Origin of the sequence: Hoeflea marina (assembly GCF_003182275.1) — a bacterium.
Classification (GTDB): Bacteria; Pseudomonadota; Alphaproteobacteria; order Rhizobiales; family Rhizobiaceae; genus Hoeflea; species Hoeflea marina.
In genome coordinates this window covers 57,672-115,046 of record NZ_QGTR01000004.1, presented here as the reverse complement: position 1 = coordinate 115,046, position 57,375 = coordinate 57,672, and the positions used below count along the sequence as shown (strand labels likewise).

At 64.9% G+C, this 57,375-nt stretch carries 49 protein-coding genes and 1 tRNA gene (1 of these 50 cut by a window edge); 32 read left to right on the top strand and 18 right to left on the bottom strand.

Going from position 1 to position 57,375, the window contains the following annotated elements:
- Positions 1–1,152, top strand: partial view of a dihydroxyacetone kinase family protein gene (locus DFR52_RS15890; protein WP_110032990.1) — the 3' portion only. It extends 546 nt beyond the left edge of the window; the window shows 1,152 of its 1,698 coding nt (coding positions 547–1,698); its start codon lies off the left edge, out of view; it ends in the stop codon at positions 1,150–1,152.
- 615 nt (positions 1,153–1,767) lie between these two features.
- Here the strand turns inward: DFR52_RS15890 and DFR52_RS15885 are convergent.
- From DFR52_RS15885 to DFR52_RS15860, 6 genes are all read right to left on the bottom strand, one after another.
- A tRNA-Ser gene (locus DFR52_RS15885) sits at positions 1,768–1,857 on the bottom strand.
- 162 nt (positions 1,858–2,019) lie between these two features.
- Positions 2,020–3,738, bottom strand: a complete 1,719-nt coding sequence (locus tag DFR52_RS15880) for a tetratricopeptide repeat-containing sulfotransferase family protein (protein WP_110032989.1) — start codon at positions 3,736–3,738, stop codon at positions 2,020–2,022.
- A gap of 210 nt (positions 3,739–3,948) precedes the next feature.
- The gene (locus DFR52_RS15875) at positions 3,949–4,977 is read right to left on the bottom strand and encodes a tyrosine-type recombinase/integrase (protein WP_110032988.1); all 1,029 of its coding nucleotides are present in this window, start codon (positions 4,975–4,977) and stop codon (positions 3,949–3,951) included.
- Between the two features lie 120 nt (positions 4,978–5,097).
- Complete coding sequence (locus DFR52_RS15870) at positions 5,098–6,225, bottom strand: porin (protein ID WP_110032987.1); 1,128 nt, start codon at positions 6,223–6,225, stop codon at positions 5,098–5,100.
- Positions 6,226–6,803: 578 nt separating this feature from the next.
- Positions 6,804–7,931, bottom strand: a complete 1,128-nt coding sequence (locus DFR52_RS15865) for a tyrosine-type recombinase/integrase (protein ID WP_146215622.1) — start codon at positions 7,929–7,931, stop codon at positions 6,804–6,806.
- A gap of 62 nt (positions 7,932–7,993) precedes the next feature.
- Positions 7,994–9,184, bottom strand: coding sequence for a porin (locus tag DFR52_RS15860; protein WP_110032985.1), 1,191 nt, complete (start codon positions 9,182–9,184; stop codon positions 7,994–7,996).
- A gap of 614 nt (positions 9,185–9,798) precedes the next feature.
- Here DFR52_RS15860 and DFR52_RS15855 point away from each other — a divergent pair.
- From DFR52_RS15855 to DFR52_RS15845, 4 genes are all read left to right on the top strand, one after another.
- Positions 9,799–10,956 (top strand): porin, encoded by a 1,158-nt coding sequence (locus DFR52_RS15855; protein WP_110032984.1) that lies wholly within the window; start codon positions 9,799–9,801, stop codon positions 10,954–10,956.
- A gap of 304 nt (positions 10,957–11,260) precedes the next feature.
- Positions 11,261–12,628: an OmpA family protein gene (locus DFR52_RS15850; protein WP_110032983.1), complete on the top strand. Its 1,368-nt coding sequence runs from the start codon at positions 11,261–11,263 to the stop codon at positions 12,626–12,628.
- Positions 12,629–12,639: 11 nt separating this feature from the next.
- Positions 12,640–12,762, top strand: a complete 123-nt coding sequence (locus tag DFR52_RS25010) for a hypothetical protein (RefSeq protein ID WP_280954198.1) — start codon at positions 12,640–12,642, stop codon at positions 12,760–12,762.
- 94 nt (positions 12,763–12,856) lie between these two features.
- Positions 12,857–13,699: a hypothetical protein gene (locus tag DFR52_RS15845; protein ID WP_146215621.1), complete on the top strand. Its 843-nt coding sequence runs from the start codon at positions 12,857–12,859 to the stop codon at positions 13,697–13,699.
- Between the two features lie 126 nt (positions 13,700–13,825).
- Here the strand turns inward: DFR52_RS15845 and DFR52_RS15840 are convergent, their stop codons facing one another.
- Together DFR52_RS15840 and DFR52_RS15835 are read right to left on the bottom strand one after the other, a co-directional pair.
- Positions 13,826–14,764, bottom strand: coding sequence for an alpha/beta fold hydrolase (locus DFR52_RS15840; RefSeq protein WP_110032981.1), 939 nt, complete (start codon positions 14,762–14,764; stop codon positions 13,826–13,828).
- A 173-nt stretch (positions 14,765–14,937) separates the two neighbouring features.
- Positions 14,938–17,010: a lytic transglycosylase domain-containing protein gene (locus DFR52_RS15835; protein WP_110032980.1), complete on the bottom strand. Its 2,073-nt coding sequence runs from the start codon at positions 17,008–17,010 to the stop codon at positions 14,938–14,940.
- 341 nt (positions 17,011–17,351) lie between these two features.
- On the opposite strand from DFR52_RS15835, the gene dapA reads away from it, so the two are divergent.
- Together dapA and smpB are read left to right on the top strand one after the other, a co-directional pair.
- Positions 17,352–18,233 carry a 4-hydroxy-tetrahydrodipicolinate synthase gene (gene dapA / locus DFR52_RS15830; RefSeq protein WP_110033413.1) on the top strand — a complete coding sequence of 294 codons (882 nt, stop codon included), beginning with the start codon at positions 17,352–17,354 and terminating at the stop codon, positions 18,231–18,233.
- Position 18,234: 1 nt separating this feature from the next.
- Positions 18,235–18,717, top strand: a complete 483-nt coding sequence (smpB, locus tag DFR52_RS15825) for an SsrA-binding protein SmpB (protein ID WP_110032979.1) — start codon at positions 18,235–18,237, stop codon at positions 18,715–18,717.
- Positions 18,718–18,808: 91 nt separating this feature from the next.
- Here smpB and DFR52_RS15820 read toward each other — a convergent pair whose 3' ends face one another.
- The gene (locus DFR52_RS15820; protein WP_110032978.1) at positions 18,809–19,399 is read right to left on the bottom strand and encodes a TetR/AcrR family transcriptional regulator; all 591 of its coding nucleotides are present in this window, start codon (positions 19,397–19,399) and stop codon (positions 18,809–18,811) included.
- Between the two features lie 181 nt (positions 19,400–19,580).
- On the opposite strand from DFR52_RS15820, the gene DFR52_RS15815 reads away from it, so the two are divergent.
- From DFR52_RS15815 to DFR52_RS15800, 4 genes are all read left to right on the top strand, one after another.
- Positions 19,581–20,075, top strand: a complete 495-nt coding sequence (locus DFR52_RS15815) for a (2Fe-2S)-binding protein (RefSeq protein WP_110032977.1) — start codon at positions 19,581–19,583, stop codon at positions 20,073–20,075.
- Entirely contained in the window at positions 20,072–21,130 is a 1,059-nt protein-coding gene (locus DFR52_RS15810; RefSeq protein ID WP_110032976.1) for an FAD binding domain-containing protein, read from the top strand. Before DFR52_RS15815 ends, DFR52_RS15810 begins: the two co-directional genes overlap by 4 nt.
- The gene (locus tag DFR52_RS15805; RefSeq protein ID WP_110033412.1) at positions 21,123–23,375 is read left to right on the top strand and encodes a xanthine dehydrogenase family protein molybdopterin-binding subunit; all 2,253 of its coding nucleotides are present in this window, start codon (positions 21,123–21,125) and stop codon (positions 23,373–23,375) included. Before DFR52_RS15810 ends, DFR52_RS15805 begins: the two co-directional genes overlap by 8 nt.
- A gap of 176 nt (positions 23,376–23,551) precedes the next feature.
- Positions 23,552–23,938 (top strand): DUF4342 domain-containing protein, encoded by a 387-nt coding sequence (locus DFR52_RS15800; RefSeq protein ID WP_110032975.1) that lies wholly within the window; start codon positions 23,552–23,554, stop codon positions 23,936–23,938.
- 79 nt (positions 23,939–24,017) lie between these two features.
- Here the strand turns inward: DFR52_RS15800 and DFR52_RS15795 are convergent, their stop codons facing one another.
- The 3 genes from DFR52_RS15795 to DFR52_RS15785 all read right to left on the bottom strand — a co-directional run bounded on the left by DFR52_RS15795 (position 24,018) and on the right by DFR52_RS15785 (position 28,662).
- Positions 24,018–25,853, bottom strand: coding sequence for a caspase family protein (locus DFR52_RS15795; RefSeq protein ID WP_110032974.1), 1,836 nt, complete (start codon positions 25,851–25,853; stop codon positions 24,018–24,020).
- A gap of 224 nt (positions 25,854–26,077) precedes the next feature.
- Positions 26,078–27,847: a bifunctional helix-turn-helix transcriptional regulator/alpha/beta hydrolase gene (locus DFR52_RS15790; RefSeq protein WP_110032973.1), complete on the bottom strand. Its 1,770-nt coding sequence runs from the start codon at positions 27,845–27,847 to the stop codon at positions 26,078–26,080.
- Between the two features lie 215 nt (positions 27,848–28,062).
- The gene (locus DFR52_RS15785; RefSeq protein ID WP_110032972.1) at positions 28,063–28,662 is read right to left on the bottom strand and encodes a LabA-like NYN domain-containing protein; all 600 of its coding nucleotides are present in this window, start codon (positions 28,660–28,662) and stop codon (positions 28,063–28,065) included.
- A gap of 366 nt (positions 28,663–29,028) precedes the next feature.
- On the opposite strand from DFR52_RS15785, the gene rpoZ reads away from it, so the two are divergent.
- The 14 genes from rpoZ (at position 29,029) to DFR52_RS15715 (ending at position 41,490) form a co-directional block, all read left to right on the top strand.
- On the top strand, positions 29,029–29,427 hold the full coding sequence (gene rpoZ, locus DFR52_RS15780; protein WP_110032971.1) for a DNA-directed RNA polymerase subunit omega: 399 nt from the start codon (positions 29,029–29,031) through the stop codon (positions 29,425–29,427).
- 88 nt (positions 29,428–29,515) lie between these two features.
- Positions 29,516–31,759, top strand: coding sequence for a RelA/SpoT family protein (locus DFR52_RS15775; RefSeq protein WP_110032970.1), 2,244 nt, complete (start codon positions 29,516–29,518; stop codon positions 31,757–31,759).
- A gap of 122 nt (positions 31,760–31,881) precedes the next feature.
- The gene (locus DFR52_RS15770; RefSeq protein ID WP_110032969.1) at positions 31,882–32,466 is read left to right on the top strand and encodes a DUF2062 domain-containing protein; all 585 of its coding nucleotides are present in this window, start codon (positions 31,882–31,884) and stop codon (positions 32,464–32,466) included.
- A gap of 25 nt (positions 32,467–32,491) precedes the next feature.
- Entirely contained in the window at positions 32,492–32,896 is a 405-nt protein-coding gene (gene acpS, locus DFR52_RS15765; protein ID WP_110032968.1) for a holo-ACP synthase, read from the top strand.
- A gap of 234 nt (positions 32,897–33,130) precedes the next feature.
- Positions 33,131–33,883 (top strand): signal peptidase I, encoded by a 753-nt coding sequence (gene lepB, locus DFR52_RS15760; RefSeq protein WP_110032967.1) that lies wholly within the window; start codon positions 33,131–33,133, stop codon positions 33,881–33,883.
- A complete protein-coding gene (gene rnc, locus DFR52_RS15755) occupies positions 33,880–34,581 on the top strand; it encodes a ribonuclease III (protein WP_110032966.1) in 702 nt (233 codons plus the stop codon). Before lepB ends, rnc begins: the two co-directional genes overlap by 4 nt.
- 24 nt (positions 34,582–34,605) lie before the next feature.
- Complete coding sequence (gene era / locus DFR52_RS15750) at positions 34,606–35,535, top strand: GTPase Era (protein ID WP_110032965.1); 930 nt, start codon at positions 34,606–34,608, stop codon at positions 35,533–35,535.
- A gap of 18 nt (positions 35,536–35,553) precedes the next feature.
- Positions 35,554–36,330, top strand: coding sequence for a DNA repair protein RecO (gene recO / locus DFR52_RS15745; protein WP_110032964.1), 777 nt, complete (start codon positions 35,554–35,556; stop codon positions 36,328–36,330).
- Positions 36,327–36,836, top strand: a complete 510-nt coding sequence (locus DFR52_RS15740) for a PaaI family thioesterase (RefSeq protein ID WP_110032963.1) — start codon at positions 36,327–36,329, stop codon at positions 36,834–36,836. The genes recO and DFR52_RS15740 overlap by 4 nt, the downstream gene beginning before the upstream one ends.
- Positions 36,837–36,979: 143 nt before the next feature.
- Positions 36,980–38,467 carry an alkaline phosphatase gene (locus DFR52_RS15735; RefSeq protein ID WP_110032962.1) on the top strand — a complete coding sequence of 496 codons (1,488 nt, stop codon included), beginning with the start codon at positions 36,980–36,982 and terminating at the stop codon, positions 38,465–38,467.
- Positions 38,468–38,548: 81 nt separating this feature from the next.
- Positions 38,549–38,983, top strand: a complete 435-nt coding sequence (locus DFR52_RS15730) for a hypothetical protein (RefSeq protein ID WP_110032961.1) — start codon at positions 38,549–38,551, stop codon at positions 38,981–38,983.
- Between the two features lie 2 nt (positions 38,984–38,985).
- Positions 38,986–39,669 (top strand): ATP-binding cassette domain-containing protein, encoded by a 684-nt coding sequence (locus DFR52_RS15725; protein WP_245415370.1) that lies wholly within the window; start codon positions 38,986–38,988, stop codon positions 39,667–39,669.
- A complete protein-coding gene (locus DFR52_RS15720) occupies positions 39,662–40,984 on the top strand; it encodes an FtsX-like permease family protein (protein WP_110032959.1) in 1,323 nt (440 codons plus the stop codon). Before DFR52_RS15725 ends, DFR52_RS15720 begins: the two co-directional genes overlap by 8 nt.
- 5 nt (positions 40,985–40,989) lie before the next feature.
- On the top strand, positions 40,990–41,490 hold the full coding sequence (locus DFR52_RS15715) for a copper chaperone PCu(A)C (RefSeq protein ID WP_158284978.1): 501 nt from the start codon (positions 40,990–40,992) through the stop codon (positions 41,488–41,490).
- 78 nt (positions 41,491–41,568) lie between these two features.
- Here the strand turns inward: DFR52_RS15715 and DFR52_RS15710 are convergent, their stop codons facing one another.
- Entirely contained in the window at positions 41,569–42,117 is a 549-nt protein-coding gene (locus DFR52_RS15710) for a TlpA family protein disulfide reductase (RefSeq protein WP_110032957.1), read from the bottom strand.
- On the bottom strand, positions 42,114–43,346 hold the full coding sequence (locus DFR52_RS15705) for an MFS transporter (RefSeq protein ID WP_110032956.1): 1,233 nt from the start codon (positions 43,344–43,346) through the stop codon (positions 42,114–42,116). The genes DFR52_RS15710 and DFR52_RS15705 overlap by 4 nt, the downstream gene beginning before the upstream one ends.
- Before the next feature lie 280 nt (positions 43,347–43,626).
- On the opposite strand from DFR52_RS15705, the gene DFR52_RS15700 reads away from it, so the two are divergent.
- The 7 genes from DFR52_RS15700 (at position 43,627) to DFR52_RS15670 (ending at position 53,139) form a co-directional block, all read left to right on the top strand.
- Positions 43,627–43,983: a VOC family protein gene (locus tag DFR52_RS15700; RefSeq protein WP_110032955.1), complete on the top strand. Its 357-nt coding sequence runs from the start codon at positions 43,627–43,629 to the stop codon at positions 43,981–43,983.
- Between the two features lie 208 nt (positions 43,984–44,191).
- Positions 44,192–46,906 (top strand): DUF2339 domain-containing protein, encoded by a 2,715-nt coding sequence (locus DFR52_RS15695; RefSeq protein WP_158284977.1) that lies wholly within the window; start codon positions 44,192–44,194, stop codon positions 46,904–46,906.
- A gap of 118 nt (positions 46,907–47,024) precedes the next feature.
- Positions 47,025–48,104: a quinolinate synthase NadA gene (nadA, locus tag DFR52_RS15690; protein ID WP_110032953.1), complete on the top strand. Its 1,080-nt coding sequence runs from the start codon at positions 47,025–47,027 to the stop codon at positions 48,102–48,104.
- Between the two features lie 46 nt (positions 48,105–48,150).
- Positions 48,151–49,749, top strand: coding sequence for an L-aspartate oxidase (locus DFR52_RS15685; RefSeq protein ID WP_110032952.1), 1,599 nt, complete (start codon positions 48,151–48,153; stop codon positions 49,747–49,749).
- Entirely contained in the window at positions 49,746–50,609 is an 864-nt protein-coding gene (gene nadC, locus DFR52_RS15680; RefSeq protein WP_110032951.1) for a carboxylating nicotinate-nucleotide diphosphorylase, read from the top strand. The genes DFR52_RS15685 and nadC overlap by 4 nt, the downstream gene beginning before the upstream one ends.
- Before the next feature lie 120 nt (positions 50,610–50,729).
- A complete protein-coding gene (locus DFR52_RS15675) occupies positions 50,730–51,872 on the top strand; it encodes a low temperature requirement protein A (RefSeq protein ID WP_110033411.1) in 1,143 nt (380 codons plus the stop codon).
- Between the two features lie 181 nt (positions 51,873–52,053).
- Positions 52,054–53,139: a helix-turn-helix domain-containing protein gene (locus DFR52_RS15670; protein ID WP_110032950.1), complete on the top strand. Its 1,086-nt coding sequence runs from the start codon at positions 52,054–52,056 to the stop codon at positions 53,137–53,139.
- Here DFR52_RS15670 and DFR52_RS15665 read toward each other — a convergent pair.
- From DFR52_RS15665 to DFR52_RS15650, 4 genes are all read right to left on the bottom strand, one after another.
- Complete coding sequence (locus DFR52_RS15665; protein WP_110032949.1) at positions 53,129–54,160, bottom strand: alpha/beta hydrolase family protein; 1,032 nt, start codon at positions 54,158–54,160, stop codon at positions 53,129–53,131. The genes DFR52_RS15670 and DFR52_RS15665 overlap by 11 nt on opposite strands.
- Before the next feature lie 255 nt (positions 54,161–54,415).
- Positions 54,416–56,038: a BCCT family transporter gene (locus DFR52_RS15660; RefSeq protein ID WP_110032948.1), complete on the bottom strand. Its 1,623-nt coding sequence runs from the start codon at positions 56,036–56,038 to the stop codon at positions 54,416–54,418.
- 47 nt (positions 56,039–56,085) lie between these two features.
- Complete coding sequence (locus DFR52_RS15655; RefSeq protein WP_110032947.1) at positions 56,086–56,502, bottom strand: universal stress protein; 417 nt, start codon at positions 56,500–56,502, stop codon at positions 56,086–56,088.
- A gap of 360 nt (positions 56,503–56,862) precedes the next feature.
- Positions 56,863–57,354: a VOC family protein gene (locus DFR52_RS15650; RefSeq protein WP_110032946.1), complete on the bottom strand. Its 492-nt coding sequence runs from the start codon at positions 57,352–57,354 to the stop codon at positions 56,863–56,865.
- Positions 57,355–57,375: the final 21 nt, after the last annotated feature.

Here is a 57,375-nt window from a genome sequence, read left to right as displayed (position 1 = left end):
TCGTCCGACCTGCGGACCATGGGCGTCGGGCTCGGCACCTGCATCGTGCCCGCCGTCGGACTGCCGTCGTTCTCCCTTGGGGCGGAGGAGATCGAGTTCGGTCTTGGCATTCACGGCGAGAAGGGCGTTCGCCGCAGCGCCATCAAGCCGGCCAACGAGATTGTGGAGGAAATCCTCGCGGTGCTGACGGGCGAGATCACGCCGTCGGCGGACAAACGGCTCGCGGTGCTGGTCAATGGCCTCGGCGCAACGCCGCCGATGGAACTGGCGATTGTCCTCGGCCATGCGCTGAAAAGTCTGGGTGGCATGGGCTTCAGCGTCAGCCGCGCCTGGTGCGGCAACTTCATGACCGCACTGGAAATGCCCGGTGTGTCGATCACGCTGTTACCGCTCGATGACCGGCGTCTGCAATTGCTCGACGACGCCACACCCGTATCGGCATGGCAGGGCGATGGCCAGGTCAGACTGCCGATAACGATCGTCCCCGGCGCCGCAGCGCATGTCGATCAAGGTGTTCCTGTGCCCAGAGGTCCGCAGTCCGACCTGCTGCGGGCAGGCGCGCTGGCCGTTGCCGATGCGCTCGACGGCGCCGAAGCCGAACTCGGCGATCTTGACGGCAAGGCCGGCGACGGAGACCTGGGCGCCAGCATGGCCCGCGGCGCGGCGGCGATCCGCAATCTTGCCGACCGCAGCTTCGCCACGCCGGAGACGTTGCTGGCGGATCTGAGCGCCGGCGTTCGCCGGGCCATCGCCGGCAGCTCCGGCCCCTTCTATGCTGCGGCGCTTCTCAGGGCGGCCGGTCAGCTGCGCGGCCTCGACTGTGCCACGGAAGCGCAATGGCGCACGGCCTTCCTGGCCGCTGCCCAGGCCATCTCCGATCTCGGCGGAGCCGGGCGAGGGGACAGGACCATGCTTGATGCGCTGCTGCCGGGCCACGAGGCGTGGCAGCAGGCCACCGATCAGGGGCAAAACCCGGTAGCGGCCTTTTTCGCAGCTGCGGCCGCCGCGCACGCGGGCGCCATGGCGAGCGCCACCCTGATGCCGCGCGCCGGCCGGGCGAGCTATATCGGCGACCGCGCCATCGGCATCCCGGACGGGGGCGCCGTCGCCGTGGCAATCTGGATGAAGGCGATCGCCGGCGTGCTCGAATAGCAGACAACACGCCAGGTCCTGTCCGGCATGCCGAGACATCTGCCGAGCGCGGGCGCGGCATCTCCGGCCAGCCCGAGACTGATCCGATCCGCGGCGGAGTTGGGGCTTGATCGCGGTGTCGGTGTATGTCCCATGCGCAACCGCCGGTTTTAGGTCGATCCCGCGCTGGGAACGGCTGGAGAATGCTGCTGGCTCGGACAGAACGGCTTGACCGGCCTGTTCACGGTCGGTGACATGCCAGTCGCTGCCTACTTTCCTGCGCCTGACAGCCCGGTCCTTGCAGGCATCGTCACGGGGGGACGAAGCTCAATGATTTCGGTTGCAACACTCTCCACATCAAGATCGGTCTCTACACCCGCGTGGCGAGTTACCGCACCAGATTGCGCTGTGCATCGCCTCGATCGAGGATCCGGAGTCCCGGTTCAGGCCTTTGCCGACGCCTGACTGAGCCGGTCAGAAAGCGCCCGGGCAGAGAAGGTTTGATAGGCTCGCGACCAGAGGGGGATCTGAGTTCAGGTGCGGAATTGGCAAATGTGCAAATCATGGGGTGCACAGAATTGCGGAAATTCCGATTGCTAGCCATTTTTCGAAAGACCAACGTCCTGCGACATTGAATGGAGGAGAGGAAGGGATTCGAACCCTCGATACCATCTCTGGTATACTCCCTTAGCAGGGGAGCGCCTTCGACCACTCGGCCACCTCTCCGGTGCAGGCTGAATAGTCGGAAAAACCTTGAGCCGCAAGGTCTTTGTGGCCGCTCGGGCGAAAATCGCGCCGGCTTGCGCGTCGCGGTCGGCGCGCGGGATCGGGCGGCGGTGCTGCCGGGAGATGGCATCACCGGGGCCATCAATCCCGGCAGGGCGGCGATCAGCCGGCTTCGGCCAGGCCGGGCAGATAGGGGGCGTAATTCTTCCACGCGCCGATTGACGAGGTGTAGATCGGCCTGCGCACCTGCGCGGCACTCGCCGTGCGGACAACGCGCCGGGTGGCGTGAAAATCGAGGCAGCGCGGATCGAAGTCGAGTCCGCATTGCCCCAGCAGGGCACGGATCGCGGGCTCGGGATCGCTGACGATGGTCTCGTAATTGGCCTCGATGATGTCATCGCCGAACAGCGACTTCCAATGCTGCATCAACGCGGTGTAATTGCGGTGATACTCCGTCAGTTCCCGCAGGTCATAGCTGAAATGATGGCCGCCGGAGGGAAAGAAGATCTTGAACATCGACAGGCAGGTGTCGCGGGCGTCGCGGGTGCAGTGAATGATCCGCGCATGGGGGAAGACCAGCCTGATCATCCCCACCATCAGGAAATTGCCCGGCAGCTTGTCGGTGAAATAGGGGGTGGCGGTGATCGTCGCGTCGAGCGCGGCGAGATAGTCCCGGGCGATCTGCTGCACATCGGCCGCCCCGAGCTTGGAGGCGGCATCCGGAAAGCCCGTCGGATCGAGCCGCTTGAGGGCGGCAAAGACCGTGGCCGGGAAATGCGTGAGTTCGCCGCCGCCGCTGACCTGCGGATGGCTGGCGAGGATCTGTTCGACCAGCGTGGTGCCGGAGCGCGGCATGCCGACGATGAAGATCGGCGCTGCGGTGGAAACGCCGAAACCGCTGTGCGCCGCTAGGAAATCGCGGTCGAAGATGGTGGCGATCCGGCGTAGCTGCGCGGCGGTGTCTTCGGCGGAGAAGGTCAGGCTTGCCCGATGGATGGCGTTGCCCTCGGTGAAGAGCTCGGCGGCACGCTCGAAATCACCCATCCGCTCCTCGTGCTTGCCAAGCGCGAAGCTGAGCAGCTTGCGCTCCTCGCTGCCGGCTGCGGCCAGCTTGTGGGTGTTGCGGATCCGGCTGTGCATGCTCTCCTCAAGCTCATCGGTCACGAAGGCCAGCGACGCCATGGCATTGGCATGGTTCCTGTTCTGGTCGAGCGCGATGGTGTAATGCGCCACCGCCTCGGCCATGTCGCCATTGTCGCGCAGGGCCTGGCCGAGGCCGTATTCGGCTTCGGGGAAGCGGGGGCGGATGGCGAGCGCGCTGCGGTAATGGCTGATCGCGTCGTCCACCTGGCCGGTTGCCAGCAGCGCGTTGGCGAGATTGGCGTGGACCTCGGCGACGCGGTCGTTGATGGCCAGCGCCTTCTGGTAATGGCTGATCGCGCCGCGGGGATCGTTCCGCCTCATGCACAGCGCCGCCATATTGTTGCAGGCGTCAATGAAGTCGGGATCGACCTGCAAGGCGGCCTTCAGGCTTTCCATCGCCGCGTCGAGCCTGCCGGCATAGGACAGCGCAGTGCCAAGATGGGTGAGCATGGCGGCATCTTCGGGCATCGCGGCGGTTGCGCGCGTCAGATGCCCGATTGCCTGATCGAAATTCTTCTGCTGCATGGCGATGATGCCGAGCAGGTGATTGGCGTGGGCGTGGTCGGGATCCTTGGCCAGGATCGACCGGCAGGCAGCCACTGCGGCGGACCCGTTGCCGGTGCGGTAGTGCTCGGCCGCCTGGGCCATCACCGGGGCATGCGGATCGACGGCATGGCCGCTTCTGGAAGATCGGGAGTTCGCCAGCTTCTGCTGGCGACGCTTGAGCGCACGGTTCAAAGTTCACCTGTCTGCTTGATGCTGCACGGCCCTTCGGCGCCGTTACATGGGCCTGTTGGCAAGCTTACACAACCGCCCCTGTTATCAGAAGGCTCTTTTTGTGGTTTGCGCGCCGTTCACTCTCACCCGGCATTCGGCTCGAATCCGACCAAGGCAGTTCAAAACATGGTGTAGGTCGCGACAGTCATGACTGGCGGACGTCGGTCCTGTTCAGGCAGTCGTCCTGCTCTTGCGCGGACTGGTATCCATGGCGCGCGGTTCCAGGCGCCGCTTGCCGGCCGGCGCGCGGTGCCGCGGGGCGGGAGGATCAGCGGCGGGAGCGGCTGCGACGTTTATGGCATTGAGGGCGCGTGCGCACTGGTCCAGGTCGTCCGTGGCCAGATGAGCGTAGCGCAACGTCATCTGGATCGTCTGGTGACCAAGGAAGGTCTGCACGCGGCGCAGGTCGATCCCGGCCTGGACAAGCCGCGAGGCGCAGGTGTGGCGCAGGATGTGCGGAACCATGTGCGGATCGCCGAGGAAGTGCAGGTCCTTCCGGACACGGTTCCAGTCATACATGAAATTCGGATAGGTAATGCGAGTGAACGGTCCGGCGCTCCCGTAGGCACGCGCCGCGCTGAGCGCCGCCACGGCGCGGTCGGTGAGCGGCACGGTACGGCTCTTGCCCGACTTGGTGATCCAGAAGGTCGCGGAGTTGTTATGAAGGTCGTTCCACTTCAGCGCCAGCGCTTCGCCGATTCGGGCGCCGGTGTCGACCAGGAATTCGCAAAGGAGGGCATGGTGGGGGTTTCGCTTGGCGATGGCGCCAAAGACCGCTCCCTCTTCCTCAGCCGTGAGGAAACGCACTCTTGAGTTGCGTTCACGTAAACGGAGATAGGATGGAAGCCTCGGAATCTGACCGGCCCTCTCGGCTTTCTTGAGCAGCTTGTAAAGCGCTGAAAGTTTGCGATTAATTGTTGAATTTCGGTTCCCGATGCCACGGAAATGGTCAACGAGACGATCTATCAATGTATCATCATAGGTTGTAATTTTATGCAACTGCATAAAGGAAAGTATTTCGAATATGAAGGCGTATGAACTGTCCTTGTGGCGCCCGTTTTCCCAAAGGGATCCGGCATGTTGCAGCCACAGTTGGTCGAGCGCAGGCGGCAGGGCACCGGCTCGCACAGGGTCGTTGGGCAATAAATTATCTGACACAATATCATCCGGAGAAAGAGAAATCCGGCGGTTGTGCTCCATGCTTTCACCATTGGCAATTGAAAAACGCACATAACGCCTTGAAATTGCGGCGGTATGTGAGTGCCCTACAAATTGACCCGGCAGCCGAAGCTGCCGGGGTAAACAAGTCAGGCTGTTTGATCAGAACGAGCGCTGGACCCGGAGCTTCGCACCGAAGGCGTCTTCGCCATCGATATCCGAGAAGTAGGCGAGTTCCGGAGTGATGGTCAGGCCGGGTACCAGGTCGTAGGCTACGTTGCCGACCAGGCTCCACGGATCATCGTTGCCGGCGCCGCCGTCAACCCACTGGCCCTGCACGTTGAAGGTGGCCTTGTCGGACAGCTTGAAGGAGCCGCCGGCGATGACGGAGAGTGTCTCTTCATCATAGTTGCCGTTCGACCATGTGGTGTAACCGCTGGAGTTCTGACCGTAGAGCAACATGGCGAAGACCGTGGCGCGATCATTGAAGGTCACGTCGGCGCGGATCTTGCCGGCCCAACCGCCCCGCAGTTCGCCGAAGTAGTCGTCGCGGGTATCGTAGGCGCCAACGGCGGAGATGTCGAACATGCCGGCGTTGTAGCCGAGGCCGACGACCACATGCGGCATGTAGTCATCAATGGCCCAGCCGACATAGGTGCCGGTGTTGTCGTCATAGTAGTTGTTTTCACCCTGCTCCAGGGCGACCGCCGCGCGGAAGGCGCCACCGGTATAGGTGTAGCTGATCAGGTTTGTGTCGAAGGGACCGTAGCCGCCCGCACGGTCGTCGTCGATGACGTTGCCGGCGTAACCGGTGAAGGTCGAGAACAGCGATTCGTCCTTGCCGATGCGGAGACCGCCGAGCTGGATCCAGGCGAAGTTCAGCGAGAATTCGTTGTGAGTTTCGTAGCCGAAAAGATTGTCATCGGTCGATGCGTTGTCAGTGTCGTACTGCCAGCGGGTTTCCATATAGGTGCGCAGCGTGCCGAGTTCGGTTTCCGAACCGGTCGACACCCGGAACGAGAAGCGGGTGCGGACGCTGTAGGTGTTGTCACCTTCAAGGCCCTGGCGATCATACAGGTCGCCGCCGCCGATTTCGACGCGGGTGTAGCCGTGGATTCGCAGGCAGGTTTCGGTGCCGGGGATGTAGAAGTAACCGGTGCCGAAGGCGTCGCAGACGCGAACATATTCGACTGCTTCCGGCTCTGCAGCCACGATTGCGTCGGCGGCGTGAGCGCCGGAGAATGCCACGATTGCCGCAGCGGAGCCAAGGAGAATGGCCTTGATATTCATGTTCTGACCTCCAGTCACCTCAGGATCTTGAATGGGCAGAACTCGTCAATCCGTTGACTATGTTATTTATTTCCTTTCGCCTTATATTACAGCAGGCGTGCCTTACGCCGCTGCACACCGGTCGCGGATCGCATTTCTGGCGCCGGATTTCCGATCGCCGGGGCCGTTCACCATTGCGTCCGACGGAAGAAAAGAGATCAACCCGGAAGGCTGCAGATCACCAAGACAACCCGGCCCCGGCTGCCGCTAAAGCAAATCGCGGGAATTCAGATTCACGCGATGTGCTTTAGCTCTTGTAATTTTGCATGTCGTGATCCCGAAACCGCTGCACACTTTCGGGCGACATGCATTAACGACGCCCCCGAACTGGTTGCTCTCTCGACAGGCTTGAGCGGAGCAGGTGGTGTGAAGGCAGATCACGCATCCCATCGCGAACGACAACAGAGACAAGGGCCGGCAAGGCTGCGCGGCCGACATCCGGCTTCTTGGCACAGCAAGCCTCACATTCCTGCCGCACCCTCGGAAGTGCCGCAACCGCTCATCACCCAAAATCATGCGCGCGCATGCCGCCTGTGTCATCACGGTTGAGGTATCTGCGCCTTGCTTTTCGACTTGTCGTGTGTCGATGGCGCACGGGGCGAGGCGGTCCGCAACGCCGGCGCACGTGATGCGGGCCTGGTGGCAACAGGCGGCTTCGCGGGCGCGGAGGCCATGTTGATGGCGTCGAGCGCCGAGGCGCACTGGTCCAGATCATTGGTGGCCAGATGGGCATAACGGAGGGTCATCTGGATGGTCTGGTGGCCGAGGAAGGTCTGCACCCGGCGCAGGTCGATGCCGGCCTGGACCAGCCGAGAGGCGCAGGTGTGGCGCAGGATGTGCGGCACCATGTGCGGGTCGTCGCCGAAGCGCAGGTCCTTGCGGGCCTGATTCCAGTTGTACTTGAAGTTCGCATAGGTAATACTTGTGAAAGGCCCCGTGCCACCGTAGGGACGGGCCGATTTCAATGCCGCCACCGCCCGGCGCGTCAGCGGGACCGTCCGGCTCCTGCCGGATTTCGTGATCCAGAACGTCGCCGCATTGTTGTGGATGTCGTTCCATTTCAGGGCCAGCGCCTCGCCGACACGCGCTCCGGTATCCACCAGAAATTGACAGAGCAGGGCGTGATGAGTGTTGCGGGCAGCCACGGCGCCGAACATCGAAGACTCTTCCTCGGCGGTCAGAAACCGCACGCGTGAGTTGCGCTCTCTCAAGCGAATATAGGAAGGAAGGCGCGTGATCTGCCCGGTCCTCTCTGCCTTCTTCAGCAGCTTGTACAGTGCTGAAAGCTTTCGGTTAATCGTCGAATTTCGATTGCCGATCTCACGGAAATGCGTCACCAGTCGATCAATCAATATATCATCATAGGTTGCAATTTTTTGCAACCGCATGAAGGCGCAAATCTCGAAAATAAAGGCGTAGCAATTGTCCTTGTGGCGGCCGTTTTCCCAGACGGAACCAGCGTGTTGATGCCACAGGTCCGACAGGCCCGGTGCGGAGACGCACCCACCTTCGGTTGCGATCGGCTGCTCCGCCGAACTCACAGGAATGAAAACTTCTGGATCCGTGTGCATCCCGAAGTTGTGGTAAATTGACAAAAGAAAATCAATGGAGAATTCCGAAAATGAAACACAGATACCAGGAACCGATTGAAAACCCGTAGATACCAAGTGAGATCCCGGCAACCAAGGTTGCCGGGATCCAATTTTATGACCACAAAATCGAAGGCTTCTTAGAAGTCGCGCTGAATGCGGAAAGTTCCACCGAAGTCGTCGCTTCCATCGGCGCGTGACAGATAAGCCAGTTCAGGGGTGATGGTAAGGCCAGGCACCAGGCTATAGGCAACGTTACCCACCAAGCTCCACGGATCGTCTCCGCCGTTGCCTTCGGCCCACTGGCCCTGAAGGTTAAAAGTGGCCTTTTCGGAGAACCTGAATGAGCCGCCAGCAACGACCGAGAAGGTCTCATCGGTAGCGAGGCCTGTGCGCCATTTCGTGTAGGCGCTTTCATTCTCGCCGTACATCAGCATTGCGAATACGGATGCACTATCGTTGAAGTTGACGTCTGCACGGATCTTGCCGGCCCAGCCGCCAAGCGGAACAACGGCCAATGTCTGTGGGTTGATTGTGTCGTCGCGTGTGTCGTACGCGCCGACAGCCCTGACGCTGAACATTCCAGCATTGTAGCCCAGTCCGACAACCACATGCGGCATGTAATCGTCGATGCCCCAGCCATGGTAGGTGTCGTACACGCCGCCCAGGTTCTCGTCGGTCCAGTAGTTGTCGACGCCCTGTTCGAGCGAAATCCCGGCAGAAAACGCGCCGCTGTTATAGGTATAGCTGATCAGGTTGGTACCGAACGGCCCATAGCCGCCCGAAAGCGTATCGTTGATCACGGAGCCGCCATACCCAGTGAACGTTGTGAAATAGGATTCGTCCTTACCGACCCGGAGACCGCCAAGCTGGATCCAGGCAAAGTTCAGGGAGAAGGCGTTCTCGTTGTCGTAACCATTGGGACCGTTCACGATCGTGGGATCGGCGCCAGCATCAAAAAACTGGTTTGCCTCATCATTGGTGCCGTGGTTGAAGCGGACTTCCGTATAGGTCCGCAGGGTACCGAGTTCGGTCTCCGAGGCTGTCGACGTGCGGAACGTGAAGCGCGACAGAATGCCGTATGTGTCTTCCCCATCCGCCGATGTCACACCCAGCAGATCACCACCGTTTACATCAAAGCGGACATAGCCGTGGATGCGCAGGCAGGTCTCTGTGCCGGGAATGTAGAAGTAGCCGGTGCCGAAGGCGTCGCAGACGCGGACATATTCGACGGGCTCGGGTTCTGCTGCGATGATGGCGTCGGCGGCGCGGGCGCCGGAGAATGCCACGAGAGCCGCTGCGGAGCCGAGAAGTAGGCTCTTGATTTTCATGTTTCTGACCTCCAGTCAAAAGACAGGGGCGCCATTGCGTTGGCGGTCAGCCCATTGAATTCAAATCCTGATTTGCAATCCTCACATTTCTCGCTGAATCCTCTCTATAGTGAATGCCGATCCGGGATTCCGCTTTGAGCCGGCTTGGCGGTCGCTTGTGCGGGGCGATACCCGGGCGCGAAGGGCGTCCGCGCAAACCGATCTTAGCGCGCACACCCAGGAAGGCGCCTGGGCAGGAATCCCCAATCCGCTTCCAGAGGCCATGATTCTCGGTTCGCCCTCGGGACTCGCGGCGAATGCGGGTGATTCCCTGGCGGAATCGGCTTTTGACGGCGAGCGAGGGCCCTTTGCGGCCCCCATTCCTTAATCAAACGTAAAGTTTCGCGGCCGCCGCCGCCGTATTCGTGTCATTTGTGCAACAGCATGGGGGGAAGGCTCTGCGGATCAGGCTTGCCACGGCGGTAATGCGTTGCGCCGCCCGGCCCGGCGAGTATGTTCACTCCAGAAGTCGTGGCGGGCACCCGTTGCAGCTTCTTCCATCTGGGGATGGGGCAGGTAAAGCTGTCCTTCAGCATCAGCCCAAACCCGTTTAACTTTTGACTGGAGGTCAGAACATGAATATCAAGGCCATTCTCCTTGGCTCCGCTGCGGCCCTCGTAGCATTCTCCGGCGCTCGCGCCGCCGACGCAATCGTGGCTGCAGAGCCGGAAGCCGTTGAATATGTTCGCGTTTGCGACGCCTTCGGCACCGGTTACTTCTACATCCCCGGCACCGAAACCTGCCTGCGCATCCACGGCTACACCCGCGTCGACATCGGCGGCGGCGACCTGTTTGCTGCGACTGCAGCCGATGGCGACCAGACCTACAACATCCGTTCGCGCTTCTCGTTCCGCGTCTCGACCGCTTCGGAAACCGAACTCGGCACCCTGCGCACCTACATGGAAACCCGTTGGCAGTATGACACCAACGACCACTTCACCGGCTTGGGCAATGCTAACGTTGATGGTTACACCAACGCTTCGGAGTTCTCGCTGAACTTCGCCTGGATCCAGCTCGGCGGCCTGCGCATCGGTAAGGACGAATCGCTGTTCTCGACCTTCACCGGCTACGGCGGTTCGGTCATTCAGGATACGCTGTCGGGCGGCTACGGTCCCTTCGACACCAACCTGATCAGCTACACCTATACCGGTGGCGCCTTCACTGCAGCGATCGCTCTTGAGCAGGGCGTTGGCAGCGGCGATGGTTACTTTGTGTCCGGAAGCGCTTCCCGTTACTACGGCTGGGGCATCGATGACTACATGCCGCATGTTGTTGTCGGTCTCGGCTACAATGCCGGCATGTTCAATGTCACGGCGGTTGGCGCATACGACACACGCGATGACATCATCGGACTTGGTGGCTTTCATGCGCAGGGCGGTTGGGCCGGCAAGATCCGTGCAGACGTCACTCTGAGCGATGCGGCTTCGGTCTTCGCAATGCTGATGTACGGCGAGAACGAAAGCGGCTACACGACATGGTCGAACGGCGTTGCTGGCGACGAGACCCTCTCGGTCATCGCCGGCGGTTCGGTCAAGTTCTCCGAAAAGGCCACTTTCAACGTGCAGGGCCAGTGGGTTGACGGCGGCGCCGGCAACGACGACGCCTGGAGCCTGGTTGGCAACGTTGCCTACAACCTGGTCCCCGGCCTGACCATCACCCCGGAAGTCGCATATGCCGACGATGGCGTCGATGGCAACTTCGGTGCAATGCTCCGCGTCCAGCGCTCGTTCTAATCAACGAACGTCCTGAACTGAAGAACCCGGCAGCCTCACGGCTGCCGGGTTTTTCGTTTGACCACCAACCAGTGGGAATGTTTGGGTATACGTCAACTGCATTGTCGGCCGGATGTCCTGATGTGCCCGTCGTCGGCCGGCCACCGCCGCGCTACCGGGATTGGCTGCTTGCCAAGCCGAGGAGGCTTCGCCATTGTCGCCGGGGTTGGCGACCGGCCGCGGCGTGTCGGTCAAGTCAGTACCGGCAGGGCAACGGGCGTGGGAGTTTGGCGCGACCAACGGCGGGGCGACAGGATGGTGAGGCATGAAAGTCTGGACGCGATGGTTCTGGCCCGGCCTGGTGGCAACCAGCCTGTGTGCCGCGCTCGCCTTGTGGTTCCGCGCCGATGCGATCGAGAGTGATCTCAAGTCCCGCGTACTGGCTGCGCTGACAGCGGACCATCCCTGGGCCCTGATCACGCTCGACGGTCGCGACCTGACGCTGTCGGGTGTGGCGCCCGACGCCCAGGCGCAGGCCGAGGCGATCGCCATTGCCGCGTCGACCGCCGGTCTGCGCCGGCTCAGCAACGGCTCGGTGCTGATCGGCGTCGCCGCCCCCTATCTCTTGAGCGGAGAAAAGACTGAAACCGGCATTCATCTCACCGGCTTCGTGCCCAATGACGCGCTCCGCGGCGTCATCGGCGGCGAAGTCTCGGGCATCCTTCCGGGCATCCCCGTCAGGGACGACACGAAGCTCGCCCGCGGCGCACCGCCGTCGCTCGCCGCTCTCGCCGGTTTCGGCACCAGGATGCTCTCCTACTTCACCGTCGGCCGTTTCGACATCAGCGACGACGGTATTTCCGTGCGCGGCATGGCGCTGTCGCCCGATGACCATCTTGCGGCCATGGAGGCGGCGGCCTCGGCGTTGCCGGCGGGAAGCCGCCTCACGTCGCTGGAGATCACGCCGGCGACCCTTGCCGGCGACTACCGCTGGAGCGCGAGCGCTGATGGCGGTCGAGTCAGCCTCTCCGGTTTTTCCCCCGACGCCGACGGCGCCGCGGTGGCCAGGATGGTGCGGGCCAAGTTCGGGGCGGTGACGCTCGACGACGCGCTCAAGCCGGCTGTCGGGGCGATCCGCGGCTTCGAATCAGTGACGTCGATGCTGCTGCAGGTGCTCAGCCGGCTCGACCACGGCACAGTGACGGTGAACGGCGGCGCCGTCCGCGTCGAAGGCGAGGCGCTGACGGAGGCCGCGCGCATCGAGATCATTCGCAAGCTGGCCGAAGACCTGCCCGCGGGCTATGCGGGAACCGCGACGGTCTCGCTCAGGCCGGTTGGTGACGGGGACATGACGGCGGCGTGGTGCGCGGGCGAGATCGCCAGGCTGACGGACGGGAACCCGATTGCATTCGAGCCAGGCGAGGCCGGTGTCAGCCCGGACAGCTTCGGACAGCTTGACCTTATATCGTATTCGTTGCGGCGCTGTGGTAATACCCTTCTCGAGATCACGGCGCATCCGGATGCGGGCTCCACCGATCCCGGCCAGGCCGGACGGCGGGCGCAGGCACTGGTCGCCTATCTGATGGAGAGCGGCATCGATCCCGCCCGGCTGCGGGTTTCGGATGCTGCCCATGCGGCCGGGGGTGGGGATGCCGGCGCCGGCGGCGTCGGGTTTGCCGTCATTGAAGACTGAACGGGGGTCGCATGGTGTATCTGATGTCGCAGATGTGGATCTGGCTGCTGATCGCATTTGTCATCGGCGGCTATATCGGCTGGACCAGTGCCGCACCTGAAGCACATCGCGTGAATTCACGCGATGTGCCTTAGCTGTCTGTAATTATGCATGTCGCCCGAAACCGCTGCACACTTTCGGGCGACATGCATTTGGGGCTGAGGCCCGCTTCCCAAGGGGGCTTGACGGATGTTCGTACTGACCTTGCAGACGATGGCGATGATGGCGGCGGTCGTCGTCGCGGGATGTCTATGCGGATACTGGCTTCGCGTCTTGCTGCGCCGGCACGATGATAGCGCGGCCGTCACCGGCAGGGCATCGACAATGTCGGCCGCGAACGCCGCGCGTGTGGCTGCCACCGGGGAACCCGCCGCACGGGTTGCCGGGGTGCTTCCTGCCTTTCCGCGCACGCTGGCCGCAGCGAGAACGGCGCAAGCCCTCGATCCCGATAGCGCTGCACAGGCGCAGCCGGCGGCCGCGGACGGAGACATCACCATCAATCCTGCGGCAAGGGGGAACGGAAAGACCTCCAAGCCCAAGGGCAAGGCGAAAGCCAAAGCAACAAAGACGTTGGCGAAGCCGGGACCTGCAGAGCCCGCGCGGCAGATGGCTCGCCTGGCGGAGGTCGCCACCGCAAATGCGTTCGGGGACGTTGCCGCCGGCGACGATCTGAAGCTGATCGGCGGCATCGGGCCGCGGATCGAGGCCAGACTGCACTCCGTGGGCGTCACCCGTTTTTCGCAGATCGCCGCCTGGACGAAGCGGGAGCGCGCGGAGATGGGGACGCGGCTGGCGTTTCCGGGCCGCATCGAACGCGAGGACTGGGTCGGGCAGGCCAAGGTTCTGGCCGGAACAGGCCGACCCTCCAGGCGCGAGGCGAAGGACAAGGCGCCGGCTCCCGCCGCTGCGGGCAAATCGGGCTCATCCGCCAAGCAGGTCGGAGCGGCCGCGCCGGCCGCTTCCGCCAGGAAGCTAAGCAAAGATGAGAAGCCCGCCGCAGCCAGAAAGCCGGCTCCAGCCAGAAAACCCTGAATTCGACAGAGCATCGGGGGGCCCGGCCCGACAGCTGCAACAGCGCCATCCGCCCGCGCCGATCCGTCTTCCCCGGGACACGCGCCCCTTGCGGTTCGTATCGTCCCGGCAGGGCGTGTCCGCCGGTCAGGCGGACCGGTTCCTGTCGACGGATTTGAGGAACTTGCCGATGATCTCCGACAGGCCGGAGAGGTGCAGGATCGGCGCGTGGCCGTGGCCCGCGACCGTGTGGATCTGCATTGCCGGGATATGCGCCTGCATTTCGGCGAGCGTCTTCTCCGACAGGAGCTGCGAGTTCTCGCCGCGCAGGGTCAGCAGCGGCATGTTGGCCATGCCGTCGAATTGCGGCCAAAGCGTCGGCAGCGGCGTGCTGAGGTCGATGTCCTTCAGGCTCGCAAGCAGGGCCGGGTCGAAGTCCGGCTCTAGCCGGCCGTCGCGCACCGTGTAGATGGCGCGAGCCATGTCGTCCCAGTCCCGATCCGAGAGGGCCGGAAAGCTCTTGCCATGGGCCTGCCTGAGGATGGGGCCGGCCTCCTCCCAGTTCGTGGGCTTCGCCGTCCGGGTGAGATAGGCCTTGATCTGCGCCAGACCGGCGCCGTCGATCACCGGCCCGATGTCATTGAGAATGCCGGCCGCCATCACCGTCGGCCGCATCGCGGCCAGCACGTGCATGATCAGGCCGCCGCGCGAGGTGCCGAGGAAGATCGCATGTGCGAGCCCAAGTGCTGCCATGCCGGCCAGCACATCTTCCGCCTCGACCAGCACCGTGTAGCGCGCCGGATCCTTGTCCCAGCCGGAGCCGCCGCGGCCCCGCGACTCGAAGCAGACGACGCGGCGCGGCGCTGTCGGATCGCTGCTGACCTTCATGGCCAGTTCATGGAAATCGCGGGCGTTGCGGGTCAGTCCGGGCAGGCAGACCAGCGGCAGCCGCTTTCGGCCCTCGGGGTTGCGGCGGCCATAGTCGCGCGCATGCAGGCGCAGGCCGTCGCCGGCGGAGACATAGACATCGTCAAATCCGCTCTGGGCCGGAGCCGGTTCGATCGTCTGCTGTCTCGCGCGCGCCATGCTGATGCTGTCCCGGTTTCGTTGCGAATTGCCAGACTTAACGCAAAAGCAGGGCGAGGGGAAAGGCGGCCCGCGCAAAAGACGTGGCCGGCGATCTTGCCGGAGACGAGCTTGAAGTTCTGGCAATCATGCCTGTGGTGATCCCGAAGCTGTGCGCATTGCCGAAGACAGCATCAGCTCTTTCGACCGAAGCGCAGGTCGCCGGCGATGTCGGTCGGCTGGCCCAGCCGCGCCTTGTAGATCTGGTAATTCTCCATCACCCGCTGCACGTAATCGCGCGTCTCGGTGTAGGGAATCATTTCCATCCAGTCGATCACCTCGTCGAGCGGCTTGCCGCGCGGATCGCCGAAACGCTTGATCCACTGCGAGACCCGGCGCGGACCGGCATTGTAGGCGATGAAGGTCAGAATGTAGGAGCCGCCGAAATCGCTGATCTGCTCGCCGAGGAAATGCGCGCCGATGGTGGCGTTGTAGGCGGCGTCGCTGGTCAGCCGCTCCGGGGAGAACGGCAGGCCGTGGCGGCCGGCGACCGCCCTGGCTGTGCCGGGCAGGATCTGCAGCAGTCCGCGGGCATTGGCCGGCGAGACGGCCGCCTTGTTGAAGGCGCTCTCCTGGCGGGCGATCGAATAGGCGAGAGCCTTGCCCGAACCATCGATGTCGGCCTCGGCGGGCACTGCGCCCAGCGGAAAGGCTAGGGCCGCCACATCGAGGCCGCGCCGCCAGGCGATCTTGCCGACCTGCAGCGACAGCTGATGGTCGCCGCGGGCCGCCGCCATGGCCGAAAGGATGCTCAGTTCTCCCGGGCTGGTGATCTGCGCGGCGAGCGCCCGATAGAGCATGTCGGCGCGCCAGGTGACGCCGGCGGCCTCCAGCTTGCGGATGGCCTGCACCGCCTCGCGCCCGGCAAACCGGGTGCGGTCGGCCTCGCTCGGGACCGGATAGGCAATGTTGACGAGCGGCGCATCGAGGCGCGCGCTGGCCAGCTGGCCGTAGAAGGTGGTCGGGTATCTGGCGGCTTCGGTGTAATGTTCGGCGGGAGTGCCCGGGCCTCCTGCCTCGGCGGCGCGACCGAGCCAGTAGTGGGCGCGGGCGCGGGTGATCTGGCCGTCGGCGACCTTGAGGATGGCGGCGAAATGGCGTGCGGCGACGGCGCCGTCCTTGAGACCGCGAAGGGCGTACCAGCCGGCATGGAATTCGGCTTCGGAAACCTCCGCCGGGCTGACTGCGGTGTGGGCGGCAGCGATCGCATAGGCCGCCCCGGCCTCGCCCTTCTCTAGCAGCCCGCGGCTGACGATGCGCTGCTCGACCCACCATTCATCCGGATCCACGAGCCCGGACCTGTCGCGAGGCAGCTGTGCCAGCAGTTTGGCTGCTTCGCGGTCGTGCTCGAGTTCCCGCAGCTGCCGGATGCGGATGTAGAGAAGAGCGGGAGTGTCGCGCCAGGCGGCTTCCGCGGCCTTGAGGGCGGCGGTCGCCTTCGCCGGCTGCCGGATCACCATCGACCAGGCCTTGTACAGCGTCTCTGCCTCCGCGAGAGCGGCAATCGGCCCGGCCTCCTCGATCCGGTCGCGGTACATCAGCATTTCCATGCGGCGCAGATGCTCCGCCTTGGTGAGCAGGGCCGAGAATTCTCCGGTGAAGATGGCGGCCTGGCGGGTGGGCATCGACCTGGTGCGCCAGACGTCGCGCACCAGCGCCGCGGCGCGGTCACGGTTCCCCGTTGCCAGCAGCGCGCGCGAGAGCAGGATGGCCCCCTCGATGGTTTCGGGCGTCCTGGTGCCCAGCAGCGCCAGCACCTGTTCGGCGGGCGGGTTCTCGCGGTAGAGCGCGCGTTCGGCCAGACCGGGCAGCGCGTCGAGACCCGGCCAGCCCGACAGCGCGGCGCCGGCGGCGAGGATGTCGGCAGACGGCACGCTGCCAAGGCCCGACAGCGCGATTGCCCAGGTGAGAATATGGCGATCGAGCAAGTCGGCCTGCATCGCATCGCGAATGGCGCGGGCCTGATCGACATCGCGGGCACCGAGCGCGTCGAGACCCGCCTTCAGCGCACCGTCATCGGCCTCGGCGCCGGACATGCGGACGAGCGAGCCGGTCGTTTCGGACGAGGTGGCGGGGCCGGCCAAGACATCAGAAGCCACAGGCTCCGGCGCGGAGCGGTCATCGCCGAACGGCAACCAGCCGGGCGTCGTGGCGATCGCCACGCCGAGGGCGAGAACGCTGTAGATGGCGATGGCGGTTCTGTGCATGTCACCTTTCGAGGCAGTGTGGCCGGTCGTGGGTCGTGACGCAGTGCTTCCCGCTGCGCGCACGCGCTTCCATCCCGGACAGCCTGCCAGCGGGCAGTGAAGCATTTGTTAACCACGGCTTTGCGAAAACATTCAAATGCAATATTCTGGCGGAATTGCGGGCGGCGGGAGGTTTGACCCGATTTGGCGACGGCACGGCGGAAATCGCTGCTGACGGTCGCAAAAGCGGCGGCCGCAGCGGGCCGGAGGCTTTCGCCCCGGCGCAATATCCTGTAACGGCAGACTGCACTTAATCACGATCCGGGCCAACCCGGATGACCGACTGCCTTTGGGAGGCCACCATGTTCAAGGGTTCCATGCCCGCCCTCATCACCCCGTTCACGGCCGATGGCGCCGTCGACGAGGCCGCCTTCGCGTCCCATGTCGAACGGATGATCAAAGCCGGAAGCCGCGGCGTCGTGCCGGTCGGGACGACGGGGGAATCACCGACGCTCTCCCATGCCGAACACAAGCGGGTGGTGGATCTGTGCGTCGAGGCGGTGGCGGGACGGGTGCCGGTGATCGCCGGCGCCGGCTCCAACAACACCCTGGAAGCCATCGACTTTGCCCGGCATGCCGAGAAGGCGCGGGCGGATGCGGTGCTGGTGGTCACGCCCTACTACAACAAGCCGACCCAGAAGGGGCTCTACGCCCATTTCAAGGCGGTGGCGGAAGCCACCGCACTGCCGATCATCATCTACAACATTCCGGGACGCTCGGTGGTCGACATGAGTGTCGAGACCATGGCGGCGCTGCATCGCGACTTTCCGACCATCGTCGGCGTCAAGGATTCCACCGGCAAGCTCGAGCGCGTGCCCGAACAGCGCATGGCCTGCGGCAAGGATTTCATCCAGATCTCCGGCGAGGATGCCACCGCGCTGGGATTCAACGCCCATGGCGGCGTCGGCTGCATTTCGGTGACCGCCAATGTGGCGCCGAAGCTGTGCGCCGACATGCAGGAGGCGACGCTGCGCGGCGACTATGTCGAAGCGCTCAGGCTGCTCGATGTGCTCATGCCGCTGCACAAGGCGATCTTCACCGAGCCGGGCGTGGCGGGAACCAAATACTGTCTCGAGCGTCTTGGCCATATGAATGGTCTCGTGCGCTCGCCGCTGACGGCTGTTGAACCGGCCACCGCTGCACTTCTGGATGCCGCCATGGCGCATGCGGGAATCAACATCTGACATGGCACCCAAGAAGGAAGACAAGTCCCAGTACGGCAAGATCGTGGCAGAGAACCGGCGCGCCCGGTTCGACTACGAGATCGTCGATACGTTCGAGACCGGGCTGGTGCTCAGCGGCACCGAGGTCAAGTCGCTGCGCCAGGGCAAGGCCAATATCGGCGATGCCTATGCCAGCGAGGAGGGTGGCGAACTCTGGCTGATCAATTCCTACATTCCTGAATATCTGCAGGCCAACCAGTTCAATCACGAGCCGCGGCGGCGGCGCAAGCTGCTGATGAAGATGCGCGACATCGCCCGCCTCTCGGCGGCGGTCGCACGCGACGGCATGACGCTGGTGCCGCTGAAGATCTATTTCAACGACCGCGGCCGGGCCAAGCTGCAGCTGGCACTGGGCAAGGGCAAGAAGCTGCACGACAAGCGGCAGACCGAGAAAGAGCGCGACTGGAACCGCCAGAAGACGCGGCTGCTGAAGGACCACGGCTGAACGCCGGCGGTCGATGGCTCGCTGACGGATCACTTCAACATCCCGAGGAACTGAGTCTGCCGCCTTTTCTATCTTATTGAAATTCTTTGATTTACGATTCGTTGCGGCGCATCCGCAAGCCGTCCACGAACACGTCCAGCAGGCGGCCGACCTTGTCCTGCCAGCCCGGCTGTTCGCGCGTGTAGCACATGCCGATCAGCGCCCGGAGCACGTCCTCGGAGTCCAGGTCGTCGCGGATCTCGCCGCGGGCCACCGCCGTCGCCATCAGGTTGCCGACGCAACGATTGAGCTGGTCCGATGAATAGGCGAACAATTCCGTCGAGCTGTCGGCCGCCGGTGCCAGGGCGGCCAGCATGCCCTTCTTGGTGGCCACCATGCCGATGCTGGCGCGAAGCCAGAGACGGAGCGCCTCGAGCGGGGGCTCGTCGGCGGCGAGCGTGACGGCGAGGTCGACGAGCTGGTCGATTTCGCGGCGGTAGACCGCCTGGAAAATGGCCTCGCGGGTCGGGAAGTGCCGGTAGAGTGTTGCGATGCCGACTCCGGCCTTGCGGGCGACTGCCTCAAGGCTGGCCTCCGGGCCGCCGGCGCTGAACACACCCCGCGCCGCCACCAGCAGCAGCTCGCGATTGCGCAGCGAATCCGCGCGCGGTCTGCGGCCTGTCTTCGCGGAATCCTCGCCCATTTCTCACACATGTCCTTTTTGCTTGCTAAACGGAGGCTTCCTCCGTATAACACTTCTCAAGCGTCCCGTGTAGCCAATCTAGGCCGGGCCGATACCAGGCCCGGACAGGCGGCTCTTCGGTTGTGTCGCACAGCCGACCCTTTGACGTCGATCAAATTCTGACAACCCAATCGGAGCAAACATGACTCTGTCAATCAGCCTAACGGTCAACGGCGTCCGCACGGACGTGGCCATCGATGATCCGAGAGTGACCCTGCTCGATCTCCTGCGCGAACGCCTCCATCTCACCGGCACCAAGAAGGGATGCGATCGCGGCCAGTGCGGCGCCTGCACGGTGCTGGTCGACGGCCGGCGGATCAACTCCTGCCTGGCACTGGCGGTCAGCCATGACGGCGCCGAGGTGCTGACCATCGAAGGGCTCGCCAGCGGCGATCGACTGCATCCCGTCCAGGCGGCATTCATCGACAATGACGGCTTCCAGTGCGGCTTCTGCACGCCGGGCCAGATCATGAGCGCCATCGGACTGATCGCGGAAGCGGAGACCGGGGACGACCCGGAGCGCATCCGCGAGGCGATGAGCGGCAATCTGTGCCGCTGCGGCGCCCATGTCGGCATCATCGAGGCGGTGCTCGACGCACGCAACCGGCTCGCCGAAGACGAACGGAGAACAGCATGAACCAGTTCGAATATCTGCGTCCGGCCTCCGTGGCCGAGGCGGTCGCCGCGGCGTCCGAGCCCGGCGCGGCCTTTCTTGCTGCCGGCACCAATCTTCTTGACCTGATGAAGCTCGGTGCGCTCAGGCCGTCGCGCCTGGTCGACGTCACCCGCCTGCCGGAACTCTCCAATGTCGAGCAACTGGATGGCGGAGGTTTCCGCATCGGCGCCCTGGTCCGCAATGCCGACCTTGCTCGCGAGCCGGCCTTCGCCGCGGCGTTCCCCTCGGTTGCCGAAGCGCTGCTGTCGGGCGCTTCGGCACAGTTGCGCAACGCCGCCAGCGTCGGCGGCAACCTGATGCAGCACACCCGCTGCGCCTATTTCCAGGATCCGGCGAGCGCCTGCAACCGGCGCGATCCCGGCACAGGCTGCGATGCGCTGACCGGCGAGAACCGCAGCCATGCCGTTCTTGGCTGGTCGAATGCCTGCATCGCCACCCATCCGTCGGATTTCTCGGTGCCGCTCGTCGCGCTCGATGCGGTGGTCGAGATTGCAGGTCCCGACGGCCGGAGGGAGATGGCGCTGGAGGATCTCTATCCGCTTCCCGACGCCCATCGCGCGCCGGAAAGCGGATTGCGGCCCGGCGAGATGGTCGTCTCGCTGCGGCTGCCGCCGGAGGCAGCCAGCTTCCGCGCCCATGCACGCTATCTCAAGCTCCGGGAACGCACCTCCTTTGCCTTCGCGCTGGTCTCCGCCGCCGCGGCGCTCCGGATCGAGGACGGCAGGATCCTGCAGGCAAGACTGGCGCTCGGCGCCGTCGCCGCCAGGCCCTGGCGGGCACGCGCCGCTGAAGCCCTGCTGTTCGGCGCCGTGCCCTCGGCCGAGAATTTCGGGCGTGCCGCTGACGCCGCACTCGCCGATGCCCGGCCCTCCGGCGACAATGGCTTCAAGATCGAGCTTGCCCGGCGCGTGATCAAGCGCGTCCTGCTGCTCGCAGCCGACGGGACGCCCGAGCGCATGCCGGCCTTGCCGGCATCGGCCTTCAATCTCGAAAATGGAGCTGTCGCCCATGTCTGACACGATTTCCCCGCCTTCCACCCATGTCCGGATGGGCTCGTCGCGCGGACAGCCGCTGACCCGGCGCGACGGCCTGCTCAAGGTCACGGGCACGGCCACCTTCGCCGCCGACAACAATCCGCAGGGCCTCGTCCATGCAGTGGTGGCCGTCTCAGCCATTGCCCGCGGACGCGTCGCCTCGCTCGATGTGACCGCCGCAAAGGCCCATCCCGGCGTCATCGAGGTGATCACGCCGGCCAACCGGCCCCCGCTGGCCATCGATCCCGACCAGAAGACCGGCCTGTTCGGCTTCCGCTTCGAGGCGCTGCAGAACGACCGGGTGCGCTATGCCAAGCAGCCGATCGCGCTGGTGGTGGCAGAAACCCTCGAGGCGGCCACCGAAGGCGCGCGGCTGCTTTCGCCGACCTACGAGGCCGAGGCGGCGCGGATGGGCTTTGACGATGGCGAGCGATACGATCCGCCGGCCATCGGCATCGGCGCGCCGACCAATTTCGTCCGCGGCGACATTGCCGCCGGCCATGCCGCAGCCGTCCACAGCATCAAGACCGACTATCGGACCCCGGCGCAATACCACAACGCCATGGAGCCGCATGCGATTGTGGCGGAATGGGACGGGGACCGGCTGACGATTGATTCGCCCAATCAGGCCATCGTGATGTCGCGGGGACTTTTTGCCGGCTATTTCGGGATTCCCGCCGAGAACGTGTTTCTGCGCAGCCCGTTCCTGGGCGGCGGATTCGGCTCCAAGGCGATCATGCCGGGACCCTATATCCTCGCAATCCTGGCGGCCCGGATGCTCGGTCGCCCGGTCAAGTTGGTGCTGCCGCGAGACCAGATGTACGGCCCCGTCGGCCATCGCGGCGCGACGGAGCAGACCTTGCGTCTCGCCATGGACGCGGACGGCCATCTGACCGCGCTGGAGCATCACGCCACGGCGCAGACGAGCAGCTTCGATGAGTTCATCGAGCCTGCGGCCAACGCATCCCACAACCTTTATGCGAGCCCGGCGATCGAGACCCGGCAGCAGGCGGTGCGGGTCGACATCGGCACCCCCGGACCGATGCGCGCGCCGGGCGAGGCGTCCGGCTCGGCGGCGCTGGAATGCGCCATCGACGAAGCGGCGCTCGCCTGCGGGCTTGATTCGCTGGAATTCCGGCTGCGCAATTATGCCGAAACCGATCCCGCCTCGGGCAAGCCGTTCTCGGCCAAGGCGCTGCGGGAATGCTACAGCCGGGGTGCCGAGCGCTTCGGCTGGGCGGGGCGGCCGCTCGCGCCCAGGCAGATGCGCGACAAGGCCGGCCATCTGGTCGGCTGGGGGATGGGCAGCGCGCTGTTTCCGGCGCCGATGTTCATGGCCGAGGCCCGCGCGACCCTGCGCGCCGACGGCACCGCCCTGGTCGAAACCGCGGGAGCCGACATGGGGCAGGGCGCCTGGACGGCGCTGGCCCAGATCGCCGCCGACGGACTCGGGCTGGATATAGAGCAGGTCGAGTTCCGCTCGGGTGCCTCCGATCTCCCCGACGGCGGTGTGGCAGGCGGCTCCGGCCACACGGCGACGGCGGGAAGCGCTCTCTACAATGCGGGAACCGACGCCATCGCCAAGCTCGCCGAACTCGCCAGCAGCGACCCGGACTCGCCCCTGTTCGGCTCCGGCAATGCCGGGGTCGAGGCGCGCGGCGGGCGGCTCTATCACCGCGAGGACGAGACCCGGAGCCAGAGCTATGCCGAGATCCTGAGCCGCGCCGGCGTCGCCACGCTGGAAGGGACCGGCAAGGGGGGGCGCGACCCGGCGCAGGCGGAAGCCCGCGCGATGTTCTCGCACGGCGCCGTCTTCGCCGAGGTCAAGGTCGATCCCGATCTCGGGCAGATGCGGGTGACGCGGCTGGTGGGGGCGTTCGCCGCGGGGCGCATCGTCAATCCCCGTCTGGCCACCAGCCAGCTCTACGGCGGCATGATCTGGGGCCTGTCGTTCGCCCTGCACGAGGAAGCGATCCATGACCGCCGCTCCGGACGGCCGCTGAACGCGGATCTGGCAGGCTACCACATTCCGGTCCATGCCGACATTCCCGCCATGGATGCGATCCTGGTCGACGAGGACGATCCCTATGTCAACGGGCTCGGGATCAAGGGAGTGGGCGAGATCGGCATCACCGGCACGGTGGGCGCCATCGCCAACGCCATCTGGCACGCCACCGGGGTGCGGGCGCATCGCTTTCCAATCCGGATCGAGGACCTCATCGCCTGAAGGCGATGGCTGCCGCGGGCCGCGCCGTTGAAGCGCGGGTCCCGCGGCAGGCGCCGCTGTCCACTGCCGTGGTCAAGGATGACCGTCAACGGTCGAAGTTGATCCATGTCATGTCATGGCCCCAAAGCCGGGCTAGAATTGCGACCGTCCCGTTTGCCAGATTGAGGATGGATGCCATGAAAGCCAGTCAATCAAGAACCGACAGTCCTGATGCCAGCAACCCCGACCACGAGAAGCGTCCGCATCATGAGCGGACCTGGACCGAGGAAATCGAGGTCACCGGCGAGCAGCTGGTTGCCACCGTCAAGCGGCTCGCCGCCGAGGGGCAGGTCCGCCGCATCAGGCTGACCGAGCCCGATGGCGACATCGTGCTCGACATGCCGCTGACCATCGGCGCCATCGCCGGCGGCGCCATCATGCTCGCGGCTCCCTTGCTGGCGATCATCGGCGCTCTGGCGGTGTTCGTGACCAAGGTCAGGCTGGAGATCGTCCGCGACGTGCCGCCACCGTCCGGAGGCACGAAAGCCGACGCCGCCTCCGCCGACGATACGCCGTCGATCTGATCGGAATCGCACCGGCACCCGGTGCGTCCGGCAGGCGGACGCCAGCGATGCCATGACAGCCTGCAGCAATCCTGGCCGGTCAGCCAGAAAGCCGTGGCGTGGCCCCCCCGGGCACCGAAGTCCTGCGCGGGCGGGACGGCTGGGTGCCGGCCGGATTCCATGGCACTTCCGCCTTCATGACGGCGGTCGGACCCAGCAACTGGGGCGTCTGGTTGTACTGGAGGTCGGCCAGCCGTTCAGCCGTCAGCCGCACCAGCTCCTCGAAGGTGATGGACCGGCGGTCGCGCAGGATGCTGGCGAGGCAGAAGGTGAATGCCCCGTAGCTTGTTGCTCCGTGGCGGTATTCGTAGGACAGCTGGTCCTCGCCGCAAGCCTCGACGATCAAGGGAAGAAAAGGGCCCAGCGGGCCTTCCGAGGCGGCAGCCGCAGCCTTGAATTCCGCCGAGGTTTCGCGCCTGAGCATTGCCGCCCGTCCGAGCCGGATCGTCGCGCCGTTGTCGCCGAAGAACCGGGCATTGTCCCTGGCCTTTGGGCTGAATTTCGGGTTGATGCGCTTGAAATCGCGGTCCACCCACATTTCCGTCGGAATGTCCCATTTCAGTTGCCGATGCCGGATGTCGTCGGGTGGAGAGATGCCGCGCGCCTTGGCGCCGCTCTGACGATGCATGCTGCCCGAGTGGCAGCAGTCGAAAAACATCATCAGCTGCGAATCGTAGGGAAGCTGACTGTAGAACTTGAAGATCTGCTCGTCCGAAATGCAGGTCTGCGGCGACCAGTCGAAATCCCAGGGCACCAGGGTTTCAGTCAGCCTGTCCGGCTCGATGTGTTCACCATATTCCGGGACCTGGGCACCATGGCCGCTGTAGAAGAAGACGCGCTGGTCGCCGGACTGGACATCGCCGAGCAGCCAGTCCAGCCGGTCGAGGATTCCGCTGGCTGTCGCCCGGTCATCGAGACAGGTCCTGATCTCTTCGGGCGCGAATCCGCATTCCTGGAGCACCGCGCTCATGGTGAAGACGTCGTTCACGCACCCCGCGAGCCGGTCGGATTCCCGCGGATACTCATTGATTCCCACCAGAAGCGCGCGCCTGCGCGTTTTCCGGGTCGTGCGGGGTGCCCGTTTCCAGGGCGCAGGGAGGCCGCGGAAGACCTTGGCATCGGCGGTCTTCAGGGCTAGCGGCTGCCAAAGCGAACCGACCGTGGTCGGGTGGGTGAGGTAGGAGACAGCGGAGTGGTCGGCCAGGCCCTGAATGTCGAAAGAGGTGAGCAGCTGGTTGAAATTGGCAACCCCCGGCATACGGATGGGGGCGGTGAAGACATCGTCGTGCTCGTTGTAAAGGTGGTGCCAATGGCGGACTGCGAGGGCGTTGACGCGTCCGTGGGTCAGGTTGCCGATGACGAAGGGGTTGGCGATCTGCGATCCGAGCGTGACGTAGTTGGCACTGCGCAGGATCGCCGCCACCTCCTCCTCTGCGGCGTCGGGGTGGCTGAACGCATTGTAAGTGATCAGTGAACCGAGGCTATGGGCCAGGATCACGTCGGGCTTGAATGCACGCACATGGTCGAGCACCAGTTTGCGGGTCTGCGCCTGGAAACCGGTGTCGTCGACCCACGCCACGACGTAGCCTGCCGTCCAACGGATCCGATCCGCCACGTCGCCAATGCCGCGCCCCTGCCGCCCGATCTGCGCGAAACCGCTTCGGCCGAGCTTCCACAGTGCGCCCATCGTTTCCGCGAAGCTGATCTTGGTCCTCTCGAAGATCGGATCGTACCGGGTGCCTTCGAACTCGAGCAACAGCGTGGCGGGGTCGCTGTCGAGTGCGCCGGCGATTGCTTCCCGCCACTCCGCCTCCCACGGGGTTGTCCGGTGATCACCAAGTCCATGAACACCGAGTACCTTGAGTTTCTTGGCCATCTATGCCTCCCCCATGATAACCTTCTGTCCGCTGAAGGTAAAGTTGAGCGAATTTCACAGTATCTCATAATCATGGATGCTGGAACCCAGTCATGAAATGCAGTTTGCTGTCGACATTACATGAAATTATTGGGAAGTGCGTCGCGCGCCGCCAGCGTGCGGCGGCAGCCGGACCTTGGCTGTTTGCTGTCAAAGCGATCGGTGCCGTCGCGGCAGGCACTGCCTCAGCGGAAACGGAGCGCCACTTCGGCGAGGATGTCCTCGGCATGAGTATACAGCAGCGACGAGGTGCCATCGCCAATGACGTCGAGCGTATGGTTGGGATAGGCAGATACCCATTCCCGGATGTCGTCCGGCTTGAGCACCGCGTCGTCGGTCCCGTGTATCCAATGGCAGGGTGCGGTGATGCGGATGAAATCGTCCGACCAGTTTGCCATCGCCGCACCGCCGTCCACCACGAAAGCCTTCGCTCCCTGGGCGATCAGGTGGCCGAGGCCGTCGAGCGACACCGCCATGACCTCCGGATCCCTTAGGCTCGCAAGTTGACCGGGATTTTCAGCGAAGTGTTCGTACAGGAACCGCTCGTGGCCGCGCTTGTTGAAGACGGCGATCGCGGCGCGGGTGATGAGTTCCATCAGGACCGGCGCATGCCTGGTAGCCGCCGCCGCCAGCCGGGTCTGGGGGTTCATTGAGCGCAGATGCCGACTTTCGTCGATCGGGATGCCGGCGCCGACCATGACCATGCCATGCAGCCGATTGGCGAATCGGCCGGCGACGCGGAAGGCGTGGCTGACCCCGCCCTGGTGGGCGACGATAACCAGATCTTCGATCCCCAGATGCTCGACCAGGGCTGCGGCATCGGACAGCACCGTGTCATCGAATCCCGCCTGCGGCAGCGGCGGGCTGCTCAGGCCAAAATGCGGGCGCGACGGCGCGATCAGCCGCAGGCCGTGGCGAAACAGCGCCGCGTTCATGCTCGGCGTAATGGTAGGCCCGAGGATGAGGCCATGGAAGAACAGTGCCGGCTTCCCGCATTCCGGTCCGTGCAGATAGTAGCCAAGCCTGCGGCCGTCGTGGAGGTCGAGCTGAAGCTGCCGGTTGATCTGCGTCTCAGTGACGAGGTTGGCGACCACCCGCGAAACATGCGAAGGGCCCGCCTGCGCGTCGCCGGCTTCGCCGATGGCGTTTGACAGTTCAGTCAGATAGCCGACGCTGGCGCCAAGCTGCACCAGCGCGGCGATCTTGTTGCGGCCGGTCTTGCGCATGATCGCCTTGATCTGGGAGCGGACGGTGGAGACCAGCCGGCCGCGCGCCTCGGCGATCTCGTCATAGGATAGGCCTTCCATCAGCCCCGCCAGCACCTCGCTTTCAGAACGGGTGAGGCTGAAGGGCGGCTCCATGAACGCGTCCTGCTTGGCGGTCCAGTCAATGTGCGACAGCGACAACGCCAGGGCCTCGGCATGGCTGCCGTCGGGTTGCTCGAGCCGGGCGCGAGCCAGCAGGCCGATGCAGCCTGCACCGTCGCGCTCCAGCGTGATGTTGAGCAGCACGGGACCGGCCGGCCCCGCGGACCGGGCGCCGAGCCCGCGAAGGGCCTTGTCGATGGCACGCAGCGACTCGTGGTCAAAGGGCAGCTGGGAGACCGCCGAAGGAGCTGTGACGCCGGTCAGGGCGGTCGCCGCGGCATTGGCGGTCAGCACCACGCCCCCCTTGGCCAGCAGCATGCGCGCATAGGCGGCTGGTCGGGACCCGGTGGTGCGGTCGCCGGGGAGAGCATCAAGCTGGCGGGCAATGCGGTCGACATGCGGCCGCAGGAAAGGATCTTCGGCCATGACGCGCGGAATGTCGGCGGCAAGCGACTCGATGCCGGAAAAGAAGTAGCTGTTGGACGCGTCGAGCAGCTTGTCGAACGAAGCGGGGTCGGCAGCGACCTCGTAGGCGCTGTCGAGCAGAACCAGCAGACGGTCGCGGGCGGCAAGCACTTGGTCCGGCACAGATGATCCCCTTGTCTCGGCAACTATACCCGCCTTTCAACGGGTTGCAATTGCTCCCAGGCATCGCCGCCGCAGGGACCATTGCGGCGGCCGTCCGCTTCACGCAGACGGGTGCGTTGACGGTACGCTGCCGGGCCCGCGCGTCCGAGGCAAAGTGTCAGGTCATGATCCGGTGCAGTTGCGACCGGAGTTGGTGCTCCTGCCTTGCGGGCCGATCAGTCGTCAAAATCCTCGTCGTCGTCATTGCTTGGCGCCGCGCTGACGCTGGCCTGGCGGGCGGGACGCTCGGAGGGATCGCGGCCGATCTCGGACTTCAGCGACTGCAGGTCAATGAAGTAGTCCGCCTGCCGGCGCAGATCGTCGGCGATCATCGGTGGCTGGGTGGCGAGCGACGAGACGACGGACACTTTCCGGCCCTTGCGCTGCAAAGCCTCGACGAGCGAGGTGAAGTCGCCGTCGCCGGAGAAGATCACCAGATGATCCACCACTTCCGACTGTTCCATGGCATCGATGGCAAGCTCGATGTCCATGTTGCCCTTGATCTTGCGGCGGCCCATGGAATCGGTGAATTCCTTGGCCGGCTTGGTCACGACCTTGTAGCCGTTGTAGTCGAGCCAGTCGATCAGTGGTCGGATCGAGGAGTATTCCTGGTCCTCGATCAGCGCTGTATAGTAATAGGCGCGCAACAGATATCCGCGTTGCTGGAAACACTTCAGCAGCTTTCGGTAATCGATGTCGAAGCCGAGGCTCTTTGATGCCGCATAGAGGTTTGCGCCGTCGATGAACAAGGCAATCTTTTCCCGTGGATCAAACATGCAATATTGTCCTGTGTGAAATTGTGGGTCTCGTCAATTCGATGCTCGCCGGTCCGGAATGTGCCTGAATCACCCCGGCCAGATGTTTGCACAGTCCATATCAATCCCCAAAATCAACATCTAGCAACAGGGCAGGCGAAAACAAGCGCCGGATCAGACAAATAGGGACCATGACAGCAAACCGGCCGGAGGCGCCGGAGTTCCCCGCCCGCAAAGAAAAAGCCGGTTTCGGACACCCTTGCGGCAAAATAGCCACATTTGCCGCGTCTCTCCGCAGGCTGCAGGTTGCCAAATGACTTGAATTTGGCGGCCAATGGGTTTATCGCCAAGCCCAATCCCTGAATTTCCGTTTGCAAAGGACAGGCAATGGCCCGCGTCACAGTCGAAGACTGCATCGACAAAGTTGAAAACCGTTTCGAACTCGTCCTTCTCGCCAGCCACCGCGCCCGCCAGATCTCGCAGGGCGGACAGATCACCATCCCGCGCGACAACGACAAGAATCCCGTCGTGGCGCTGCGCGAAATCGCCGACGAGACGCTTTCTCCGGGTGACTTGAAGGAAGACCTCATCCATTCGCTTCAGAAGCACGTCGAAGTCGATGAGCCCGAGCCCGATCCCGCGCAGTTCCTGCCCGCAGACGGCGCCGAGGACGTTGCCGCCGATGCCGACGCACCGGAATCGGTGTCTTTTGCGGCCATGTCGGAAGAAGAGCTGCTTGCCGGCATCGAAGGGCTTGTGCCGCCGGAGAAAAGCGACGACTATTGAGCCCTGAGGCCCGATAGACATCCGAAGCGAACAATGCGCCGGTCGTTGAACTCGGCGCATTTTTTATTCTGTTCGGAGTGTGCATTCGATGATGCGTCAGTACGAGCTCGTGGAGCGCGTGCAGAAATACAAGCCCGATGTCAACGAGGCTCTGCTCAACAAAGCTTATGTCTACGCCATGCAGAAGCACGGCAAGCAGACCCGCGCCAGCGGCGATCCCTACATCTCGCACCCGCTGGAAGTGGCGGCGATTCTCACCGGTATGCACCTCGACGAGGCCACGATTGCCGTGGCGCTCCTGCATGACACGATCGAGGACACGTCGGCGACCCGGGCAGAGATCGACGAGCTGTTCGGCGAGGAGATCGGCCGGCTGGTCGAAGGCCTGACCAAGATCAAGAAACTGGATCTCGTCTCCAAGCGCGCCAAGCAGGCGGAAAACCTTCGCAAGCTGCTGCTGGCGGTCTCCGATGACGTGCGGGTGCTGCTGGTCAAGCTCGCCGACCGGCTGCACAACATGCGCACGCTGGAGCATGTTCCGCCGGAGAAGCGGGCCCGGATAGCCGAAGAGACGATGGATATCTATGCGCCGCTTGCCGGCCGCATGGGCATGCAGGACATGCGCGACGAACTCGAGGGCCTGGCCTTCAAGACCCTCAACCAGGAAGCCTATGAGACGGTGACGGCGAAGCTCGCCGAGCTCTCTGGTCGCAAGCAGGACCTGATCCGCACCATCGAGGATGAGCTGACGTCGCTATTTGCCCAGGAAGGGCTCGCGGCCACCGTCAAGGGGCGGCAGAAGAAGGCCTATTCGGTGTTTCGCAAGATGCAGTCGAAGTCGCTTTCCTTCGAGCAGCTTTCCGATGTCTACGGTTTCCGCATTCTCGTCGACACGAAGGCGGACTGCTACAGGGCGCTGGGAATCGTGCACATGCGCTGGTCGGTGGTGCCGGGGCGGTTCAAGGACTATATCTCGACGCCGAAGCAGAATGACTACCGGTCTATCCACACCACCATCGTCGGCGCTTCGCGGCAGCGGGTGGAACTGCAGATCCGCACCAAGCGCATGCATGAGATCGCCGAGTTCGGCGTTGCCGCGCACGCGCTTTACAAGGATGGGGTCGGCGGCGACGGTCAATTGCTGTCCAAGGATTCGCGCGCCTATTCCTGGCTTCGCCACACCATCGAGGCGCTCTCGGAAGGTGACAATCCGGAGGAATTCCTCGAGCACACCAAGCTCGAGCTGTTCCAGGACCAGGTGTTCTGCTTCACGCCCAAAGGCCAGCTGATCGCGCTGCCGCGTGGCGCCACGCCGATCGATTTCGCCTATGCGGTGCACACCGATGTTGGCGACACCTGCGTCGGCGCCAAGATCAACGGCCGGATCATGCCGTTGGTGACGCGGTTGTCGAATGGCGACGAGGTGGAGATCCTGCGCTCGGGCGTCCAGGTTCCGCCGCCCGCCTGGGAGGAAATCGTTGTCACCGGCAAGGCGCGTGCCGCTATCCGCCGCGCCACCCGAACCGCCGTGCGCAAGCAGTATTCCGGCCTCGGGATGCGGATTCTCGAACGCACCTTCACCCGCGCGGGCAAGCCGTTCTCCCGTGATGCGCTCAAGCCGGTGCTGCACCGGATTGGCCACAAGGACATCGAGGACGCGCTCGCCGCCGTGGGCCGAAACGAGATCTCCTCGGAAGACGTGTTCCGCGCCGTCTACCCGAACCACCAGGAAGACCGGGTCTCGACACACAAGCCTGTCGACGAAGGCTGGTTCAACCTGCGCAGCGCCGCCGGACTGATCTTCCGCCTGCCGGGCCTGAACAAGTCGTCCAAGGCGGCCAAGGCCGGCAAGGGCGCCATCGCCGGGCTGTCGGGCGGCGCCGACGCGATGCCGATCCGCGGCATGGACGACAATTCGATCGTCAGCTTCGGACCCGGCGGCGCCGTTCCCGGCGACCGCATCGTCGGCATTCTCGAAGCCGGCGCCGGCATCACCATCTATCCGATCCAGTCGCCGCAGCTGACCCGGTTTGACGACGAACCGCAGCGCTGGGTCGATATCCGCTGGGACATCGACGAGAACAACAAGAGCCGCTTTCCAGCCAAGATTCTGGTCACCGCGATCAACGCGCCTGGGACGCTTGCCGATGTGGCGCAGACCATCGCCATCAGCGACACCAACATCCAGAGCCTCGGAATGGTGCGGGTGGCGGCTGATTTCACCGAGATGCTGGTGGATCTGCAGGTCTGGGATCTCAAGCACCTCAATCAGCTGATCAGTCAGCTCAAGAGCCTGAGCAGCGTGTCGAGCGTGGAACGGGTCTACAATTAGGTGCGGACGTTTACGAAGTGTTGGGCTCCGTGCGCGCAAAGTGACGACACGAATGGCGCAAGTCCGACGCTTGCGGGCCTGATGTCTTACCGCTGACACAATAAGGGACGTATACGGATTTTATGTTGTTCCGTCGCCGCCGACCCCAGGGTTTCTGGTCCAGACTGCGCACCGCGCTCTGGCCGCGGCGGTCGTTCTCGCGCTCGATCCAGTATTTCGTCAAGCGTGTGCTGCGTCTGACCGCATCCCCGCACGGGATCGCCGCGGGCGTGGCGGCCGGCGTGTTCGCCTCCTGGACGCCGCTGCTGGGCTTCCATTTCATCCTGGCTTTCGCGATTGCGTACCTGATCGCCGGCAACATGGTCGCTGCGGCACTTGGCACGGCTGTCGGCAACCCGCTGACATTCCCATTCATCTGGGCTCTGACCATGAAGGTCGGCAATTTCATCATCGGCATCGAGCAGGGCACCCGGCACTCCCATGTCAATCTGGAGGCGCTGCTGCGCCATCTCGACATGAGCCAGTTGTGGGAACCTGTGCTCAAGCCCATGCTGATCGGCGCAATGCCGCTTGGCATTGTGTCGGCTGTTGTGTTCTACATCGCCACCTATTGGTCGGTGTCGGTGTTCCAGAACCGCCGCCGCCTGCGGCTGGCCGCCAAGGCCAAGCAGCGCGTCAGCAATCTGGCGGGCGGCCATATGGCCTGACCCGCCTTCCGCGGAGGGGGTTTGGGTGATCATCGGAATTGGCAGCGACCTGATCGACATCAGACGGGTCGAAAAAACCCTTGAACGTCATGGCGAGCGGTTCACCAACCGCTGCTTCACCGAGGTCGAGCGGGTCAAGTCCGACCGGCGAGCGCAGCGCGCAGCGTCCTACGCCAAGCGCTTCGCCGCCAAGGAGGCCTGCTCGAAGGCCCTCGGTACAGGCCTGGCGCAGGGAGTGTTCTGGCGCGACATGGGCGTGGTCAACCTGCCCGGCGGCAAGCCGACCATGCAGCTGACCGGAGGGGCCGCGGCGCGGCTTGCGCTGATGACGCCGGAAGGCAAGGCGGCGATCATCCATCTGACGATCACCGATGACTATCCGCTGGCGCAGGCCTTCGTGATCATCGAGATTCACGACGCGGCCGGCTGAGGGAGCGCCGGTCCCATTGTCGCACATGGCTTGCCCGGAAGCTGTTGCCGCACGGCGGACAAAGGTCTAGAGAAGTCGGCGGATGACATCCGGCGGGGCATGGACCTCGCCGAAATGTCATGAGGGCTGTGGTCGCCAATTCGGCGCGCCGCCCCGAGAATGGAATTGCCGGAGTTGACGTGCCGCCCGAGAGGGCCTGCCGCCAGCGCGATCCGCGACTACAAAGAGGAATACATGCGCGTGGCCGACACAACAAAACAAACATCGGGCGGACTTTGGGAAAACGTCAAGGTCCTCGTCCAGGCGCTGCTGCTGGCTCTGGTCATCCGGACACTGCTGTTCCAGCCGTTCTCCATTCCGTCGGGCTCGATGATGGAGACGCTGCTGGTGGGAGATTACCTGTTCGTCTCCAAATATTCCTACGGCTATTCCAAATACTCCGTGCCGTTCTCGCCGAACCTGTTCTCGGGCCGCATCTTTGGCTCCGCTCCCGAGCGAGGCGACGTGGCCGTCTTCCGTCTGCCCAGCGATCCCCGCGTCGACTACATCAAGCGCGTCATCGGTCTGCCGGGTGACCGGATCCAGATGAGGGACGACGTGCTGTACATCAACGACGTGGCGGTGCCGCGCGAGCAGGTCGGGAATTTCAAGCCCGAGGGCCAGTATGACACGGGCGCGGAAGTGCCTGTCTTCCGCGAAACCCTGCCGAACGGCGTTTCGTACACGACGCTCGACCTCTCGCCCAATTCGCCCGGCGACAACACGCGCGAATTCCTGGTGCCCGAAGGCCATTACTTCATGATGGGCGACAATCGCGACAATTCCGCCGACAGCCGCTTCACCGTCGGCTACGTGCCGCTGGAGAACTTCATCGGCCGCGCCACCATCGTCTTTTTCTCCATCGGCGGCGATGCCTCGCCGCTCGAACTGTGGAAGTGGCCCACCGAGCTCCGGCTTGACCGCTTCTTCAAATCCGCCCAGCGATGAAGCGGGCCGCGATCGCAGCGGCGGCGGCCATCGGGCGGATCGAGGAGCGGGTCGGCCACCATTTCGCCGACCAGGACCGGCTGCAGCGGGCGCTGACCCATTCGAGCCTGCGCACCGGCGCTGGCGGCAATTACGAGCGGCTGGAGTTTCTTGGCGACCGGGTGCTTGGGCTCTGCGTGGCGGAGCTGCTGTTCCGCAATTTCCGCAATGCCGATGAAGGCGAGTTGTCGGTCCGGCTCAATGCGCTGGTCTCTGCGCAGACCTGCGCCAGCGTCGCCGACGACCTCGGCTTGCACGAATTCATCCGCACTGGAGCCGACGTCAAGAAGCTGACCGGCAAGCGGATGGCCAATGTCCGGGCGGACGTGGTAGAATCGCTGATCGCGGCGATCTATCTTGATGCCGGCCTCGAGGCGGCGCGGGAGTTCATCGAGCGCAACTGGTCTGCCCGGGCGCTGGAATCGGACGCGGCGCGGCGCGACGCCAAGACGGAACTGCAGGAATGGGCGCATGCCCGCTTCGGGGTGACGCCGCTTTACAGGATTGCCGACCGCAGCGGGCCCGATCACGAGCCGGTCTTCGTGGTCACGGTCGAAATCAAGGGCGTTGAGCCCGCCACCGGCGAGAGCCGCTCGAAGCGGGCGGCGGAGCAGGCGGCGGCGACAGCCATTCTCCAACGGGAAGGTGTGTGGCTATGATGCCCGCATCCGGACAGGACTTTCATGACTGATGACATCACACCGATGATGGTGGACACCGGCGACACGCGTTCCGGCTTCGTGGCGCTGATCGGCGCGCCCAACGCCGGCAAGTCGACGCTGGTCAACCAGCTCGTAGGCGCCAAGGTCACCATCGTCTCGCACAAGGTGCAGACGACGCGGGCGCTGGTGCGCGGCATTGCCACCAAGGACAGGACCCAGATCGTACTCATCGACACGCCGGGCATCTTTTCGCCGCGGCGCCGGCTCGACCGGGCGATGGTCACCACCGCCTGGGGCGGCGCCAAGGATGCCGACATCGTGCTGGTGCTCATCGACGCCGAGCGCGGTCTGAAGGGCGAGGCCGAGGCGATGCTGGAAGCGCTCAAGGACGTCTACCAGCCGAAGATCCTGGTGCTCAACAAGGTCGACCAGGTGCGCCGCGAGTTGCTTTTGAAGCTGACCCAGGAATGCAACGCCAAGGCGGATTTCGCGCAGACCTTCATGATCTCGGCGCTCAACGGTTCGGGCTGCGACGATCTGCTCTCCTATCTTGCCGGGACGTTGCCGGAGGGACCCTGGTACTATCCCGAGGACCAGATCTCCGACCTGCCGATGCGGCAGCTGTCGGCGGAAATCACCCGCGAGAAGCTCTATCTGCGACTGCACCAGGAGCTGCCCTATTCCTCGCATGTCGAGACCGAGCGCTGGGAAGAGAAGAAGAACGGTTCGGTGCGCATCGAGCAGGTGATCTATGTCGAGCGCGACAGCCAGAAGAAGATCGTGCTCGGCCACAAGGGCGAGACCATCAAGGCCATCGGCCAGTCGGCGCGCAAGGACATCGGCGAGATCCTCGAGCAGGAGGTGCATCTCTTCCTGTTCGTCAAGGTGCGCGAGAACTGGGGCGACGATCCGGAGCGCTACCGCGAGATGGGACTTGAATTTCCCAAGTGAGCGGGCAATCTCGACACCATGGAATGGCGTGACGAGGGAATCATCCTGGGACTGCGGCGGCACGGGGAAACCTCGGCCATCGCCGAGGTGATGACCCGCGCCCACGGCCGCCACCTCGGCATCGTCCGCGGCGGCCGCTCCCGGCGCATGCAGCCGGTGCTGCAGGCAGGCAATTCCGTCGACCTGGTCTGGCGGGCGCGGCTTGACGAGCATCTGGGCCAGTACCAGGTGGAGCTCACGCAATCGCGCGCCGGACGGCTGATGGAGAGCGCCACCGGCGTGCATGGGGTGCAGGCGATGGCCGCTCTTCTCAGGCTGCTGCCCGAGCGTGACGCCCATCCCCGCCTGCACGACGCCTTCGCGATCATTCTCGACAGCCTGGACGAACCGGCAAAGGCGGGGGCGCTCTATGTGCGCTTCGAACTGGCGGTGCTCGAGGATCTGGGCTTCGGTCTCGATCTGAGCGAATGCGCAGCCACGGGCGCGCGCGCCGACCTGACCTTCGTCTCGCCGAAATCCGGACGCGCGGTGAGTACCGAGGCCGGCGGCCCCTGGTCGGACAAGCTGCTGACCCTGCCGGAATTCCTCACCAACCGCGAGCGCGCCTGTGTCGATCCGGCCGACCTCGCCGATGCCTTCAAGCTGACCGGCTACTTCCTCAACCGGCACGTCTTCGAGGCGCGGGGAATCGAAGCCTCCGTGTCGCGCGAGAGCTTCTGCGCCGTGGCGCTCCGGGCCCTGTCCGACAATCCGGCGGCTGCGCTGCCCGAACCCATGAAGGCGGCAATCCCATGAATGATGCGCCAACCCCGAACCGACACGATCCGCATGTCGGCGTGGTGCCGCTGGAGACGATCGCGGAGGAGGGCGGTCTGAAGGTCATGCAGGGCATCCTCGAGGGCAGGTTGCCGGGGGCGGCTCTCGTCAGGACACTGAACATGACGCTGGCGCGGGTCGAGGAGGGGGTCGTCGAGTTTCGCGGCACGCCCACGGTCGACCACCTCAATCCGATCGGCACCATTCACGGCGGCTGGGCCGCGACGATCATGGATTCGGCTCTGGCCTGCGCGGTGATGACGACGCTGGCGCCGGGCGAGGCCTACACCACGGTCGAATTCAAGGTCAATCTGACGCGGCCGATCCTGCCGTCGACCGGCGAGGTCAGCTGCGAGGGCCGGGTCGTGCACCGCGGCCGCACCATCGCCACGTCGGAAGCGTTCCTGCGTGACGCTTCGGGCAAGCTGCTGGCGCACGGCACCGAGACCTGCGCCATCTTTCCGATTGCCAGCGTGCGGCGCTGACAGGCTCGGGCCGATGAGCCCTCTGAAAGCGGCGCGCCAGTCCTCTTCGGGCTGATGCCTCAGGCAAATGTAATACGGCTGTCATGTCCGAGCCATAGGAGGTGACGGGACGCATTTGCTCGTAGCCAACAATGGAGATTAACATGAAAAGTGCATTGATCGCATCGCTTGCGGTTGCATTCTCGACCGGTGTGGCGCTCGCCCAGGAACTGCCGCAGAAAGACTCCAAGTGGTTCACCGACGCCCAGGCCAAGATCCAGGAAATGGTCGCCCGTCAGCCGAACACCAAGCGCGCCAAGAATGTGATCCTGTTCACGGCGGACGGCAACGGCGTCGGCACCAACTATGCCATCCGGCTGTTCTCCGGCCAGCAGGCCGGCGGTCTCGGCGATGATTATGTCCAGCCGCAGGAAGCCTTCCCGAACCTTGCCCTGGTCAAGACCTACACCACCAACGGCCAGACCCCGGACAGCGCGCCGACCGCATCGGCGATGAACACGGGCGTGAAGTCGAAGAACACGATGATCAATGTCGACGAATCGGTCTCCGTCAGTGACTGCGCCGGCATGGCCGGCCACGAACTCAAGACCTTCGCCGAGATCGTCAGCGAGAACGGCAAGTCGGTCGGCGTCATTTCCACCGCCCGCATCACCCATGCGACCCCGGCCGGCGTCTATGCCAAGACCGTCAACCGCGACTGGGAAGACAACAGCCGCCTGCCGGAAGGCTGCACAAACCAGAAGGACATCGCCGCGCAGCTCATCGACCAGATGAAGGCGGGCGTGATCGACATCGCCCTGGGCGGCGGCCGCGGCCATTTCATCCCGGCTGAAGTCACCGACGGCGAAGGCAAGACCGGCAAGCGCACCGACGGCCAGAACCTCATCGAAGCGGCCCAGGCCAATGGCGCGCAGTATGCCTGGAGCGACGAGGATTTCGCCAAGCTGACGCTCGACGGTTCGCCGATCCTCGGCCTCTTCGAGTCCTCCCACATGAAGTACGAGGCCGATCGCAGCGGCGAGCCGAGCCTGGCGGAGATGACGGCCGCGTCGATCAAGTCGCTGCAGAGCAACGAGAACGGCTTCTATCTCTCCATCGAGGCCGGCCGAGTCGATCATGCCAACCACGACGGTAACGGCTATCGCACCTTGACCGACGGCAAGGCCTTCGCCGACGCCATTGCGCTCGCCGACGAGCTCACCAATGACGAGGACACCCTCATCATCGTCACCGCCGACCATGAACACGCAATTTCCTTCAACGGCTACTGCGGCCGCGGCTCGCCGATCACCGGCCTTTGCTATGACATCGACGATGCCGGCGTGAAGCACACCGAAGAACCCCTCAAGGGTGCCGACGGCAAGCCTTTCACCGTTATCGGATTTCTCAACGGTGTCGGCTCGGTGCTGAAGGAAGACAAGCAGTGGACCGGTTCGCGCCCGGAACTGACCAACGACGAGGCGATGGACAAGGACTACATCCAGCAGGCGCTGATCCCGATGTCGTCGGAAACCCATTCGGGCGAAGATGTCGCCGTGATGGCGAAGGGTCCCTGGGCGCACCTGTTTGACGGCGTGATCGAGCAGAACTACATTTTCCACGTCATGAACTATGCGGTGAACGCGGAGTAGTCCGTCCGCGCAATCGGAGAGGCCCGCTCGCGCGGGCCTTTCCTGTTCCGGGCCCCGCGCCCGTGGAGAAGGAGCACGACGATGGATCGCAGGCATTTCCTGCTGGCAGCCCTCGGCCTTCCGGCCATCGCGGCGGCAGCTCCCTGGCCGGCGCGTGCCGACGACACGATCAGGCTTCGCGACCTCTACAACAAGGATCTCAGCTTTTCCGGATACGCCCTGGAGCGTGAAGGCGAGCGGGTCTCGATCAGCGGCTATATGGCGCCCCCGCTCAAGGCGGAGAGCCATTTCTTCGTTCTCACCAACCGGCCGCTGGCGGTCTGCCCGTTCTGCGAGACGGAAGCGCAGTGGCCTGACGACATTCTGGCCGTCTACTGCAAGCGCGTCATCGAGGTCATTTCGTTCAACACGCGCATCGTCACCCGCGGCAAGCTGGAACTGGGCACGTTCACCGATCCGGAGACCGGTTTCGTCAGCCGGGTGCGCCTGGCCGATGCCGTCTACGAAAGGGCCTGATCGTGCCGGGACTCCATCTGGAGGTTAGCCAACTCGCGGTCACCGGGGCCGGGGGCAGGGTGCTGGTGCGCGCCGACCGGCTGTCGGTCGCCCCCGGCGAGGCGATCGGCATCCGCGGTCCGTCGGGTGCGGGAAAGTCGACGCTGCTGTTCGCGCTCGCCGGCCTGCAGCCGTCGACCAGCGGCAGCATCAACTGGGGCGGCGTCGAGTTGCTGTTGATGGGCGAGGGGGAACGCGCCCGGTTTCGCCGCGACCATGTCGGCCTGGTGTTCCAGGATTTCCTGCTGTTCGAGGAGTTGACCGCCACAGGCAATGCGGCGCTTGCCGCGGCCTTCTGCAGTCGGCGCGAGGCACAGCCCGTCCGCGCCCGCGCCGCAGCCCTGCTTGAGCGGCTGGGAATCGGCACGGGGCCGCGCAATGTCATGAGCTTTTCCGGCGGCGAGCGGCAGCGCGTGGCGCTGGCCCGGGCGCTTGCCAACGATCCGGCGATCATCCTTGCCGACGAGCCGACCGCCAGCCTCGACCGGGAGACGGCCGACCGGATGATCGACGATCTCCTCGACCTCGTCCGCCACGCTGGCAAGACGCTGATCGCGGTCAGCCACGATCCGCATCTGCTCATGCGGATGGACCGCCGCGTCGATGTTATCGACGGCAGGCTGAGGGAAGGCGAAGCCGTTGCCTGACATCCTCCTCGATGCCTGGCAGGGTCTGGCCCCGTCGCTGCAGGACGGCCTGGTGCTCGCCGGGCTGCTGGCGCCGGCGGTGCTGACCGGCCTGGTGGTTACATTCGGCTTTCGCCCGCTGGTGCTGGTGCCCTCGCTGATCTGGCGCTACCGTTGGACCAATCTGGTGTTCGTGGCGCTGATCGCCGTCTCCGTCGGCCTCGGCGTCGGGTTGACGGCGCAGGAACGGGGCCTGCGTCAGGGAACGGCGCGGGCGGCCGAGAAATTCGACCTCATCGTCGCGGCGCCGGGCAGTGAGATCACCATGCTGTTTGCCGCCGTCTACCTGCAGCCCAGCGACGTGCCGCTGCTCGACGGCGCGGCCTACCAGCGGATCGTCAGCGCCGACAATGTCAGCCTTGCTGCGCCCATCGCCTATGGCGACAGCCATGACGGCGCGCCGGTGATCGGCACCACGCCGCAGTTCGTCTCCCACCTGTCGGGCGCTCTGGTCGAGGGCCGGCTGTTTGGCCGGAGCGGCGAGGCGGTGGCGGGTTCGGCCGTCTCCCTGAGGCTCGGCGCCGAATTCACGCCAGCACACGGGATGGGCGACGAAGCCGATGCCGCGGCCCATGCCGGCGCCGGAACGGTGATCGTCGGCCGGATGGCCGCCACCGGCAGTCCCTGGGACAAGGCGATCCTGGTGCCGGTGGAGGCGGTATGGGAGGTTCACGGGCTTGCCAACGGCCACGCCCCGGAGCGGAGTGCGCAGATCGGCCCGCCCTTCGACCCGGAGCATTTTCCAGGCACGCCTGCCGTGATGGTTCATGCCGAGACGCTGTGGGCGAGCTATGCGCTGCAGTCCGAATTCACCACCGACAGCACCATGGCGTTCTTTCCCGGAACGGTGCTCTCGCGGCTGCACGGACTGATGGGGGACGTGCGCCAGATCATGTCGATGATGGCGATCGTCACCCAGGTGCTGGTTACCGCCGGGGTGCTCACAGGACTGGTGGTGCTGACGCGGCTGTTCGCGCGCCGGCTGGCGCTGCTCAGGGCGCTCGGCGCACCGCGCCGCTTCGTCTTCTCCGTGGTCTGGTGCTATGCCGCGACCCTGATCGGCGGCGGTGCGCTGCTCGGGCTCGCGGTCGGCCATGTTGCCACCGGCATCCTGTCGCGCGAGATCAGCCGCCGCACCGACATTCTGGTCGATGCCAGCCTGGCCTGGCCGGAATTTCATCTGATCGCCGGCTTTGTCAGCATGACCATGCTGCTGGCGTTGCTGCCGGCATTTCTCGCGCTCACCCGCCCCGTCATCGACGACCTGAGAGGATGAAGACCATGCTTGTCCGACTTGTTGCATCCGTGCTGCTGCTGGCCGCGTCTTCCGGCCCGTCCCTGTCGGCGGGATCCGGCCATGCCGTCGGCGCCGCCGAGCATGTCAGCGAACTTGACGGCGTGCGCATCATCCATGCCTGGACCCGCGCCACCTCGACGCCGGAGGCGCTGGTCTATCTCGAACTGGAAAACCGGTCGGGCAGGACGGTGTCGCTGATCGGCGGGGAGAGCGAGAGCGGGTCCGCAGTCACCCTGGTCGGCCTCCGGTTCAGGGATGGCGCCGCCGAGCTGGTCACCCTCCCGGCGGTCCCCGTGAAGGACGGCGCCGAGCTGCATCTCGATCCTGAGGGCCTGGCCTTGCGGGTCGAGGGGTTGAAGGAACCGCTCCACCCGGGCGATGTCATCGAGATCGAGGTCCGGCTCGAAAGCGGACATGTCGATGTCGATGTCGAGGTGGAGGCTGCGGACGCGACGGGCCACTCGCATGCAGGCCATGCGCACTGAGGCGGGCCCACGGGACGTGCCTCGAACGCCATCGCGGCACACCTGACGGATCATCTGACGGCGCATCGCCGCGTGCGGTCAAGGCCGGCTGGCGTCGCCGGCGAGATGGCCGATCACCCGGCTCCGAAAGTCCCCGTCTTGCCAGGCAGCGGCGCCGGAAATGCGCAGCACCTCCGCGCCGCCGGCATCGAGAAACAGCGTCACGGGATAGCCGGTGATGCGGAAGCGTCGGCCGGCCTCCGCCGCATCGATGAGATCGGTCCGGAAGTCGGGCAGGCCGAGTTCGGTGTCGAGGAACTGACGGACGTCTTCGGGCTGGCGGGTGTCGACCGAGATGACGATCATCCGTTCCTCAAGTCCCGCCGGAAGGGTTTGCCGGAAGCGGGCGAGCTCCGGCAGCTCGCGGCGGCAGGGCGTGCACCAGGTGGCCCAGAGATGCACCACCGAAGGCGCCGGCGGCAGGATGTCGTCGAGGCGCCGCGGCGCGATCGCCGTTTCCGCCTGCGCGGCCCGAGCGGGGCCTGCAGACAGGGCGGCGGGCTGGGTGGCCCGGGCGCCGGCCATCCCCGGAGCCTGCAGCAGCGCGAAGGCGCACAGCAGGACCAGGAACGGCCGCGCCCGGCTCATTCCGCCGGAGCCAGCGCCGGGCGGACCACCGCCTGCTCCTTGATCGGCCAATGGACGATGGCGGCGAACAGGCCGAGCGCCACGCCGAGCCACCAGACCGGGTTGTAGGTGCCGAACTGGTCGTAGAGGTAGCCGCCCAGCCATACGCCGAGGAACGAGCCGACCTGGTGCGAGAGGAAGACGACGCCGCCGAGCATGCCGAGATGGCGGGTGCCGAACATGATGGCCACCAGCGCATTGGTTGGCGGCACGGTGGAGAGCCACAACAGTCCCATGACGATGGCGAAGACGACCACCGAGGTGCCGGTCTGCGGCAGCAACAGGAAGGCGGTGACCGCGATCGAGCGGCCGATATAGATCCAGACCAGCGACATCGGCTTGGAGTAGCGCTGTCCGAGATAGCCAGAGGCGAGCGAGCCGATGATGTTGAAGAAGCCGATCAGCGCCAGCGACAGCACCGCATAGGAGCTCTCGATGCCGATGTCGCGCAGATAGGCGGGGAAATGGGCGGTGATGAAGGCCACCTGGAAGCCGCAGACGAAGAAACCCGAGACCAGCAGCACATAGCTCCTGTGACCGAGCGCCTCGCGCAGCGCTTCGCCGATCGACTGCTTGTACTCGATCGCCTTCTGCGAGCCGGAATTGGCATTGCCGCGCAGCGGGATGGCGAGGAACGGGACGATGACCATCATGCCGGCCATCCACAAGAGCGCCTCCTTCCAGCCATAGGCGTCGATGAGGCCCTGGCTCAGCGGCGCGAAGACGAACATGCCGGCCGAGCCCGCCGCCGTGCCAATGCCGAAGGCGAGCGACCGGCGCTCCGGCGCCACGTTGCGTGCGAAGGCGGCAAGCACGATGCCGAAGGAGGCCGAGGCGATGCCGAGGCCGATGAGGACGCCGCCGCCGAGATAGAACCAGCCTTCGCTCGGCGCCACCGACATGGTGAAGAGGCCGCCCGAATAGAGCAGCGCCGACAGCGCCAGCACCTTCCAGGTGCCGAACTTGTCGGCGATGGCGCCGAAGATCGGCTGGCCGAGACCCCAGAACAGGTTCTGGATCGCCATGGCGAGGCCGAAGGTGGTGCGGTCCCAGCCCCTGTCGGCCAACATCGGCAGCTGAAAGAACCCCATCGCCGAACGCGGCCCGAAGGACATCAGAGCGATCAGGCAACCGGCGGTAATGATGAGCCAGGGCAGGGCGGGTCGCGACGTCGTGACGGTGGATGTCATGGCTGTTCTCCAGATGCCTCAGGCATCAGCTCTCGCGGGGCCGGTGCAGTCAGCGCGGTGCAGGTGGCGCAAATGGCCCCGCTGGCGCGACCGCGCATCGGGGGTATGCCGGATCGCACATTAGGCAAAGGTTTGGCGCCGGCAAGTTCAATTTTTCAATGAGACGATCAGTTTCCCTGATTCATGGAAGGAGAGCAGGATCCTCCGGGCGGAGGCTTGCCTGGCCGGTCACGGCCGGGTCACACTGCGGGCAGATCGAGCCGGCCTTCAGGAGGCACCCATGACAGTCCGACGCATTGTGGCAAATATTTCGGTTCCCGAAGACGGCTTGGAGGCGGCGCGCCGTTTCTATGGTGGTGTTCTTGAGATGGACGTGGCCATGGATCTGGGCTGGATCGTCACCTTTCACAGCGATGCGACCACGACCCCGCAGCTGAGCGTTGCCAGCCAGGGTGGTTCCGGTACGCCGGTGCCCGAACTTTCCGTCGAGGTCGACGATCTGGACGCCGTCCGTCGTCGCGCGGTCGCCGCCGGATATGAGGTGGAGTACGGGCCGGTGACCGAGTCCTGGGGCGTGCGGCGGTTCTTCGTCCGGGATCCATTCGGCAGGCTCGTCAACATTCTCTGCCATATCTGAAGCACAACGCGCCAATTCAGCCTCCCGCGTTGTGCTTCAGCTCTTTCGTGTCCTTATCCCGAAACCGTGCGGCCCTTTCGGGCGAGATGCATTCGCGGCTCATGAACGAGTTCCGAATTTGAGGGCGAAGGGGCTAAATCAGCCCGAGATTGTAGACCTCCCGAATCCGCTGTAAGGAATTTGCGGGGCCTGGTGGAGTCGAATGGTCATGGACGGTTTTTTCCTGCTCGTCGGAGTGGCGTTCCTGTTAGTCTGGGTGACCAAGGTCAGCCGCCGTGCCGATGCCCTCGAACGCCGGATGACGGCGATGTCGCACGAACTTGCCGTCCTGCGCGGCGGCGCGCCGCCTTCCGAGCAGGGCACAGTATCTCCGGTCGTCACGGACATTCCGGACCGCTCCGAGCCGGCCGAAGCGACGGCATCTGCGCCCGAATTCGCGGCCGCCGATGAGCCGGCGCCGCTGCCGGCGGAACCGGCAGTCTCCCTGCCTAAGCCGAAGCGCGACCTCGAGAGCCTGATCGGCGGCAGCTGGTCGGTGATCCTCGGCGGCATCACCGTGGCGCTCGGCGCGCTGTTCCTGGTGCGCTATTCGATCGAGGCGGGTCTGCTCGGACCCAGGGCGCGGACCGCCTCTGGTGTCTTGTTGTCGGTCGCCCTGCTCGCCGCCGGCGAATGGCTCCGGCGCAAGGATCGCCGCGAGCACCTCGCCCCGTTCATGAGCGCCGACATCCCCGGCATTCTCACCGGCGCCGGCGCGGTGGCCGCCTTTGGCACGCTCTACGCCGCGCATGCGCTCTATGGCTTCATCGGCCCCGCCACGGCCTTCATCGCCCTGACGCTGACCGGCATCGCCTGCCTGGCGCTGGCCTCGATCCATGGCCCGAAACTGGCTGCCATCGGCCTGCTGGGCGCCTTCGGCGCGCCGCTGCTGGTGGATTCGAGCGACCCCAATCCCGTGGCGCTGACCTTGCACACGCTGGTGGTGACGGCGAGTGTCCTGGCGACGGCGCGGATCCGCGACTGGCGCTGGCTGGCGATCGGCGGCATTGTCGGCTCCATTGTCTGGGCGGTGCTGGGCGTCTTTAACAGCGGGCCGACCGCGGAGCTGATGGGGGCGGTGCTGCTCATCGGCCTGGCGCTGATCTATGTCGCCGCCTTCGGCTGGGCGGGCGGGGACCGGCCGCAGCCTGCGGCGGACCGTCCGGCCGACCGGACCGGCGTGGCGGCCTTCATCGCGCTTGCCGCCACCTTCGCGCTCTATTGCGCCGACCGGACCGGCGGCGCCGACATTGCGACGGCGCTGGTGCTGGGCCTGGTCTATGCCGCCACGGCCGCAAACTGGCCGCAACTGGCACGCATTGCGCCCTGGACCGGCCTGATCGTCGCGGCCATGGGGCTCGGCCTGAGCGTCGATCTCGTCAACGAGCCCGGGCTGATCAACGGCGAGGCCGAAGCGCTGCGGCTGGTCCCCGCCGATGTGGTGGGCTTCGTGCGCCAACTGGCGATGGTGGCGATGCCGGTGGCGCTGGCTGCCCTCGCGCTTGGCTGGCGCATGGCCACCACTGCACCCCGGACCACTGGACAACTCGCCATCGGGGCCTCGCTGGTCGCGGTGCTGGCGCTGCTGGTGGCCTACCTGCGCATTTCGCCGTTCGAGACCAGCCTGGCGACGGGGATGGTGGCGCTGGCGCTGGCCGCAGGGTTCGTGGCGCTGACGGAACGGTTCACCCGCGCCCGTCCCGACGACTGGACGGCGCCGGCGCCCGCCGCCTTCGCGGTGGCCGCGATCGCGCTGATGGCGCTTGGCATGGGTGTGATGCTGACGAAGATGTGGCTGCCCTTCGGCCTGGCGCTGACCAGCGCCGGTGTCGCCTGGGTGCATCGCGACCGCCCGCTCGTCGCCCTGCCGTGGCTGGCGGTGGCGCTCGCGGCGCTGTCGGCCTCGGGACTGTGGTTCAATTCGCCGTTTCCCGCCGAGACCATCGGCGCGACGCCGTTCCTCAACCGGCTGGTGCTGATCGCCGGTCTCCCGGCGGCGGCGCTGCTTGCCGGCGGGGAGTGGCTCAGGCGCGCCCGCGCGCAGTTCACCTCGTCGCTGCAGACATCCATCGGCCTGGCGCTGCTGGCGCTGTTCGTGGCGCTTGAGCTCAGGCATTTCATCACCGGCGGCGAGATCGCCAGCCCGTTTTTCGGCCTCGCCGACATGGCGGCGCAGTCGATCGCGGCGCTCGGATTCTCGATCGGGCTGCAGAGGGTGGCGCAGCGCTCAGGGGCGAAAATCTTCGATTACGCCGCGCTGGCGGCGGGCGTGATCAGTCTGCTGATGCTGGTGGTCGGTCTCGGCATTGCCTTCAATCCGCTGTTCACCGGCGATGGTCTGGGCGAGGGCAGGATCTTCAACATGCTGCTGCCGGCCTATCTGGTCACCGGTCTGCTGGCGGGCCTCGTCGCCTGGCTGGCCCGGGGCGTGCGGCCGGCCTGGTATCGCATCGGCTACGGACTGGCGGCGGGGCTTCTGCTCTTCCTCTACGCGACGCTGATGACCCGGCACGGCTTCCAGGGCCCCGCGGTCGGCCTCATGCGGACGACCTCGGACATCGAGTTCTGGACCTATTCGGCGGTGTGGCTGGCGCTCGGCGGGCTGCTGCTCGCCGCCGGCCTCGCCTTCCGCTCGCTGCCGCTCAGGATGGCGTCCGCAGCGCTGATCGGGCTCACCATCTGCAAGGTGTTCCTGCTCGATATGTCGTCGCTCACCGGTGCGCTCAGGGCCTTTTCCTTCATCGGCCTGGGCCTGGCGCTGCTGCTCATCGGCCGGCTCTACCAGAGGATCCTGGTGCGCACCGGCAATGGCGGCGATCCGGCATCGGACCCGGCAGCCGAAACCGGCGGCGGGCCCGCCGGGCAACCCGAGCCGCAATCCTGACCGCCTTGCATTCGTGGATTTCTGGTCCTATGTAGAAAGCAACCGGCAACGCCGGTTTCTTTTGGATCCTGTTATGCTCAAATTGAGCAAAATAGGATTACGCGACGGAGGACGCAGCATGACCAGTCTCGACAGCTCGATCAGCCAGACCCAGAATGGCGTCAGGCCCAGCGCCCAGCAGCGCTTCGGCATCATGGAACGTCCCGACCTCAGCTACACGCCGGAAGTCGCCCGCGAGACCGCGCATCTCTACGAGCGCGTGGCCAAGCACATTCCTGCCATCGAATGGCCGGTCTATGCGCCCTATGTGCATGCGATCAACCGCATCAAGAAGGAGCGCGGCGCCGTCATTCTGGCGCACAACTACCAGACGCCGGAGATCTACCACTGCGTGGCCGACATCGTGGGCGATTCGCTGCAGCTGGCGCGCGAGGCGACGCTGGTCGAGGAGGAGATCATCATCCAGTGCGGCGTGCACTTCATGGCCGAGACCTCGAAGCTCCTCAACATGGACAAGACCATCCTGATCCCCGACCAGCGTGCCGGCTGCTCGCTGTCGGAATCGATCACCGGCGCCGATGTGCGGCTGCTCAAGGAACGCTTCCCGGGCGTGCCGGTGGTGACCTATGTCAACACCTCGGCCGAGGTGAAGGCGGAGACCGACGTCTGCTGTACCTCGTCGAATGCGGTCGCCGTGTGCGAGAGCTTCGAGTCCGACACGATATTGTGCATCCCGGACGAATATCTGGCGATGAACGTCGCCAGGCAGACGAAAAAGAAGATCCTGACCTGGAAGGGCCATTGCGAAGTCCACGAGCGCTTTACCGCCGCGGAGCTCATGGCCTATCGCGAAGCCGATCCGACGCTGCAGATCATCGGCCATCCCGAGTGCCACCCGGACGTGATCGCCATCTGCGACTATGCGGGATCGACCGCCGGCATGATCAACTACGTCAAGGACACGCGGCCGTCGCGGGTGCTCCTGGTCACCGAATGCTCGATGGCGTCGAATGTCGAGAGCGAGGTGCCGGACGTCGAATTCGTCAAGCCGTGCAATCTCTGCCCGCACATGAAGCGCATCACGCTGCCGAAGATCCTCGACAGCCTGCTGTTCATGACCGACGAAGTCACCGTCGATCCGGCGATCGCCGCCCGCGCCCGGCTGGCGGTGGAACGGATGATCAATCTGAAGAACTGACGGTTTCACCGACACCGCCCCGACGCCTCCCACCCTGGAGCATGCCATGACGACGCTGGCGCTAAGTTCATCTTCGTCCGAACCCAAGGGTCCGGATTCCATCGTCATCATCGGCGGCGGGCTTGCAGGCCTGTTCTGCGCGCTCAAGCTCGCGCCGCGCGCGGTCACCGTGCTGGCGGCCGCTCCCATCGGTCGCGGCGCCTCGTCGGCCTGGGCGCAGGCGGGCATTGCCGCCGCCGTCGGCCCCGGCGACACGGTGGAAAGCCATGTGGCCGACACATTGATCGCCGGTGACGGCATTGTCGACGAAGCGATCATCCGGATGATGGCGACGGAGGCGTCGGACCGCATCCATGATCTCCTCGAATACGGCGTCCCCTTCGACCGCGATCTCGAGGGCAAGCTCGCGGTCAGCCGGGAGGCGGCGCATTCGGAAAGCCGCATCGTCCGGGTCAAGGGCGACATGGCCGGCCGCGCCATCATGAAGGCGCTGGTGGCCTCGGTGGAAAAAACACCTTCGATCCGGGTCATGGAAGGCTACGTGGTCGAGGATCTGATCATCGAGAACGGCAGGGTGGCGGGCGTCGTCGCCCGCGACCACGCGGGCGCCGGCGAGGTCCTGCACCGGATTGCCGGATCCCATGTGGTGATGGCCACCGGCGGCGTCGGCCATCTCTACGAGGTGACGACAAATCCGACGGAAGCGCGCGGCGGCGGCATCGGCATGGCGGCGCGCGCCGGCGCCCGGCTCGCCGACATGGAATTCGTCCAGTTCCACCCCACCGCCATCAATGTCGGCAAGGATCCCGCGCCGCTGGCGACCGAGGCGCTCCGCGGCCACGGAGCTCTCTTGCGCAATTCCGCCGGCGAACGCTTCATGGTGCCATTGCACAAGGATGCCGAACTCGGCCCGCGCGACGTGGTGGCGCGCGGCATCTTCGCCGAGGTCAAGGCGGGCAGGGGCGCGTTTCTCGACTGCCGCGAGGCGGTGCCGAACTTTGCCGCCGAGTTCCCCACCGTCTTCAGCTACTGCCGGGAAGCCGGCATCGATCCCGCCGTCGACATGATCCCGGTCATCCCGGCGGCGCACTACTTCATGGGCGGCATCTGGACCGACGAGAACGGCCGCTCCTCGCTGCCGGGCTTCTGGGCCTGCGGCGAATGCACGTCGACCGGCGCGCACGGCGCCAACCGGCTGGCCTCGAACTCCCTGCTCGAGGCAGTGGTGTTTTCGGCACGCATCGCGCGGACGCTGAAAGACGAATTCGCAATCGACGCCCCGGCCGACTGGCAGGCAGGGTCGGTGGAAACCGAAGAGCACCTGACCGAGAACGACCACCCCAACATGGTGACTTTGCGCGAGACGATGAGTGCCAATCTCGGCGTGCTGCGCGACGGTGATGGCATGCGCGAGGCGCTGCTGACGATCCTGAAATTGCAGCGCGACAGCCATTCGGTTCGCTTCGACAATGTCATTGCCACGGCAAAGCTGATCGCGGTCTGCGCACTCAACCGCACCGAGAGCCGGGGCGGGCATTTCCGCACGGACTATCCGGAGGAATCGCCGGCCTGGAAGCGGCGCACGCTGCTGACGCTGGACCAGGCCGATGCCATCCTGCCGCAATTGCTGAGGGTCGAAGCATGACAACCGCGTTCCTGCCCGAACTGCCAGGATTGATGATCGAGGACCAGGTGCGCGCGGCGCTGATCGAGGATCTCGGCCGCGCCGGCGACATCACGTCGAACGCCACCATTGCGCCGTCCATGCGGGCAGCCGCACAGATGAACAGCCGGGAAGCCGGCGTGATCGCCGGCCTGCCGCTGGCCGCGGCCGCCTTTCGCATCATCGATCCTGCCGTTTCCTTCGAGGCGCTGGTGGCCGATGGCGACCGGGTCGAGCCTGGCGCAATGCTGGCCCGCATCAGCGGTCCGGCGCGCGCCGTGCTGTCGGCCGAGCGGGTGGCGCTCAACTATCTCATGCATCTTTCCGGCATCGCCAGTTACACCGCGCAATTCGCCGACCTGATCGCCGACACCGGCGCCCGCGTGACGTGCACGCGCAAGACCATCCCCGGCCTGCGCGCGCTGGAAAAATACGCCGTGCGCTGCGGCGGCGGCTCCAACCACCGTTTCGGCCTCGATGACGCGATCCTGATCAAGGACAACCATATCGCGGTCGCCGGTGGGATCGCCCAGGCGCTTCGCGCCGCCAAGGCCTATGCCGGGCACCTCATCAGGATCGAGATCGAGGTGGATACGCTCGAACAGTTCGCCGAAGTGCTGCAAGAGGGCGCCGACGTGGCGCTGCTCGACAATATGGGTCCGGAGATGCTGCGCGAGGCGGTGGCGATGAACGCCGGCCGGCTGACGCTCGAAGCGTCGGGCAATGTCTCGATCCACACCATCCGCGCCATCGCCGAGACCGGCGTCGATTTCATCTCGACGTCGAAGATCACCATGGCGGCGCCGACGCTCGATATCGGACTGGATATAGGGATTGGGTGAGCGGAGATTGTTTTCGGGACATCTACTCAATTGCATAATAAAGTAGAGGTCTGGCGCGTTTGATTGGTCTGCCAGTTCAATGCGGTGACATGAATCATATTGAGGCAGTTGCAGGATCTCATGACCTTTTTCTACCGCCCGCTTACCGCCAGAAGCCCCGGTGACGCTCACCGCGCTTCGACTCCGCTGGAACTCCTCTTCGACCTCGTGTCAGTCATTGCCATCGCCGCTGCGGCAGTGGGGCTCCATCATGGTATTGCTGAAGCTCACACGGCAGAGGCAGTCATCACCTTTCTGATGGCGTTCTTCGCCATCTGGTGGGCATGGATGAATTTCACCTGGTTTTCTTCGGCCTATGACAATGACGATGGCCTGTTTCGGCTGCTCACAATGCTCATCATGGCCGGCTCGCTGGTGATGGCGGCAGGTATCGGGTCTCTGTTCAAGTCAGGCGACCTGACGATGGTGGTTGTCGGCTACGTCGTCATGCGGCTGGGCATGGTTGCGCTCTGGGTTCGAGCGGCAAGACATGACCTGCAGCGTCGTGCAACCGCGATAACATACGCTCTGGGAATCTCACTTGTCCAAGTCTTCTGGGTCGCGCTCCTGCTGTTCCAGCCGCTTGAGCCGGTTTTCGTCTATGGCGCATTTGTGCTGGGTGCGGCCCTGGAACTGGCTGTGCCTGCGATTGCAGAGCGCAAGGCCGCAACGACATGGCATCGCCACCACATCATCGAACGCTATGGCCTTTTGACTATTATTGTCCTTGGTGAGACACTTTTGGCAGGAGCAATGTCCCTGCAGCAGGTGGCGAGCGGTATGACCGACATTGCTTTCGTGCATATCGCACTCTCATCCCTCGTCATCGTTTTTTCGATGTGGTGGCTCTATTTCAGTCGGGAGGAGCACCTTCAGACCAATGACCTCAACCGCGCGTTGACATGGGGATACGGTCACTTCGTCATCTTCGCTGCAGGAGCGGCTGTTGGTGCGGGTTTTGCGGTCCTTGTCGATGTCATAGCCGGTCATGCCAAGGTGTCATTGCTCGTGGGCGACTACGCAGTGGGCATTCCAGTGGCGATCTACATGCTCGGACTGTGGTTCGTTCGCGACCGGTTCTGCCTCAACGGCAGCGCAAAATTCGTACTTCCGGTCTTTGCCCTTTTGGTCTTGCTGGCGCCTCTTACGCCTGTCGCTCTCGAAGGGATCGCCGCCGTGACAGCCCTGAGCGTGGTGGTCAGGAATTACATGGTGCGGAGCTGACAAGAAAAAGCCTTGCTGTTGAAATGGCCGTTTCGAATGGCTGACGTCGATCACCTCATTCTGCAAAAAGGTTCATCGCAAAATCGGCGGAAGCTTCTCCCTCGCCACGTCCGCTCGATCGGCCCGCCCATTGCCCCGCCCGCGACATTGACTTCGCAGCCCTTGCAGCTACTCAGATCATATGCTGACGATTCCACTGCCCTTCGTGATCGCGCTGTTCCTGCTCGTCCTGCTGATCAGGCTCGCAGGGCAGCGCAACCGGGCGCTGGTTCCGGTCATGGTGTTCATGGCTGCGTGCACGACGCTGGTGACGATCGTCGGTCTTCGCTGGAGTTTCGATCTGAGGGCGGTGCGATTTGCCCAGCCCATCGTCGCCTGCATGCTGCCGCCACTGGCCTGGGTATTGTTTTCCGGGCTGATGCGCTCGCGAAACGGCTGGCAATTGCTGCCGCATGCGCTTCCGGTCGTCCTGGTCGCGGCCGTGCTGGCCGCCGACACGCTGTTCGCGCCTGTCCCGCGGTCATCGGTCGACCTGATCCTCGCAGCCTCCTATTTCGGCTACGGGCTGGCGCTGCTGCGCATTGCCTCGGCCGGTCCCGATGGACTGGTGGCCGTGCGCCTGTCGGAGTCGGTCCCGGCCAACCGCGCGGCGATCGTATCGGGCCTGATCCTGATCGTCTCCGGCGCGGTCGATCTGCTGGTCGCCGGCGAGTTCCTGCTCGATCGCGGCGCCTATGTCGCGCCCATCATCGCCGCAGCCAATCTGGTGTCGCTGGCCCTGCTGGCATGGGTGGTCGCGTTTCTCGGCCAGGCACTTCCGCCCTCGGCGGATACGGACGAACCGGCCGACCGGGAGCCGGCAGCCGCCGGTCCCGTCGCGGTCTCCACTCCCACAGCAAGCGACAAGGACATCGTCGCGGCGATAGACCGTCTGATCCGCGAGCGGCAGCTCTACCGTGATCCGGAACTGACCTTGAACCGCCTGGCCCGCAAGGCGGTCATTCCGACCCGCCGGATTTCCGGCGCCGTCAACCGGGTGCTCGGGCAGAACGTCTCGCAACTCGTCAACGGCTACCGCATCGAGGAGGCCAAACGGCTTCTAAGGGAAACAGACATGGTGGTGACGGCGGTGATGTTTGAATCGGGCTTTCAGACCAAGTCCAATTTCAACCGCGAGTTCCTTCGCGCCGTGGGAATGAGCCCGAGCGACTTTCGCCGTTCGGGCTCCGCGGGTGCCGGCGCCGGTATTGCGCCGGTCAGGGAATAGATCTCGCCAGAAACTCGACAATTCTGTCAGTGACCTGCCGATGGATCGCTGCGCGGTCCCGAGGACCCGGATCCTGGCAGACGAACTCATCCCCGGGCTCCTCCTGCCTGATGATCTCGACGGCGCCCGGCTTGCAGACCTGCATGAAGGTGAAATGCATGGCGTCGGGGATCTCGACATAGGCAGTCGTGGCCTTCGGCAGGTTTTCGACCAGCGATCCGGATTCGAGCATGGCAGGCAGCCCGCCGATATCCACGCCCGCGCCGAACACCAGCGCGGGAATGCGGTAGGCCTTCAGGCTCTCCGGCGTGAAGCCGCGCGCCAGGCCGAGGTCGATCGAGGCGATCGCGCGAACCCGCGGATCGGAAAGGTCGGCCTCGAGCTCCGCCTTGTTCTCCTCACGCACGCCCAGCTCATCGAGCAGCTTGCAGGCGCGCAATTCCGCCTGGCTCTTGCAGTCCGAGACATAGTTGGCAATGTCGCTGCGTGCCCCGCCGAGGGCGGCGACCGTCCATCCCCCGAGCGAGTGGCCGACGGCGGCGATGCGGTTCTCGTCGACCTTTCCGCCGCGCTCCGGCTCGGCAATCAGGGCGTCTATGACACGGCTGAGATCACGCGGACGCTGCCAGAGCCGGGCGGCCTCCACCGGCGATCGGTCGAAGGCCGTGGTCCCCGGATGGTCGGGCGCGGCCACGACATAGCCCTTTTCGACGAGTGCCTGAGCCACCCAGCCAAGGTTGCGCCAGGTTCCGCTGTAGCCGTGCGACAGCACGACCAGCGGATGCGCCCCGGCAGCGGGGCGCGCATCTTCAATCGACGGCACTCCGTAGAACACGGCGTTCTCGCCGACCGGTTTGAGGGGGCCGGCGTCCCCGGTCGGATACCAGAGGCCGACATGCAGCGGGCGGTCGCCGCCTGTGTCCTCGATGTCGAAGGTCTTGAAGCCGATGGCTTGAGGGGTTTGGGCGCTTGCGGCGGGTGCCGCGATCAGCAGCAGAGAGAAGAGTGCGCATCTGTACATTTCATCCTCGCAGGGAGATTGGAGACGATCGCTCCCTAGCGAGGACAGGATTGTGCTGCGACCTCAAACGCGATTCAGGTCCCGACCACCTGAGGCGTTGCGGGTGGCGGGCTGCGCCGGATCGTTTCGCCGGGCACTCCTGCCGGATGCCCATGCATGTCGCCCGAAGACGGGCGGCGGTTTCGGGATGACGACATCCACACTCACTCAGTGCTTTGGCCGGACCGGGCCGCCGTCGCCGGCGGCCCGGAGCGCTCAGCGCGGTTCGCTGTGCAATCCCTTGAGGATGGCGAAGCAGGCCAGCAGCAGCACGATCGTGAACGGGAAGCCCGTCGACACGGCCATGGCCTGCAGTGCGCCCAGTCCGCCGCCGAGCAGCAGCGCGATGGCGACGAGGCCCTCGAAGCTTGCCCAGAAGACGCGCTGCGGCACCGGCGCATCCACCTTGCCGCCGGCGGTGATGGTGTCGATCACCAGCGAACCCGAGTCCGACGAGGTAACGAAGAACACGATCACCAGCACGATGGCGATGAACGAGGTGATCTGCTGCAGCGGCAGCGCCTCGAGCATGGCAAACAGCTTCAGCTCCAGCGGCGCATCGGCGACCACCTGGTAGCCGTCATTGACCAGCTGATCGATGGCCGTGCCGCCGAAGACGGTCATCCAGAAAACCGAGACCAGCGACGGGATGATCAGCACGCAGGTGAGAAACTCGCGCACCGTGCGGCCGCGGCTGACGCGGGCGATGAACATGCCGACAAACGGCGACCATGAGATCCACCAGGCCCAGTAGAACGCGGTCCAGCCATGGCGGAAATTGTCGTCCGTGCGCCCGAACGGATTGGACAGCTCAGGCAGATAGCGCGCATATTCGTAGAGGTTGTGGAAGAAGCCTGTGAAGATCGCCATGGTGGGACCGACCACCAGCACGAAGGCGAGCAGCAGGGCGGCGAGAACCATGTTGATCTCGGAGAGGCGCTTGACGCCAGCGTCGAGGCCGGCGACGACCGACATCAGCGCAACGCCGGTGATGGCCACGATCAGCACCACCTTTGAGACGTCGCTGACCGGAATCCCGAAGATGTGGTTGAGGCCGGCATTGGCCTGCTCGGCGCCGAAGCCCAGCGACGTCGCCAGTCCGAACAGCGTGGCGAAGACCGCCAGGATGTCGATGACATGGCCGGTCCAGCCCCACACGCGTTCACCGAAAATCGGGTAGAACACGGAGCGCATCGTCAGCGGCAGCCCCTTGTTGTAGGAGAACAGCGCCAGCGCCAGCGCGACGACGGCGTAGATCGCCCAGGGATGCAGGCCCCAGTGGAAGATCGTCGCCGCCATGCCGAGATCGCGCGCTTCGGCCGCGTCGCCCGCCGCGCCGCCGAGCGGCGCCCAGCTTTCGGCCGTGCCGGCGTTCTCGGCCACGGAGGAGGAGAAATGCGAGATCGGCTCCGACACGCCGTAGAACATCAGCCCGATGCCCATGCCGGCGGCAAACAGCATGGCGAACCATCCGGTGTAGGAATAGTCCGGCGTGGCCTCGCGGCCGCCGATCCGGACCCTGCCGTAGGGCGAGATGATCAGGAACAGGCAAAGCAGCACGAAGATGTTGGCAGCGGTCAGGAAGAACCAGTCGAAGGTCCCGGTCAGCCAGTCGCGCAGATCACCGAACGCCGCCCCGGTGCTCTCCTGGAAGGCGAGGGTGACGAAGACGAAGGCGATGATGGTCAGGCCGGAAATCGCGAAGACGGGATTGTGAATGTCGAGGCCGAAGGGGCCAACGGACATGGAGATGTTGTCCTGGCCGACCTCGTATCCGGTGTCGATACGGTTGGAAGGTCCTTCCGGCGCCGGTATTCCGGGTCCGCTGGTGTCGCTCATGGTGGTCTCCCGATTGTGCTGTTGCCGCGTTTGCCGCGGGGCCGCGGTCAGCCGCGGATGAGAAAGACGGAGGCGTTCGTGTGGCTCGCAACCTTGCCGCCGTTCGACGGCCAGAGGACATCGGCGATCTTCGGATCATGCGTCGCCATGACCCCGAGATCGCTTCCGGTCTCGTTGACAGTCCTGATCAGAGCGTCGTCGAGATCGGCCGCCGGAGCGTGGCTGACGAAGGGCTTGCCGTGGACCTCGATGCCATCAGCCTCGGACCGGGCGGCAACAAAAGCGGCAAGCTTGCGATCGTATTCGGCAGGATTGCGAGCAACCGGACCGGGCGTCGCAGCCTTCACGCCGACATAGGTGACCGGCGCCCGATAGAGTTTCGCCAGTTTTGCCGCCGTGTCCGGCGCAAGCGACAGTTTGTCGGCATGCGCGCGATCCACGGGCACCATGATGTTGCTGAACATTGGTTCCCCCGCCCGGTCAGTGATCGGCTTGTATTTGCCGATACTCTTGCTTTCCGGACAGGTTGCAGGGCACGGCACGCCGTGGCTGGCCCGCATGCGGCGGATGAGGATCCGTATGCGACGTCTGAGCGGCCGGCAGGCGTGCCGGCGCCGGTGAATTCACGGCTGGCCCGCCGGTGCACGCTCGCCACGACGCGTCGCCCGGATCGATTCGGCCGATGCGCCGGAGGTCGTTCGTCGGCGCATGGCTTCGCCGCTGATCCGGGCGCAGACCCGGCATCGGTTTCGGGCGCATCTCTGCCGTATGCTGCCGATCGCCGGTGCGTTCGGTGGCTCCGACGCGCCCCAAGCGGTGCGTGCTCAGTGTTGCGGACGGTTCGCCACCGCTGCCTCGATGGTGGCGATGTCGATCCTGCGCATCGTCATCATCGCGTCGAATGCGCGCCTGGCCTCGGTGTGGTCGGTGCTCGTCACCAGGTCGAGCAGCCGGCGGGGCGTGATCTGCCAGGAGAAGCCCCAGCGGTCCTTGCACCAGCCGCACTCGCTTTCCTGGCCGCCATTGCCGACGATGGCGTTCCAGTAGCGGTCGGTCTCTTCCTGGGTCTCGGTGACGACCATGAAGCTCACCGATTCATTCGGCTTGAAGATCGGGCCACCATTGAGGCCGACGAATTTGCGCCCCAGAACGGTGAACTCGACGGTGAGTTCGGCGCCTTCAGTCCCCCCCGGAAAGTCGCCCGGCGCGGCATTCGTACGCTCGACATGGCTGTCGGGGAAGGTCTCGGCGTAGAACCGGGCCGCCTTGCCGGCTTCGCCGTGGTCGAACCATATGCAGGTCACGAGGTCTGTCATGTCAGTCTCCTTTCAATTGTA

What these genes read in the sequence shown, in the direction of transcription:
- DFR52_RS15875 (WP_110032988.1), bottom strand. Translation starts at nt 4,977, where the DNA reads ATGGAGCACAACCGCCGGATTTCTCTTTCTCCGGATGATATTGTGTCA.
- DFR52_RS15870 (WP_110032987.1), bottom strand. Translation starts at nt 6,225, where the DNA reads ATGAATATCAAGGCCATTCTCCTTGGCTCCGCTGCGGCAATCGTGGCA.
- DFR52_RS15860 (WP_110032985.1), bottom strand. Translation starts at nt 9,184, where the DNA reads ATGAAAATCAAGAGCCTACTTCTCGGCTCCGCAGCGGCTCTCGTGGCA.
- DFR52_RS15855 (WP_110032984.1), top strand. Translation starts at nt 9,799, where the DNA reads ATGAATATCAAGGCCATTCTCCTTGGCTCCGCTGCGGCCCTCGTAGCA.
- DFR52_RS15850 (WP_110032983.1), top strand. Translation starts at nt 11,261, where the DNA reads ATGAAAGTCTGGACGCGATGGTTCTGGCCCGGCCTGGTGGCAACCAGC.
- DFR52_RS25010 (WP_280954198.1), top strand. Translation starts at nt 12,640, where the DNA reads ATGGTGTATCTGATGTCGCAGATGTGGATCTGGCTGCTGATCGCATTT.
- DFR52_RS15845 (WP_146215621.1), top strand. Translation starts at nt 12,857, where the DNA reads ATGTTCGTACTGACCTTGCAGACGATGGCGATGATGGCGGCGGTCGTC.
- DFR52_RS15840 (WP_110032981.1), bottom strand. Translation starts at nt 14,764, where the DNA reads ATGGCGCGCGCGAGACAGCAGACGATCGAACCGGCTCCGGCCCAGAGC.
- DFR52_RS15835 (WP_110032980.1), bottom strand. Translation starts at nt 17,010, where the DNA reads ATGCACAGAACCGCCATCGCCATCTACAGCGTTCTCGCCCTCGGCGTG.
- dapA (WP_110033413.1), top strand. Translation starts at nt 17,352, where the DNA reads ATGTTCAAGGGTTCCATGCCCGCCCTCATCACCCCGTTCACGGCCGAT.
- smpB (WP_110032979.1), top strand. Translation starts at nt 18,235, where the DNA reads ATGGCACCCAAGAAGGAAGACAAGTCCCAGTACGGCAAGATCGTGGCA.
- DFR52_RS15820 (WP_110032978.1), bottom strand. Translation starts at nt 19,399, where the DNA reads ATGGGCGAGGATTCCGCGAAGACAGGCCGCAGACCGCGCGCGGATTCG.
- DFR52_RS15815 (WP_110032977.1), top strand. Translation starts at nt 19,581, where the DNA reads ATGACTCTGTCAATCAGCCTAACGGTCAACGGCGTCCGCACGGACGTG.
- DFR52_RS15810 (WP_110032976.1), top strand. Translation starts at nt 20,072, where the DNA reads ATGAACCAGTTCGAATATCTGCGTCCGGCCTCCGTGGCCGAGGCGGTC.
- DFR52_RS15805 (WP_110033412.1), top strand. Translation starts at nt 21,123, where the DNA reads ATGTCTGACACGATTTCCCCGCCTTCCACCCATGTCCGGATGGGCTCG.
- DFR52_RS15800 (WP_110032975.1), top strand. Translation starts at nt 23,552, where the DNA reads ATGAAAGCCAGTCAATCAAGAACCGACAGTCCTGATGCCAGCAACCCC.
- DFR52_RS15795 (WP_110032974.1), bottom strand. Translation starts at nt 25,853, where the DNA reads ATGGCCAAGAAACTCAAGGTACTCGGTGTTCATGGACTTGGTGATCAC.
- DFR52_RS15785 (WP_110032972.1), bottom strand. Translation starts at nt 28,662, where the DNA reads ATGTTTGATCCACGGGAAAAGATTGCCTTGTTCATCGACGGCGCAAAC.
- rpoZ (WP_110032971.1), top strand. Translation starts at nt 29,029, where the DNA reads ATGGCCCGCGTCACAGTCGAAGACTGCATCGACAAAGTTGAAAACCGT.
- DFR52_RS15775 (WP_110032970.1), top strand. Translation starts at nt 29,516, where the DNA reads ATGATGCGTCAGTACGAGCTCGTGGAGCGCGTGCAGAAATACAAGCCC.
- DFR52_RS15770 (WP_110032969.1), top strand. Translation starts at nt 31,882, where the DNA reads ATGTTGTTCCGTCGCCGCCGACCCCAGGGTTTCTGGTCCAGACTGCGC.
- lepB (WP_110032967.1), top strand. Translation starts at nt 33,131, where the DNA reads ATGCGCGTGGCCGACACAACAAAACAAACATCGGGCGGACTTTGGGAA.
- rnc (WP_110032966.1), top strand. Translation starts at nt 33,880, where the DNA reads ATGAAGCGGGCCGCGATCGCAGCGGCGGCGGCCATCGGGCGGATCGAG.
- era (WP_110032965.1), top strand. Translation starts at nt 34,606, where the DNA reads ATGACTGATGACATCACACCGATGATGGTGGACACCGGCGACACGCGT.
- recO (WP_110032964.1), top strand. Translation starts at nt 35,554, where the DNA reads ATGGAATGGCGTGACGAGGGAATCATCCTGGGACTGCGGCGGCACGGG.
- DFR52_RS15740 (WP_110032963.1), top strand. Translation starts at nt 36,327, where the DNA reads ATGAATGATGCGCCAACCCCGAACCGACACGATCCGCATGTCGGCGTG.
- DFR52_RS15735 (WP_110032962.1), top strand. Translation starts at nt 36,980, where the DNA reads ATGAAAAGTGCATTGATCGCATCGCTTGCGGTTGCATTCTCGACCGGT.
- DFR52_RS15730 (WP_110032961.1), top strand. Translation starts at nt 38,549, where the DNA reads ATGGATCGCAGGCATTTCCTGCTGGCAGCCCTCGGCCTTCCGGCCATC.
- DFR52_RS15715 (WP_158284978.1), top strand. Translation starts at nt 40,990, where the DNA reads ATGCTTGTCCGACTTGTTGCATCCGTGCTGCTGCTGGCCGCGTCTTCC.
- DFR52_RS15710 (WP_110032957.1), bottom strand. Translation starts at nt 42,117, where the DNA reads ATGAGCCGGGCGCGGCCGTTCCTGGTCCTGCTGTGCGCCTTCGCGCTG.
- DFR52_RS15705 (WP_110032956.1), bottom strand. Translation starts at nt 43,346, where the DNA reads ATGACATCCACCGTCACGACGTCGCGACCCGCCCTGCCCTGGCTCATC.
- DFR52_RS15700 (WP_110032955.1), top strand. Translation starts at nt 43,627, where the DNA reads ATGACAGTCCGACGCATTGTGGCAAATATTTCGGTTCCCGAAGACGGC.
- DFR52_RS15695 (WP_158284977.1), top strand. Translation starts at nt 44,192, where the DNA reads ATGGACGGTTTTTTCCTGCTCGTCGGAGTGGCGTTCCTGTTAGTCTGG.
- nadA (WP_110032953.1), top strand. Translation starts at nt 47,025, where the DNA reads ATGACCAGTCTCGACAGCTCGATCAGCCAGACCCAGAATGGCGTCAGG.
- DFR52_RS15685 (WP_110032952.1), top strand. Translation starts at nt 48,151, where the DNA reads ATGACGACGCTGGCGCTAAGTTCATCTTCGTCCGAACCCAAGGGTCCG.
- nadC (WP_110032951.1), top strand. Translation starts at nt 49,746, where the DNA reads ATGACAACCGCGTTCCTGCCCGAACTGCCAGGATTGATGATCGAGGAC.
- DFR52_RS15675 (WP_110033411.1), top strand. Translation starts at nt 50,730, where the DNA reads ATGACCTTTTTCTACCGCCCGCTTACCGCCAGAAGCCCCGGTGACGCT.
- DFR52_RS15670 (WP_110032950.1), top strand. Translation starts at nt 52,054, where the DNA reads ATGCTGACGATTCCACTGCCCTTCGTGATCGCGCTGTTCCTGCTCGTC.
- DFR52_RS15665 (WP_110032949.1), bottom strand. Translation starts at nt 54,160, where the DNA reads ATGTACAGATGCGCACTCTTCTCTCTGCTGCTGATCGCGGCACCCGCC.
- DFR52_RS15660 (WP_110032948.1), bottom strand. Translation starts at nt 56,038, where the DNA reads ATGAGCGACACCAGCGGACCCGGAATACCGGCGCCGGAAGGACCTTCC.
- DFR52_RS15655 (WP_110032947.1), bottom strand. Translation starts at nt 56,502, where the DNA reads ATGTTCAGCAACATCATGGTGCCCGTGGATCGCGCGCATGCCGACAAA.
- DFR52_RS15650 (WP_110032946.1), bottom strand. Translation starts at nt 57,354, where the DNA reads ATGACAGACCTCGTGACCTGCATATGGTTCGACCACGGCGAAGCCGGC.